The sequence below is a fragment of the Streptomyces sp. NPDC059679 genome (assembly GCF_042734105.1).
Taxonomy (GTDB): domain Bacteria; phylum Actinomycetota; class Actinomycetes; order Streptomycetales; family Streptomycetaceae; genus Streptomyces.
In genome coordinates this window covers 55,680-109,316 of sequence record NZ_JBHWES010000011.1, presented here as the reverse complement: position 1 = coordinate 109,316, position 53,637 = coordinate 55,680, and the positions used below count along the sequence as shown (strand labels likewise).

The window sequence follows — 53,637 nt, the reverse complement described above, 5'->3', positions numbered from 1 at the left end:
CGCGCTGCTGGCGCCCGATGTCCGCCTCATCGGCGACACCGACGGCAAGGCCAAGTCGCCGCTGCGGATCATGGAGACGGCGGACAAGATCGCCCGCTTCCTCGCGGCCGTGGGCCAGGACATCACCGTCCCGGACCCGGAGCTGATCTTCACCGAGCTCAACGGCGGCCCCGCGATGATCCTGTTCTCGGCCGGCCGGCCCGACACGGCTGTCTCCCTCGATATCGCCGACGGCCGGATCCAGGCCATTTACATCATGCGCAACCCCGACAAGCTGACACACCTGACGGAGTTGCGGCCCGGTGACGGGGGCAGTGAACGTGACGGGGCAGCGAAGGCGACGGGCGTCAGTGAACGTGACGGGGGTCAGTGAACGGACAGCCCGCCGTCGACGAACAGCGCCTGCCCGGTGACATAGGCCGAGGCGCGGCTCGCCAGGAACACCGCCGCGCCCGCGAAGTCCTCGGCCAGGCCGTTGCGCCCGACCATCGTGCGCGCGGCCAGCGCCGCCACCTGCTGGGGGTCGGCGGACAGCCGCGTGTTGAGCGGTGTCATCACGAACCCCGGCACCAGCGTGTTGCAGGTGACGCCGTACGGCGACCACGCCTCGGCCTGTGACCGGGCCAGCGACTCCAACGCCCCCTTGGAGACGCCGTACGCGCCGCTCTGCACGAACGCCCGGTGCGCCTGCTGGGAGGTGATGTGGATGATCCGCCCGAAGCCCCGTTCGGCCATCTTCGGGCCGAACCGCTGTCCCAGCAGATAGGGCGCCTCCAGGTTCACCGCCATCGTGGTGTCCCATACGTCCTCGCCGAGCTCGCTCATCGGGGGCCGCAGGTTGATCCCGGCGCTGTTGACGAGGATGTCGGGCTCCCCGAACGCCGCGACCGCCTCCTCGGCCGCCGCGCGCACTCCGTCCCGCGTGCTCAGATCGGCGCTCACCCAGGCCGCACGGCAGCCATCCGCCGTCAGTTCCTCGACCGTGGCGGTCAACTCCGCCTCCCTGCGCGCCACGACGACGAGGCTCGCGCCCGCGCGCGCCAGGGCCCCGGCGATGGCGCGGCCGATGCCTGAACTGCCGCCGGTCACCACGGCGATCTGGCCGTTCAGGGAGAACAGCTCGGAGAGATAGGAGTCTGAGGTCATGGCCGCATCCTAGGCGGCCCGTCGATTGGTCTTGACCAAGGCAGGGCGCCGCCTTATCGTCGCACTAGATACTGCAACAACCTTTAATAAAGAAGCACACTTATCAGCACGCAGATCTGTTGCGGAGGACAGGGTGGGGACCACGCAGCTCGAAACGGTGCCGGAGCCCAAGTACTGGCACCTGAAGACCGTGCTCAGCGAAGCGCTCGACTCGGAGTTCGCGATCGGTGAGATCCTGCCCAACGAGCGTGAGCTCGCGGCCCGCTTCGGCGTGGCTCGCGCCACCCTCAGGCAGGCCCTCGAACAGCTCGAGCTGGAGGGCAGGTTGCAGCGCCGCCGAGGCGTCGGCACGACCGTCGCCCCGCCCCGTATGGGCGTCGCGGTCGGCGACCGGGCCCACAGCTGGGAGGACGCGGACGACGCCGACGACGCGGCCTGGCAGCCCGTCGACAGCACGGAGGCGGAGCCGCCCGCCGCGGTCGCCCGGCTCCTCGACGTACCGCCCGGCACCCTGGTGCACACCGTGCGCCGGACCCGTGTCAGCCACGGCCAGCCGATCGCCGCCGAGCTCCTTTACGTCCCGTCCGACTCCGTGGCCGGCCTCACCGCCATCGACGCCCCGCCCGGCGCCGCCCGCGCCCGCGCGGTTCTGCGTGAACTGCGCCGTGTCGCGCTCGAAGGCCGCGAGCAGTCCGTCGAACTGGGCTCCGCCCGCGCCGACGACGCCAAGCAGTTGGACCGGCTGCCCGGCGCCCCCGTCCTCGTGGTCACCACCCGCTACACCGCGGCCGGCCACACGGTCGCCGTGGCCGTCGCCACCTACCGCGCCGACACCTGCCGCCTCACCTTCGGCGACGGTCCGGCGGTGGAACTCCTGGCGAGCTGACCGCTACCGGGCCGACCGCTGCTGGGCTGACCGCTGCCGGGCCTTCGCGGGGTCCAGCTCGCGGATGATACGGACCAGGTCGTCCGGGGCGGCCGCGAGGCGCACCGGCTCGCCCGCGTCGTCGAGTTCGGCGATGTGCCAGCTGCGGGGGACGGTGTCGCCATCGCTGCCCCGGGCGCGCCGTACGTTCGCGACGCTGAGCCGTTCCACCGGTATCCGCTTCGCCGCGAACCGCCCCGGGCCGGGATGGGGGGTCACCGCGGGCGGGCCGCCGCCGAGGACGATGTGGGTGCCGAAGCCGTGCGGGTTGTAGTCGGTGTGCTCCAGGAAGCGGGCGGCCAGGAACGCCTCCGTGTCCGGCTCGGCGGGACCATCGGTGACCTGGGGCTCGGCGGGCGTACGGACCCGGGTGGCGCGCCAGGCCCAGGTGAGCAGGCCCACCGTGACCAGCGAGCCCGTGGCAGCCCAGGTGATCGAGCCGGGGGAGGCGAGCAGGGCCGTGGGGTGGAGATAGCACAGCGGCAGCAACCACAGGGCCGTACCGGCGAGCGCGGCCGCGAACGGAAGGGCCGACGGCAGGACTTCGTCGTCCGGCAGCCGGCGCCCGCGCAGCCGCAGCAGCACCTGGGCGCCGGGATAGCCCGCGGCGAGGACGAACAGGGCCGCCATGACGGCCACTTCCCCGGCGGCGGGGATGTGCTCGCGCCACCTATGACCCTCTCCGGCGACCTCCCTCACCTGGCCGCGCCACACGGTCAGCTCGACCCTGTCGCCGGCTTTGAATTCCTCGGCGGCATCGCTCGAGACCTCGAGCCGCTCCAGTGGGCGACTCTCCGTGAAGTACAGCCAACTGGGCTGCTTGAGCCCGTTGACGTCGGTCCGCGCGATCACGGCCGACAGGGTGGACACGCATGTGTCGCGCTCGGTGGCGGACGTCCCGGCGGTGCACGGAGTGGCCGACCGCCACGCCCGCTCGTCCGACACCATCCCCGGCACAAACCACGCGGCCACCCCCGCGCCCGCCACCAGCAGCGCACACAGGCTCAGCGACCCGACCCAGCCACGCCCGGCGGTGCGGTACGAGACGACGGGCACGTGGCTCGACTCCGGCGCTCCGTAGCGGCGGTGCAGTGCGCGGAGCGCGTCCAGCTTCGCGTCGAAGTCCGGGTCCTGGGGCGACCAGCTCCGTGGCAGAGGCAGCAGCCGCTTACGCCCGTCGCGCAGCACCAGGCTGACGCCCCGGGTCTCCTGGACCCGGGGCGTGTTCGCGTACTTCAGACGTACGCGCAGGTCGGCGACGTCACCCCACGGCACGCTCCGGCGGCGCAGCAGTGTCCGCGTGTGCAGGCCGTGCGTGTCAGCGCTCACCCGGGCGGTGACACCGCGCAGCGAGACGACGCCCACCAGCGCGAGCACCAGCCCGCCCGCCAGCCACACATCCCAGAGCCCGTCCCAGAACACCAAACGCACCACGGCCAGGCCCGCCCCGGCCACCCCGAGCCCCACGAAGAACCACAGGGGGCGCTTCCAGGGGGAACGGCAGGTCACTTCCCAGGCATCGGTCATGAATAAATCCTGCCACCGGCCAGGCCGCCCCGGACCGCCTCAAAGCCGCCGTCCCAGCCAGCGCAGCGAGGCGAGGCCCAACGCGGTCATCATGGCCACGATGTTGCGATCGGCGCCCGGTCCGGCCGAGGCGGCGGAGCGCAGCAGAAAACCGGCGTGCGCCGCCAGCACCGAGTCGACGTGGACGCGGTCGAGTGCGCGTAGCAGTGGGTGGCTCTCGGCGATCGGCTGTGGATCCACGCCACTGAGGGATGCGCTGGACAGCAGCGTGATGAGATCGCAGTGGCGGGGCCCGACCCAGGCGTGCGGCCAGTCGATGACGAACACCCGGTCCGCGGTCAGCATGATGTTGAACGGGTACAGGTCTCCGTGCAGAAGCGTGTCGCCGTCCAGCGAGGCATTCGCTTCCAGGGTGGCGAGTTCATCGAAGTGGCGGGCCGCCCATGGTGACAGCTCCTCAACCCTGGCCCGGGCGGTGGCGTCTTCCGCCAGGGCCGGCCACCCGCCGAGGCGCGGTCTGCTCAGGACCGCCGCCTCGACGGGGGACGGTGTCAGAGCCGTCGCCATATCGGTGACCGCCGCGATCACCCGGTCCAACTCGTCCGGCCGCCACGGCTGAGCGGGCAGGTGTCCCTGGATCTCCTCGAAGACCAGCACCACCCAGGTGCCGTCGTCGTAGGCATCCAGCAGCCGTGGCGCCGACGCCTCTGGGGGAAGCCGCCGCGAGACCGTGATCTCCCGGCGGTGGAAGTCCGCCACGGCCGGCGCTGTCGACGAGCTGGCTGCCTTGACGAACGCGCGTCCGCCGTTCGCCAGGCGCACCCGGGCGGCCAGCCCCTCGGAAAACCCGCCCGGCTGGCTGATGGCGCTGGCCACCGGGCAGCCGAGCAGCCGCTCGATCTGCACGGTCAGCTCGCGTGGCATCGCCGCCCAGGCCATCCTCCGGCTGCCGGTGGCCGAAGGCAGGCCCGGGGCCGCCGCGGCGAGATCGGCGTCGGGATCGCGTGTCATCGTGGTCCACCCCCCTTGTTCAGTGTGGGCCACTGCCCTCTTCAGGGTGGGCCACCGTGAGACCGGATCGGGCCGGGTCAGTCGACGAGCAGGGCGTCCATCTGGCCGACCGCCTGCTGCAGACCCTCGGCCATGCCCATCTCCAGCATCCGCTCCATCTGCTCCCGGGAGTCGTAGGCCGAGCGCAGTTCCATCCGGGTGCCGCCGTCGTGCTCGGTCAGCAGCACCCGCACGGTGGTGGTGGGCATGTCGGCGGCCGGTGTCCCGTCCGGGTTGGCGAAGCCGTCGGTGAACTCCAGGGACGTCGGCGGGCTGACCGAGGTGATACGCCACCAGCCGTGGTGCTTGTCGCCTTCCGGGCCGGTCATGAAGTAGGCGACCTCTCCGCCCGGGGTCAGATCGTGCTGCTCCATGGTCGCCGGGTAGGTCGGCGGACCCCACCAGCGCTCCAGCTGCCGCGGGTCGGCCCACAGCCGCCACACCCGTTCGACCGGTGCGGTGAAGTCGGCGATCAGGGTGAGGGTCAGACTGTCGAAGTCCTTGTCCAGGCTGGTGACACTCATCGGTCTCGTCCTTCCGTCGGGTTGTTCTCTTGGGGGTCGGAGTCCTCCGCGAGCAGGTCGGCCATCCGACTCACTCGCCCGCGCCAGGCCGTCTCGAGCTCGTCGAGCACCTGCCGCGCGCGGACTATGGCCTCCGGGTCGGTCCGCACCAGCTGCTCCCGTCCGCGGCGCTGCTTGGTGACCAGCCCGGCCCGTTCCAGTACCGCCACATGCTTCTGCACCGCGGCGAAGCTCATGGGGTAGTCCTCGGCCAGCCGCGACACCGACAGCTCGCCCCGCACACAGCGGTGGAGGATGTTGCGCCGGGTGGCGTCGGCCAGCGCGTGGAACAGGCGGTCCACGGTCGCGTCGGTCGATTCATCTACAACCATTTGGTTGTAGGTTAGCGCTGTGGCGCACGCGGCGCAAGGCCGCGCGAGTCAGCTCTGGCCGGAGGCGAACTTGAGGCGTGGCGGGGGCTCGGTGGTCTCGTCCCAGGCGCGGCGCTCCGCGCGGTCGAGCCAGTCCAGATACCACTCCGCGAACGAGACGTGCCCCGTTCCGCCGCGCAGCTCGGCCGGGGCGACGCCCTCGCCGAGGGCCCGTATGTCGTCCCATATGGTGCCGCTGAGGGGCCCGGTGACCACGAGGAGCGAGTAGTACGCGCAGCCTTGGTGGCTGATGCAGAGCGTGCCCTCGGTCACGGAGTCGAGCAGTTCGTCGTGGCGGGCGTCCCAGGCGGCGTAGATGGCGGCGAAGGTGTCGTCGAAGGTGTCGCCGTCCGGGTAGTCGGCCCTCCGGGGCTCCGCGTACATGTGCTCGTCGAGCTCGGCCGAGAGCTCGGGGCGGAACGGCAGCGCGCAGTGGCCGGTGGCGGGCGGGGTGTCGGGGCCGGGGGGTTTCATCGGGAACAGCCCGTAGAAGGGGCCCGCGCCGCCGGCGCCCACCTCCAGGAGAAACGTGCGGTACTCCTCGGGGAGTTCGGTCCCCAGCCGCCGCTCCACCGCCCCCAACTGCTCCTCGGTGAGGACGGGCAGCAGCTCGAAGTTGTGGCCGTGGTCGGGGAAATCTGCGCCGAACACCGCCCACCACCGCGGCGCCTTCCGCAGCGCGAGCACCCGCTCCCGCACCCCCGCCCAGGTCCCGCCCATCGCCACTCCTCGGGAATCCGACACCGCCACCACCGTACGCCGATGGGACTCAGCGCCCCCCGCGGCGGGTGGTGACCGTGGACTCCACGGCGAAAAGCTCCTCTTCCACATGGTCGAGGGCCAGTCGCAGCGCGCCGGTCACCACTGCCGCCTCGCCGAGCAGGGACTGGGCGACCTGGGGTGGGCGGAGGCAGTAGCGGGCGAGTTCCTCGCGGAGGGGGTCGAGGATGCCGTCGAGCCCTGAGGCCCAGCCGCCGACCACGACGACCTCGGGGTCGAGGGCCTGGACGAGGGCCGCCACATCGTGGACGAGGCGACGGATGAAGCGGTCGACGGCCGCGCGGGCGCGGGTGTCCCCGGCGCGGGCGAGGGCGAAGACCCGGGCGACCTGGTCCTCGTCGAGAGGGTTGAGCGGTTCGCCGGTCGTGGAGAGCATCTCTTCCGGGGTGGCCTCGCGGCCCAGCAGATGGAGGGCGCCGATCTCGCCCGCGGCGCCGCCGAAGCCGCGGTGGAGCCGGCCGCCGATCAGCGAACCGGCGCCGGGGCTCAGACCCGCCACGACGTAGACGACATCGTCGGAGCCGACGGCCGCGCCCTTCCAGTGCTCGGCCACGGCTGCGGTGTTGGCGTCGTTCTCGACGAGCACCGGGCAGCGGAAGGAACGCCGCAGCCGCTCCCCGAGGCGCAGACCGGTCCAGCCGGGGAGGGCCGTACTCAGGTGGACGGTACCGTCGGCATCCACGATGCCCGGGCTGCCGACACCCACCGCCCGCAGCGAGTAGCGCGCCACGCCGGCCCGGCGCAGCAGGTCGGCGACGGCGGTACGGACCCGGTCCAGACGCTCGTCGGCCGGCGCCTTCTCGGACACTTCCCGCACCGTGGAGCCGAGCGGACGGCCGTCGAGGTCCGTCAGCAGGGCGCCGACGCGGTGGGCGCCTATCTCGACACCGAGCAGATGGCCGGCCTCGGCCCGGAAGCGGAAACGCCGGGCGGGGCGCCCCTGGCGGCGGACACCGCCCTCCTCCGCGGGCACCTCCACCACCAGGCCGTCGGCGGTCAGCCCCTCGACCACGCCCTCGACGGTGGGGCGGGACAGGCCGGTCACCCGGGTCAGATCGGTGAGGGTGGCGCAGCCGGGTGCTGCCCGGTCGACCCCGCGGTCGTCGGCGCGGTCGGGGCCCGCACGGCCGTCGGGGTCCGTGCCGTCGCCGGGGTCCTGGACGTCGGCGGAGACGGTCGCCGCGCGCAGCGCGTGCAGGACGACGGCGGAGTTGATGCGCCGCAGCAGGGACGGATCCCCGCCGGTGAGCCGCCCCACGTGGGCCTCCCTACTGTGCGTGTCTGCCGGATCGTAGCCGCTGGAAGGGGGCGCGGCGAGAGCTCCGTCAGCCGGGCACCACGAACCCCGACTCGTACGCCGCGATCACCGCCTGGGTGCGGTCCCGCGCACCCAGTTTCGCGAGCACCGCGCTCACGTGTGTTTTGACCGTCTCGGCGCCGATGACCAGGTGGCCGGCGATCTCGGAGTTCGACAGGCCGCGGGCCATCAGCCGCAACACCTCCGCCTCGCGTTCGGTGAGCGCCGCCCGCTCCATCGCCTCGCGGGCGCGCTCGTTGCCGCCGCGGGCCGCGGCGAAGGACCGCACGGCCGCCGGGAACAGCAACGACTCGCCCTCCGCGGCCAGGCGCACCGCGTGCACGATCTCGGCGGGGCGGGCGCGCTTGAGCAGGAAGCCGTCCGCCCCGGCGCGCAGCGCCTCGTAGACGTACTCGTCGTTCTCGAAGGTCGTCACGACCAGGATCCGGGGCGGGTCGGGGACCGACCGCAGCACGGCGCGGGTTGCCTCGATGCCGTCGAGCAGTGGCATCCGGACGTCCATCGCGACCACGTCCGGCCGCAGTTGCCGTACCAGCGGCACCACCGAGGCGCCGTCGGCGGCCTCGCCGATGACCCGGATGTCCGGCTGGGACTCCAGGATCGCGCGCAACCCGGCGCGCACCAGCTGCTCGTCGTCGACGAGGAGGACGCTGATCGACACCCGATCACCTTAATGCGCGTTTGTCGGTGTGCGGTCCGCCGGGAGGGTCACGCTCAGGCGCCATTCGCCCTCGTACGGGCCCACCTCCGCCTCCCCGCCCAGCAGCGCCGCCCGCTCGCGGATGCCACGCAGACCGCTGCCCAGACCCGTGCCGAGTCCCGTGCCAGGGTCCGGCAGGGGGTTGCGTACGTCCAGCCGCAGCAACCCCGTGTCCGCGGCGACATCGACCCGTACGGCCACCGGCACCGGGCCCGCGTGCCGCAACACATTCGTCAGCGCCTCCTGGAGGATGCGGTAGCCCTCGCGGGACACCGGTCCTGGCAGCTCCTCCAGCGGGCCGGACACCTTCGCGTCGAGCGTCGAGCCCGCCGCCCGCGCCGACTCCAGCAGGCGCTCGGCGTCGGCCAGGCCGGGGCGGTCGGCCGGGCCCCGGGCGGTGTCCTCGCGCAGCAGCCGCAGCACCCGCTCCAGGTCCTCCAGCGCATGCCGCCCGGTCTCCTCGATCGCGGCCAGGGCGCGGTCCGTGAACTCCGCCGAGCCCGCCGCCCGCGCCGCGCCCGCCTGCACCACGGCGACCGTGAGCGCGTGTCCGATGGAGTCGTGCAACTCGCGGGCGAGCCGGTTGTGTTCCAGCAGCCGCTCCGTACGCTCCTCCAGCGCGGCCAGCCGCTCCGCGGCCGACGGGCCCAGCAGGCGGGTCGCGGCCGCCGTCATCAGCCTCCCGGCGGCCACGACCAGGGCCATCAGGGCGGCCAGGGGGAGCGGGGCGAGCAGCGCGTACCACCAGTGGTGGCCGCCGATCCGTACGCCCATGACCGGCGCGGGCGTGCCCTGGGACGCCGCGTCGACCAGCGCCGCCGTCAGACCGGGCAGTTGGAGGCTCAGCAGCGCCGTCAGACAGCCGGCCTCCAGCCGCAGGACCAGCCACAGCGCGGTACGCCCCCGGTCGCCCCAGGACGCGGACGGCGCGGCGGCGATCCTCGGGGCGAGGTGGCCCTGCTGGTGGCGCGCATGTTCTCCGGGGGTCAGCAGCAGGCGTGCCTGCAACCCCTCCGCCAGCCGGGTGGCCGGCACCATCGCCACGGCGACCAGCGGCAGCACCGGCAGCACGGGCAGCCACAGCATGTCGGCGGGGCGGAGATCGAAGAGCCCGGGGTAGACCAGACCGCACACCGCCGCCACCACGGCCCCCATCAGCAGATGCAGCCAGCGCGTATAGGTGACCGCCCGGGTCAGCGGGGCGAGGACGGTCCGTGCGGCGCGCGGGACACGGGCGGTGAGGGTGGCGAGGGCGGTGGGGGCGGTGGGCGATGTCGACACGTCGACCATCGTGCCCTGCGCCCCACATCCGCGCCCTCCCCCGCGCGGGGGAGCACGACCCCGCTCGCGGGGGAAGCCACGGCCGGCCCGGCACGGGACCGTGGAGACCATGATCACCGCGACGTCGATCGACGTACACGAACTGACCAAGGACTACGGGGCGGTGCGCGCCGCGGACGGGTTGACCTTCCGGGTGGAGCCCGGCCGGGTCACCGGTTTCCTGGGGCCCAACGGCGCCGGCAAGTCCACCACCATGCGGATCGTGCTCGGCCTGGACCGGCCCGACTCCGGCACCGCCACCGTCGGCGGCCGCCCGTACCGTGCGTACGACGAGCCGCTGCGCCACGTCGGCGCGCTGCTGGACGCGGGCGCCGCCCACGGCGCCCGCACCGCCCGGGACCACCTGCTGTGCCTGGCGCTCAGCAACCGCGTCCCCGCGAGCCGGGTCGACGCCGTGCTGGAGGAGTCGGGGCTGGCCTCGGCCGCGAAGCGGCGCGTACGCACATTCTCGCTCGGCATGCGGCAGCGGCTCGGCATCGCGGCGGCGCTGCTCGGCGACCCGCCGGTGCTGATGCTCGACGAACCGGCCAACGGGCTCGACCCCGAGGGCATCATCTGGATCCGTACGCTCATGAAGCGGCTGGCCGGAGAGGGCCGCACCGTCCTGGTCTCCAGCCATCTCATGGCCGAGACCGCGCTGACCGCCGATCACCTCGTCGTGCTCGGGCGGGGCAGGCTGCTCGCCGACATGTCCATGGACGCGTTCATCAAGGAGCGCAGCCGACCGCGGGTACGGGTGCGCACCACCGAGCCGGAGCGGCTGCGTTCGGAGCTGACCCGCGCGGGGCTGACCGCGGAACCGGACGGGCCGGACCACTGGGCGGTCGACGCGGCCACACCGGAGGAGGTCGGCACGCTCGCCGCCCGCCACGGCATCCCGCTCCTCGAACTGGCCGACGACAAGGCGTCCTTGGAGCAGGCGTATCTGCGGCTCACCGCGGACGACGCGGAGTACACGGCGGTCGCGCCCGCTTCGGCAGTTGCAGCCAAGACGGCAAACACAGCGAACACGGTAAACACAGCGAAGCAGGAGGTTTGAGAGTAGATGTCAGTCAAAGCGGTGCTGCACTCCGAGTGGATGAAGATCCGCACCCTGCGATCCCTCTTGATCGCCCTCCTCGGCGGTCTGGTGGCCACCACCGGCATCTCGGCGCTGGTGAGCGCGGTCGAAGACGGCAGACAGAGCGACTTCGATCCGGTCTTCTCCTCCTTCTTCGGCCTGGCCTTCGGGCAGATCGCCGCCGTCAGCTTCGGCGTGCTCGCGGTGGGACACGAGTACACCGGCGGAGGCATTCGCGTCTGGCTCGCCGCCGTCCCCCGGCGCGGCCTGTACTACGGGTGCAAGCTGACCGTCGTGGGCCTGTGTGCCCTGGCCGTCGGCCTGGTCACCGGATTCGCGTCGCTGCTCGTCAGCCAGGCGCTGCTCGGTGACGAGGGCGTGGGCCTGGACGCCCCGGGGGCGCTGCGCGCGGCGGTCGGCTGCGGGATCTATCTCGCCCTGCTGACGGTGCTGGCCTCGGGCGTCGCCGCCGTGCTGCGCAGTTCGGTGGGCAGCCTGGCGCTGGTCGTGCCCATCGTCACCTTCCTGTCCCCGGTGTTCGGCGCCACGTCCGCCACCAGGTTCCTCCCCGACCAGGCCGGTCAGCAGGTCCTGCACGCCGCTCCCGAAGGTCCGTTGGGCGCGTGGACAGGGCTCGGGGTGCTGGCGCTGTACACGGCGGCCGCGGTGTTCTGCGGGCGGTTGGCGATCGAGCGCCGGGACACCTGACGGGCGGCCAGTTGTCGGACCCAGAATGTTTACTGAGAGCATGACCAGCACGGCGGACCATCTGGCGACCATCGACCTGCTGCGCGCCCGGGACTTCCCCGACCGGCGCGGCGTCGTCGGGGCCGTGGCGAGCGGCCCCGGCTTCCATGTCGCCGACCTCCGCGTCAGCGAGGACTTCTGGGACGCGGATCTGGAGCGCCTGATCGAGGTCGAGGAGGAGTTCGAGGCCGAGCTGCGGGTGCTGGTCCAGGTGTTGTCCTTACGCTGGGGCGAGCCCGAAGTCCTCGACCTGGCCGACCACTTGGAGCGTGACGCCATGGGCGAGCCGGTGCCGGAGCCGCTGCGGTCGCTGTGCGGCTATGTGGGTCGGGTGTACGGCTGGCGGACCGACGGGCGCTGGATAGGGCTCGGGATAGGACAGGGGGACCGTGAACTGCCCCTGCAACTGGTCGCGGCGATAGGAGAGGGAAGCGTGCGCTGAGCCGTCAGCCGTCAGCCGTCAGCCGTCAGCCGTCAGCCGTCAGCCGTCAGCCGTCAGCCGTCAGCCGTCAGCCGTCAGCCGTCAGCCGTCAGCCGTCACCGTCGGCGTACGCGGCGGTGCGCAGCCGGCCGAACTCCTCGGCCATCGTGGCCAGGGTCCAGTGGGCGTTGAGCCCGCTGGGGTTGGGCAGGGCCCAGATCCGGGTGGTGCCGATGGTGCGCTCCTGCGGGCCGATCCTGGCCCGCTTGTCGCCGAAGGCGACCCGATACGCGGTCACCCCGGCGACGGCGAGCCACCGCGGGCGCAGCCGGGCGACCTTCTCGGCCAGGATCCGCCCGCCCTCGCGGTACTCCTCGTCGCTCAGCTCGTCGGCCCGCGCGCTGGCACGGGCGACGACATTGGTGATCCCCAGGCCGTACCCCAGCAGCTCCTGCTGCTCGGACGGCTGGAGCCGGCGCGGGGTGAAGCCCGAGGCGTGCAGGACTGGCCAGAAGCGGTTGCCCGGGCGGGCGAAGTGGTGGCCGGTCGCGGCGGTCATCAACCCCGGGTTGATACCGCAGAAGAGCACGCGGAGGCCGTCCGCGGCCACGTCGGGTACGAGGCGGTCGCGGGCGGCTTCCAGTTCGGCGGGGGTCATCGCGGGGTGTCCGGCCGGGTCAGAGGATCGCCCCGGGCGCGTACGCCGCAGCCTCCGGGTGGCGCTTGGCGATCTCCTCGATCCGGGCGACCACGGCGGCGACCTGGTCGGCGGCCGCGCCCGTGAAGGACAGCTTGTCGGCCATCAGCGCGTCCAGTTGGCCGCGGTCCAGCGGGATCCGCTGGTCGGCGGCGAGCTTGTCGAGCAGTTCGTTGCGCTCGGCGCCCTGCTCGCGCATCGCGAGCGCCGAGGCGACCGCGTTCTCCTTGATGGCCTCGTGCGCCACCTCGCGGCCCACCCCGGCCCGCACCGCGCCCATCAGCACCTTCGTCGTCGCGAGGAAGGGGAGGTAGCGGTCCAGCTCGCGGGCGACGACGGCGGGGAAGGCGCCGAACTCGTCGAGCACCGTCAGGAAGGTCTCCAGCAGCCCGTCGAAGGCGAAGAAGGCGTCCGGCAGCGCGACGCGGCGCACCACCGAGCAGGACACATCGCCCTCGTTCCACTGGTCGCCCGCCAGCTCGCCGGTCATCGAGGCATAGCCGCGCAGGATCACCATGAGGCCGTTGACGCGCTCGCACGAGCGGGTGTTCATCTTGTGCGGCATGGCGGAGGAGCCGACCTGGCCGGGCTTGAAGCCCTCGGTCACCAGCTCGTGCCCGGCCATCAGCCGGATCGTCTTGGCGAGCGAGGAGGGGCCCGCGGCCAGCTGCACCAGCGCGGTGACCACCTCGTAGTCGAGCGAGCGCGGGTAGACCTGGCCGACGGAGGTGAAGACCTGCCCGAAGCCCAGGTGCCCGGCGATCCGCCGCTCCAGCTCGGCCAGCTTGGCCGTGTCGCCGCCCAGCAGGTCCAGCATGTCCTGCGCGGTGCCGACCGGGCCCTTGATGCCGCGCAGCGGGTAGCGGGCCAGCAACTCCTCCAGCCGCCCGTAGGCCACCAGCAGCTCGTCGGCCGCGGTCGCGAAGCGCTTGCCGAGGGTCGTGGCCTGCGCCGCCACGTTGTGCGAGCGCCCGGCCATGACCAGCTCGGCGTGTTCGGCGGCCAGCTTCCCCAGCCGGGCCAGCGTCGCGACCGTACGGTCGCGGACCAGCTCCAGGGAGAGCCGGATCTGCAGCTGCTCCACGTTCTCGGTCAGATCGCGGGAGGTCATCCCCTTGTGGACGTGCTCATGCCCGGCGAGCGCGTTGAACTCCTCGATCCGCGCCTTCACATCGTGCCGGGTGACCTTCTCGCGCTCGGCGATCGAGGCCAGGTCGACGGTCTCCAGGACCCGCTCGTAGTCGGCGAGGGCGGCGTCCGGCACCTCGATCCCGAGGTCCTTCTGGGCGCGCAGCACGGCGAGCCACAGCCGCCGCTCCAGCGTCACCTTGTACTCGGGGGACCACAGGACGGCCAGCTCCGCCGAGGCGTAGCGGCCGGCCAGGACGTTCGGGATGCGCGGCTTACCAGTCACGGGGAGACAGTCTACTGGGCGTATACGCAGGCCAGCGCGGTGGTCATGGCGAGCCGGTGGTCGGCACCGCGGCCAGCAGCGGATCAGCCCCGGTCATGCTGCGGCTCAGCCCCGGTCGACCTGCGGGTCAGCCCCCGTCATGCTGCGGCTCAGCCCTCGTACGGCAGCAGCTCGGCCCGCTTCGGCGGGCGTCCGTCGCCCGAGGAGCGGCCCGTCAGCCGTCGGCCGATCCACGGCCCGAGGTGTTCGCGGGCGAAGCGCGCGTCCGAGGTGCGCCGGGCGACCCAGCCGGGCCGTACGGCGGGCGGCAGCGGGGCGTTCCAGTCGTCCTCCGGATCGTGTCCCAGCGACTGCCAGACCGCCTCGGCCACCCGGCGGTGCCCCTCGGCGTTCAGGTGCAGCCGGTCGTCCGCCCACATCCGCGGATCGCCCAGCGCCTCGGAGGCGAAGAGGTCCACGACGATCGCGCCGTGCCGCGCCGCCAGCTCGTCGATGAAGGAGAACAGCCGCTCCATCCGCGGCAGGAACCGCACCAGCACCGGCCCGCGCCGCCCCGGGCTGCGCATCAGCACCAGCTGCTTGCAGCTGGGCGCCAGCCGCCCCGCGGCCTCCTCCAGCAGCCCGCAGACCTGCTCCACATCGCATTTGGGCCGCAGCACGTCGTTCAGCCCGCCGACCAGCGTCACCAGGTCCGCGCCCATCGCCGCCGCCGGGTCCGCCTGCTCGTCGACGATCTGCCCGATGAGCTTGCCGCGCACGGCGAGGTTCGCGTAACGGAAGCCGGGGGTACGGGCCGCGAGGCGCGCCGCGAGCAGATCGGCCCAACCCCGGTAGGAGCCGTCCGGCAGCCCGTCGGACATGCCCTCGGTGAAGGAGTCGCCGACGGCGACGAAGCTGGTGTAGGTGGTGTTCATCCGCATGGCGCGGGTGATCCTATCCCGCGGAATCCCGCAGGCTCCCGCGGGCTGCGCACGGCGGCGGGCGCGCGCATGATGAGCCGCATGGGGACGATGACCAACATCTACTTCGAGGGCGGGGCGCGCAACGGCACGACCGCCAGCTGGAACCTGGAGCCGGGCGCCGACATCTACGACGACAACATCTTCCGGCCGCCCGAGCTCTACCGGCGGACCAGCAGGACGAAGGTCATCGGACGGATCGAGTACACGATTTTCCGCTATGACCCGTCCGCCACCCGGCCCGCCTAAGGCGCACGCGAAACCAGGCCCGCGCGCGCCCCGCGCGCCCGGCGGATCCCTCGGTTGGCCCGTGCCGGGTTCCGGATGGGGCGCATCGGGGCAGTCTGGTCGGCGTGGATGCCTTTGAATGCGACCGTACGACCATGGCCATCGTGGCCGCCGCGCTCGCCGACGACGGAGAGGGGGCCGTCGCCCTGCTGGACCCGCTGGAGCGGCGGGATGTGTGCAGAGTGGCCGTCCGGCTGGCCGCGATGGCCGCCGACGCGCTGCTGGCCGTGGCGGAGGAAGGGGGCGGGGGCAAGGCCGAGGCGCTGGCCCACTGGCAGGCGTGCATCATCGCGCACGAGTCACGGCGGGACGAGTGATGGGAGGCGGGGGAGACGGGGGAGGGGGAGGGGAGCTGCCCGGACCGTCGCGTCAGGCGACCAGCTCGCGCAGTACGTCCTCCATGGTGACCAGGCCCTCCAGGCGCCCGTCGGGTCCGATGACGGCGGCGAGGTGTGTCCGGCTGTCGCGCATCGCGGTCAGCACGTCGTCCAGCGCCGTCTGGGACCGCACGCGGGCGATCGGGCGCAGCTGATCGAGGCGGAACGGCACGTCGCGCGGGCGCGCGTCCAACGCGTCCTTGACGTGCAGATAGCCCTGGATACGCCCCGAGTCGTCGACCACCGGGAAGCGTGAGAAGCCGGACGTGGCCGACAGCCGCTCCAGCTCCTCGGGCGTCACCCCGAGCCGTGCGGAGACCACCCGCTCCAGGGGCAGCACCACGTCGCGCACTCGGCGGCGGCCCAGCTCGAGGGCGTCCCGCAGCCGCTCGGTGGCCCGGTCGTCCAGCAGCCCGGCCTCGCTGGAGTCCACGACCACACGGACCAGCTCGTCGTCGGAGAAGGTCGCCGACACCTCGCCCTTGGGCTCCACACGCATCAGCTTCAGCAGGGCGTTGGCGAAGGCGTTGACGGCGAAGATCACGGGGCGCAGGCCGCGCGCCAGGGCGACCAGCGGCGGGCCCAGGACCAGCGCCGTGCGCACCGGCTCGGCCAGCGCCACGTTCTTGGGGACCATCTCGCCGAACAGCATGTGCAGATAGGTCGCCGCGGTCAGCGCGATCACGAACGCGACCGGATGGACCAGCCCCAGGGGCAGCCCCACCGCGTGGAAGACCGGCTCCAGCAGATGCGCGAAGGCCGGTTCCGCGACGGCGCCCAGCACCAGCGTGCACAGCGTGATGCCCAACTGGGCCGCGGCGAGCAGCGCGGAGACGTGCTCCAGGCCCCACAGCACGGCACGGGCCCGCCGGTCGCCCCGCTCGGCGCGCGGCTCTATCTGGCTGCGCCGCACCGAGATGAGGGCGAATTCGGCGCCCACGAAGAAGGCGTTGGCGACCAGCGTCAGCAGGCCGATCAGCAGCTGCAGCAGCGTCATCGGGCCGCCCCCTCGCCGTCCCCGCCGCGCTCGGCCTCCCCGGCGCGCCTGGCTTCCCCCGCGTACGGCAGCGGCGCCCGCAGCCGCACCCGCGCGGCCCGGTGGCCGGAGTCGTCGACCACCTCGATGCCCCAGCCCGCCACCTCCAGAGCGTCGCCCCGCACCGGGATCCGGCCGAGCTCGGTGGCCACCAGCCCGGCCAGCGTCTCGTACGGGCCGTGCGGCACCGGCATGCCGAGCGCCTCCAGTTGGTCGACGCGGGCCGCGCCGTCCGCGTCGTACAGCGTCCGGCCCTCCGGGCCCGTGCCGACCGGGGCCAGGTCGGGCTTCTCGTGCGGGTCGTGCTCGTCGCGGACCTCGCCGACGACCTCCTCGACGATGTCCTCCAGGGTGACGACCCCGGCGGTGCCGCCGTACTCGTCGATGACCACGGCCATGCTGCGCTCCCCCGAGAGCCGGTCGAGTACCCGGTCCACGGTGAGCGACGCGGGGACGAGCAGCGGCTCGCGCATCAGCTCCGACACGGGGTGGCGGAGACGCTGCTCGGCGGGGACGGCGAGCACGTCCTTGATGTGGGCGGTGCCGACGACCGTGTCCAGGCTGCCGCGGTAGACGGGGAAGCGGGACAGGCCCGTGGCGCGGGTGGCGTTCGCGATGTCCTCGGCGGTGGCCCGTACGTCCAGGGCGATGACCTGCACCCGCGGGGTCATCACATTCTCCGCGGTCAGCTCCCGCAGGTTCAGGGTCCTCACGAACAGCTCGGCGGTGTCCGCCTCCAGGGCGCCCTCCCGGGCGGAGTGCCGGGCCAGCGCGACCAGCTCCTGCGGGCTGCGCGCCGAGGCCAGCTCCTCGGCGGGCTCCAGGCCCATCCGGCGCACCGTGCGGTTGGCGGCGTTGTTGAGGTGGGCGATGAACGGGCGGAAGGCGGAGCTGAAGGCGCGCTGCGGGGTGGCGACGGCCCGGGCGACGGGCAGCGGGCTGGAGATGGCCCAGTTCTTCGGGACCAGCTCGCCGACGACCATCAGCACGACCGTCGACAGGGCCGTGCCGATCACCAGGGCGACCGAGCGGACGGCGGAGTCCGGCACCCCCATCGCCTTCAGCGGCCCGGCCAGCAGCGCGGCGACGGACGGCTCGGCGAGCATGCCGACCACCAGATTGGTGACGGTGATGCCGAGCTGGGCGCCGGAGAGCTGGAAGGTCAGGCTGCGCACGGCCTTCAGCGCACTGGCCGCGCCCCGCTCCCCGCTCTCGACCGCCCGCTCGAGCTCGCTGCGCTCGACGGTGGTCAGCGAGAACTCCGCCGCCACGAACCCGCCGCAGGCGAGGGCCAGCAGGAGCGCCACGGCCAGGAGAAGCACTTCGGTCATCGGTTCACCCATGTCCCATGGTCCGGCAGCGACGGGAGGAGCGCGCGATGTCGCTATCGGGCGGGTCACCCGTGGGAGGACGGCCCATGCCTTTTCGTGGGCGTTCGGGTGCCTGGCGCCGGGGGTCAGGGCCCGGCGTCGGGTCAGGAGCCGAGCGGCTTGACCCAGCGGCTCCACTCCGGCTGCGGGGCGTAGCCCGCCGCTCGCCACGCGTGGTGGGCCAGGTCGTTGCGGTCCAGCACCATCGCGTCGCCGCGCCGCCCGCCGAGCGCGGCGAACCGCTCCTCGGCCGCCTGGAGGAGGGCGGTCCCCACGCCCTGGCGCCGGTGGTCGGGGTGCACGGCGAGCCGGTAGAGATGGCAGCGCCAGCCGTCGAAGCCCGCGATCACGGTCCCGGCGAGCTCGCCGCCCCGCTCGGCCAGCAGCAGCGATTCGGGGTCGCGGTCGAGCAGGCGGGCCACGCCGTTCCGGTCGTCGCTGATGCTGGTGCCCTCGGCCGCCTCCTTCCAGAAGGTCAGTACGGTGTCGAGGTCCGCGGGCGCCGCGGTGCGTATGGCGAGATCGTTCATGGCGCGATCCCATCACCGCCTGGGGCGCGGCGTCGATCGAATTGGCGCCGGTCCCGCGATACGAGATCCGGCTTGTGGATGCTAGCGGATAGGCGCTAGCGTGAGGCTGTGGCGAAGACACAGCTGAACGTCCGGGTCGACGAGGCCACCGCGGAGGTGGCGCGGGAGCGCGCGCTGCAGCGGGGCATGAGCATGAACCGCTACATCGAAGAGCTCGTCCGCAAGGACGCCGGAGAGGTCGGCCATACCTTCGTGGAAGCGGCCGCCGACTTCATGCAGCAGTACCGGACCGTATTCGACGAGGAGTTCGGCAAGGAGGGCGAGGCGCGCTCTTGAATGTGCGGATCGACCTCGCCTGGCTGTTGATGGTCGCCGAGCGCAGCACCCCCGGAGACCCGCAGGTCACCGACTACGGGGCACTGGTCGCCGCCGTCAGCAGACATGAAGCCGAGATATTCGGCACGCCCATCTACACCGACCCGCAGACCAGGGCCGCCGCCCTGCTGCAGCTGCTTCTGCTGGTGCCCGCCCTGGAGCGGTCGAACGCGCTGTTCGCGTCGGCCGTCGCGTACGCGTATCTCATCGCCAGCGGGCTGGCGATCGCCACCACCCCCGAGCGCGTCCGCGACCTGGCCCGCCTGGTCAAGGACGGTACCGCCGACGTCCACGCCATCGCCGCCGAGCTGCGCAGCTGGAGCGCGTGAGCGGCGTGCCGCCGCGATCGGGGCGGCACATCGGCCCAGGATCTTGTGCATCCAGCCGAAGGAGCCGCGATGCCAGGTCAGCGCAGTCAGAGAAGACAGCGCAGCCAGAGTGGACAGCGAAGACAGCACGGAGGATTCGGATCCACGGCAACGTCGTTCGTCGCCGGGGCGGTCGGCGCCGCCTTACTGCCCCTCACGGGAGGGGCCGCGGTCGCGGCCGACGGTTCGCTCAAGGCACAGGTGATCACGGACGCGGCCGTCCACCCGGTCGAGGAGGGCGCGACCGCCAGGGTCAGGATCTCCGTCGCCACCACCGGCTCCGGGCCGCTCGACGAACCCGTCACCGTCGACTACACCACCGAAGGGGACGGCGGCACCGCCACCTCCGGTGCGGACTACCGGCCCGTCGAGGGCAGCGTGACCTTCCCGGCCGGCACCGCCTCCGGCACCTCCCGCACCGTCGAGGTCGTCACCGCGAGAGGCGGCGGCGCCGAACCGGCCGAGACCGTCCCGCTCCATCTCACCGTCTCCGGGGCCAAGGCCCCCGCCGAGACGCCACGGGTCGTGATCGACGCGCACGGACTGCCGTACCTCGACCCCGAGCTCCCCGTGCGGCGGCGCGTGAAGGACCTGCTGTCCCGGATGTCGCTCGAGGAGAAGGCCGGGCAGATGACCCAGGCCGAGCGCAACGCGCTCACCGCGCCGGGCGACATCGCCGACTACAACCTCGGCTCCCTGCTGTCCGGCGGCGGGTCGGCGCCCACCCCCAACACGCCCGCAGCCTGGGCGCGGATGGTGGCCGCCTTCCAACTGCGCGCCCAGGCCACCCGCTTCCAGATCCCGCTGGTCTACGGCGTGGACGCGGTCCACGGCCACAACAATCCGGTCGGGACGACGATCATGCCGCACAACATCGGCCTCGGCGCGACCCGCGACCCCCGGCTGGCCGAGAAGACCGGCGCGGTGACCGCCTCCGAGGTGCGCGCCACGGGCGTCCCCTGGGACTTCGCGCCCTGCGTATGCGTATCGCGCGATGAGCGGTGGGGGCGGGCGTACGAGTCCTTCGGCGAGGACCCGGCGCTGGTCACGGCCATGGAGACGGTCATCAAGGGCATGCAGGGCGCGCCGAGCGGCAAGGATCTCGACCGCCGCGACAAGGTGCTGACAACCGCCAAGCACTTCGTGGGGGACGGCGGTACGGAGTACGGCTCCTCGGCCACCGGCAGCTACACCATCGACCAGGGCGTCACCAAGGTCACCCGCGAGGAGTTGGAGAGGGTCCACCTCGCGCCGTTCCGGGAGGCCGTGGACCGCGGGGTGGGCACGGTCATGCCCTCGTTCTCCTCGCTGGACATCCTCGGCGACGGTCAGGCGCCGCTCAAGACGCACGCCGACGGGGCGATGATCAACGGCGTGCTGAAGGGCCGGATGGGCTTCGAGGGCTTCGTCGTCAGCGACTGGCAGGCCATCGACCAGATCCCCGGCGACTACCCGAGCGACGTCCGCACCTCGGTGAACGCCGGGGTGGACATGATCATGGTGCCCACGGCGTACCAGGGCTTCCACACCACGCTCGTCGACGAGGTGAAGGCCGGCCGGATCAGCCGGGCCCGGATCGACGACGCGGTCTCCCGCATCCTGACGGCCAAGTTCCGGCTCGGTCTCTTCGAGAAGCCGTATGCGGATGTCTCCAACCTCGACCGGATCGGCTCGGCAGAGCATCGGGCCGTCGCCCGCGAGGCGGCCGCGAAGTCGCAGGTGCTGCTGAAGAACGCCGGCGGGGTGCTGCCCCTGAAGCCCTCCCAGAAGGTGTACGTCGCCGGGGCCAACGCCGACGACCTCGGCAACCAGACCGGCGGCTGGACCATCACCTGGCAGGGCTCCTCCGGCCGACACACCGAGGGCACCACGATCCTGGAGGGCCTGCGGAACGCGGCCGCGGACTCGGCCATCACCTACTCCAAGGGCGCCTCCGCCCCGACGGCCGGCTACGACGCCGGGGTCGTGGTCGTCGGCGAGACCCCGTACGCCGAGGGGGCGGGAGACGTCGGCAACGGCCATGACCTGCGGCTTTCCGATGCCGACCAGGCGGCGGTGGACCGGGTGTGCGGCGCCATGAAGTGCGCGGTGCTGATCGTCTCCGGGCGTCCGCAGCTCATCGGCGACCGGCTGGGGGACATCGACGCGCTCGTCGCGTCCTGGCTGCCCGGCACGGAGGGCGACGGCGTCGCGGACGTCCTCTACGGCAAGCGGCCCTTCACCGGTCAGCTGCCGGTGACCTGGCCCAGGTCCGAGGCGCAGCTGCCGATCAACGTGGGCGACGCGGCGTACGACCCGCAGTACCCGTACGGATGGGGGCTGACGACCTCGGCCCGTGAGCCCGGTGCGGACGGCGCGAGGCGCCTCGCGGAGCTGACCGCCGAGGCGAAGGCCGCCCGGAAGGCGGGGCGCGGGGATGCGGGGGAGGGGCGTGCGATCGTGACGGCCGCGCGGCTCCTCGTCCAGGACCAGGTCGGCCAGAAGATCACCCCGGCGGTGGCGAAACCCTTCGCCGAGGCGGACCACTTGCTGCTCGGCGGGGATGTGGTGGGGGCGCTGCGGAAGTTGACGGCGGCCTACCGCGCTGCGGGCTGACGCACCGCCGGGTGAGGCGCCCCGGGGTGAGCTGCCGCGGGCTGATGTCGCGGGGCTGATGTCGCGGGGTGAGCCGACGGGGCGCACGCGACCATCGCGTGCGCCCCGCGGCCGCATGGTCAACGCGGGTCAGCCCTGCGCCGCGGCGAACCGCTCCGCGCTCCAGGTCCCGTCGAGCGCGGGCGCGAGCCAGCCGGGGGCCGCGGCGCGGAAGTCGGCGGGCGGGAGGGCCGCCGCGCCCTGAGGGAGGGCGCCCAGCAGCGGGGCGCCCGCCGCCTCCGCCAGTTCCGCGAGGTTGCAGCGGTCCGCGAGGTCCGGGGCCGTGGGCCAGCTGCCGATCACGACGCCCGGGCAGTCCAGGCCCCGGGCGCGCAGGGCCTCCGCCGTCAGGGTGGTCGTGTTGAGCGTCCCCAGGCCCGCCTGGACGACGACCAGCACGGGCGCGCCCAGCAGCCGCGCCGCGTCCGCGAGCGTGCCGCCCTCCTCGTCGAACCGCACCAGCAGCCCGCCCGCGCCCTCCACCAGCACCAGATCGTGCTCGGCGGCCAACTTCCCCGCCGCCTCGGCCACCTCGTACGGCCGCACCGCGGCCCGACCGGCCCGCCGGGCGGCCGTGGCCGGGGCCAACGGGTCCGGGTACCGCGCGAGTTCCGCCTCCGTGACCGCCCCCGCCAGCCGAGCCACCTCCGCCACGTCCCCCGGCTCATCCGCCCGGACCCCGGTCTGCGCGGGCTTGAGCACCGCCACGGACCGGCCGGCGGCCAGCGCGGCGGCGGCGACGGCCGCGGTGGTGACGGTCTTGCCGATTTCGGTGCCGGTGCCGGTGACCACGAGTACGGGCATGGGGCGCGCCTTTCGTTGCGGTGTGCGGGTGGAGCGGTTCGTTTCCCGGAGCCGTGCCGGTACCGCTCCAGGAACGAACGGTAACGGCCGGGGCTCGGGAACGAACCGCACGGCCGGGATCAGGCGAGGGTTTCGCCGCCGTCGACGGTGATGATCTGGCCGGTGACGTAGTCGTTGGCCATGAGGAAGAGGGCCGAGGCGGCGGCTTCCTCGGCGGTGCCGAAGCGGCCAAGGGGAGCGGACGATCCGGCGGCGGCGACGGCCTCGTCGGAGTCCAGCCCCGGGATCGAGCGCAGGAGGGGGGTGTCGATCCGGCCGTAGCGGACGGTGTTCACGCGCAGCCGTGCCGGGGCGAGCTCCACGGCGAGGGCCTTGGTGAGGGTTTCCAGGGCACCGCCGGCCGACACCAGGGCGGACATTCCGGGAGCCGGGCGGGTCACGAGGATTCCCGAGCTGAACGTGAGCGAGCCTCCCGCGGGAAGCCGGGTCGCCGCCGCGCGTGCGACGGCGAAGGCCCCGCCGACGCGGGAGTTCAAGGCCGTACGGAAGTCGTCGGCCGACAGCCCGCTCAGGGGGCTGGCGCCGCTGACGCTGCCCGCGGTGACGAGCACATGGTCGACGTGGTCCGCCCGGTCGAAGGCCTCGGCGAGGGCCTGCTCGTCGCCGACGTCGCCGGCAACGCCCAGCACGGCGTCCTCGGGAGCCTCGGCCGGGCCCGCGCCCCGCACCCGGGCGACGGCGGCCTTCAGCCGGTCGGGGTCGCGGCCGACCAGCACCACGCGGGCGCCGACCGAACGCAGCAGGACGCCCGCCGCCAGCCCGATGCCCGAGCTTCCGCCGATCACGAGGGCGGTCGTGCCGGAGAGGGCGCTCGGCAGCGGCGAACGAACGGGGATGGGAGTCGCAGTGCTCATGGGAGAGCCTTTCGAGGAAATAAACCATCTGGTTGTTTTAGTGCTGCCCCGATCCTGCCGCCTGGACGGGGAGGAGTCAACTGGATGGTTTAATTCGTGCATGGCCTATGACGCGGAGGACACCAGGCGGCGGATCTTCGACGCCGCTGCTGCCGAGTTCGCCGAGCGCGGCCTGGCGGGGGCCAGGGTGGACCGCATCGCGGCCGCCGCCATGGCCAACAAGCAGGCCATCTATCTGTACTACGGGGGCAAGGAGAAGCTGTTCGCCGCCGTTCTCCGGGCGAAGCTGGAGGAGATCCACTGCGCCCTCTCCATCGACGCCGGCGCGGTGGCCGAGTCGGTCGGGCAGGTCTTCGACTGGTACCAGGAACACCCGGAGCTGATCAGGCTGCTGCTGTGGGAGGCACTGGAGGTGTGCGGCGAAGACGACGAGAGCGAGCGGGAGCGCCGTGACGCCTTCCGCCAGAAGGTGCACCATCTCGTGGACAGCGGGGCGGCCCGCCATCTCCCCGGGGAAGCACGCGTCCGCGCCGCCCAGGACATGCTGTTCACCCTCATGGGGCTGATCTCCTGGAACTTCGCGGTGCCCAGGATGTGCCGCCTGGTCCTGGACGAGGAGACCGACCGGGCCGCCCTGGCCCGCCGCCGCGAGACAGTGATCGAAGTCGCCCGCCGGCTCGCCACCGCCCCCGACGCCTCCCGAGCGGGGTCCCGGAGCGGCCCCGGCTGACGCGGGTGCCGGCCGGGGTGGCCCCTGGCGGGCGCCCGCGTCAGGCCGTGTCAGCTCGCGTCAGGCCGCGCGGGCCGCCGCGTGCAGGGCGGCGCAGATGCGGGCCACGTCTTCGTCGCCCGTGATGTACGGCGGCATGGTGTACAGCAGGTCGCGGAACGGCCGCAGCCATACGCCTTCCCGTACCGCCGCGCGGGTCGCCGCCGCCATCCCCGCCTCGTCCAGCGCGTGGTCGAGCTGGACGACGCCGATGGCGCCGAGGACCCGGACGTCGCGGACGCCGGGCAGTTCGGCCGTGGCGGCCAGGCCGTCCCGCAGCCCCGTCTCGATGCGCTTGATCTCCTGCCGCCAGTCGTGGCCGAGCAGCAGGTCGATCGAGGCGAGCGCGACGGCGGTCGCCAGGGGGTTGCCCATGAACGTAGGGCCGTGGGCGAGCACCGGGAGCTCGCCGCGTGAGATGCCGTCCGCCACGCGCGGTGTGCACAGCGTGGCGGCGAGCGTCATGTACCCGCCGGTGAGCGCCTTGCCCAGGCACATCACATCGGGGCTGACGCCCGCGTGTCCGGCCGCGAAGAGTTCGCCCGTGCGGCCGAAGCCGGTGGCGATCTCGTCGAAGACCAGCAGCACGTCGTGCTCGTCGCAGGCATCGCGCAACACCCGCAGCAGGCCGGGGGAGTGGAACCGCATCCCGCCCGCGCCCTGCACCACCGGTTCGACGATCACCGCGGCCAGCTCATGGGCGTGGCGGGCGACCAGGTCGCGCAGATGTGCCTCGTACGCGGGGTCCGGCGGGGCGTCGAAACCGGGCGGGGGCGCGTCGGCGAAGAGCTGACGGGGCAGCAGGCCCGACCACAGATGGTGCATACCGCCGTCCGGGTCGCACACGGCCATCGGCTGCCAGGTGTCGCCGTGGTAGCCGCCGCGCCAGGTGAGCAGCCGCCGCTTGTCGGGGCGGCCGAGCGAGCGCCAGTACTGCAGGCACATCTTGACCGCGACCTCGACCGAGACCGAGCCGGAGTCGGCGAGGAAGACGTGCTCAAGCGGCTCGGGGGTGATCTCCACGAGGCGGGCGGCCAGCCGTACGGCGGGCTCGTGGGTGAGCCCGCCGAACATCACATGGCTCATCCGGTCCAGCTGGCCGCGCGCCGCGTCGTTGAGCACCGGGTGGTTGTAGCCGTGGACGGCGGACCACCACGACGACATCCCGTCGACCAACTCCCGTCGGCCCTCCGCCGGTTCGGCCAGGCGCAGCCTGACCCCGGCGGCCGACTCCACGATCAGCGGGTCCTGGCGGCCGGGCATCGGCCCGTACGGATGCCAGACATGCCGCCGGTCCAGGGCCAGCAGCTCACCGGGCGTCAGCGGTTTGCCGGGCGTCAGCTGCGGCTCAGGCATTGGGCGGCAGGTCCGTGCCCACGCCACGGCGGCGCACGGCGACCAGATCGGTGCGGGCGCCTGCGGCCGGCGCGCCGGCGGGTACGGGTTCGGCTCCCGCCTCGGCTCCAGCCCCGGAGGCCGTCCCCGCCGCGTCACCGCACGGCGCGCAGCCCCCGCCCGCCGAGCCGCAGCCCGCGCCTGTTGTCCCACCCTCAGAACCGCCGTGCGAACCGCAGCCGGCCTGTGCCGCCGCCAGCGCGTCGGCCCGATGTGTGGGCAGCGTCGTCGTATCCGTGCCCTCCACTTCGAAGCCGGCGTCGGCGATCATCGCGAGGTCGTCCTTGCCGGCCTGGCCCTCGGTGGTCAGATAGTCGCCCAGGAAGATCGAGTTCGCCAGGTGCAGGGCCAGCGGCTGCAGTGAGCGCAGATGGATCTCCCGTCCGCCCGCGAGCCGCACCTCGACGTCCGGGCAGACGAACCGCACCATCGCCAGGATGCGCAGACAGCGCTGCGGGGTGAGTTGCCACTCCTCGGCCAGCGGGGTGCCCTCGATGGGGATGAGGAAGTTGACCGGGACCGAGTCGGGGTCCAGCTCGCGGAGCGAGAAGACCACGTCGACCAGGTCCTCGTCCGTCTCGCCCATGCCCGCGATCAGCCCGGAGCAGGCGGACATGCCCGCCGCCTGGGCCTGCTGGACGGTCGTCACCCGGTCGGCGTAGGTGTGGGTGGTGGTGATGTCCCCGTATGTGGCTTCCGAGGTGTTGAGGTTGTGGTTGTACGCATCGGCGCCCGCTTCCCGCAGCCGCGCCGCCTGCCCGTCGGAGAGCAGGCCGAGGCAGGCGCACACCTCGACGCCTTCGTTCTGTTCCTTGATCGCCTCGATGGTCCGGGAGACCCGCTCCACGTCCCGGTCCGTCGGGCCGCGACCGCTGGCGACCAGACAGACCCGCTTGGCGCCGCCGGAGACCCCCGCGCCCGCGGCGGCCGCGGCCTCGTCGGGCTTCAGCCAGGTGTACTTGAGGATGTCGGCGCGCGAGCCGAGCCGCTGTGAGCAGTACGAGCAGTCCTCGGGGCACAGCCCGGACTTGAGGTTGACCAGATAGTTGAGCTTCACCCGCCGCCCGAACCAGGCGCGGCGCACCTTGCCCGCCGCGGCCACCACGTCGAGCACATCGTCGTCGGCGGTCGCCAGCACGGCGAGGGCCTCTTCTCGGGTCGGCAGCTCGCGCCGCAGCCCCTTGTCCACCAGCGTCTTCAGCAGCTCCATGGGCCGATCCTGCCCTGCGCCCGGGTCCGGGGCAAAGGAGGGATCACACAACACCACTCGTTCCAGGTGTGTGTATTGCCACACCCTGCCCATGCATGGACGCCGATACGTTCTATCGGGACCCGACAGTTGGCGCCCGGTCGGGTGCCGGGCGGAAGGCAGGGACGGCGTATGCCCCAGGATCGCCACGACGACCCGTTCGAGTGGATCGACGAGGAGAGCGAACGGCGGAGCCGCGCCGGACTCGTCCGCACGCTCAAACCCCGCCCCGCCGACTCCCCGCTGCTCGACCTCGCGGGCAACGACTACCTGGGCCTGGCCAGGCACCCGGAGGTGACGGCCGCGGCCGGCGCGGCGGCGGCCCGCTGGGGCGCGGGCTCGACCGGGTCCCGGCTGGTCACGGGGCATACGGAACTGCACGCCACGCTGGAGGCGGAGCTCGCCGCCTTCTGCGGCTTCGAGGCGGCCTTGGTGTTCTCGTCCGGCTACGCGGCGAACCTCGCCGCCGTCACCGCGCTGAGCGGTCGTGACGCCCTGGTCCTGTCCGACGCGGTCAATCACGCCTCGCTCATCGACGGCTGCCGGCTGTCCAGGGCCGAGGTCGCCGTCGTCCCGCACGCCGACCCCGAGGCCGTGCGCAAGGCCCTCGAAGCCGCCTCCCTCGTGGCGGAAACGGCAGGGGAGGCGGCGGCGCAGCCGCCCCGGGGCGCGACGCGCCCGCGCCGCCGCGCGCTCGTCGTCACCGACTCCGTCTTCTCCGTCGACGGGAACGCCGCCCCGCTGCCCGCCCTCGCCGCCTCCTGCCGCGCACACGGCGCGGCCCTGGTCATCGATGACGCGCACGGCTTCGGGGTGCTCGGCGACGGCGGGCGCGGCGCGCCGCAGGGTGCGGGCCTCGCGGGCGCGCCCGACGTGGTCGTGACCGTCACGCTCTCCAAGGCGCTGGGCAGCCAGGGCGGGGCCGTTCTGGGACCGGCCCGGGTGATCGAACACCTGGTCAACTCCGCCCGAACGTTCATCTTCGACACCGGCCTCAACCCGGCCGCCGTGGGCGCCGCCCTGGCGAGTCTGCGCCTGCTGCGCCGCGAGCCGGAGCGCGCCGCCCGCGCCCGCGCGTTGGCCACCGGGCTGTACGAACGGCTCACCGCCGCCGGGCTGAGCGCGGTACGGCCCGACGCGTCGGTGGTGTCGGTGCGGGCCCCCTCGCCCGAGCAGGCGGTGCAGTGGGCCGCGGACTGCCGCGCGGCCGGGTTGGCCGTCGGCTGCTTCCGCCCGCCGTCCGTCACGGACGGGATTTCCCGGCTGCGGCTGACGGCCCGGGCGGATCTGACCGATCAGCAAATCGAGGAGGCGGCCGACGCGATCGTACGGACCGCGCCGACCGCCTGACGGCTCAGCTCAGCTCAGCTCTCGCGTTGGCGCGTGGCCGCGCCGGTGTCGAGCGCGCCGTCCCGGAGCGCGTCGACGAACGTGAGCCAGATGTCCGGGACGAACAGCAGCGCGGGGCCGGACGTGTTCTTCGAATCCCGCACGGCCAGCAGGCCGGGCGGGATCGAAGCCGTCTCCACGCAGTTGTTCATTCCGGTGCTGTAGCTGCTGCGCCGCCATTGCGCATCGCGCAATGCCGAATCGCAGGGTAGGGACCAGGACATTGTGGACATGGTGCCCCCTCAGGCGCCGCCCCCGATTTTGGTGATGAAGGTCAACGATTCCTTGACGGTCAGGGCGTTGGTCCGCAGCGTGTCGAACGCGGCGCTGTACGCCCGGAGGTCTTCTTTCCGTTCCAAGTAGAGGCTACTCGTCAAGTGGTCGAGAACAACAACATCGAGATCGGTAATGTGCGAAAAGGAAAAAATAATGAAAGGACCAGTGATGCCAATGGGCATTCCGGCGGAGAACGGCAGTACCTGCAGCCGTACTTGAGGCCTCGCCGCGACCTCCGCGAGATGCCGCAGCTGGGCCGCCATCACGCCGGGCCCGCCGACCTCGCGCCGCAGCGCCGCCTCGTCGAGCACCGCGTGCAGCCGCAGCGGGCGCGCCCCGCGCAGCACCGACTGACGCGCGATCCGCACCTCCACCAGCGTGTCCACCTGCGGCCGGGGCAGATCCGGCAGCGCCGCGCGGGTCACCGCCCGCGCGTAGTCAGGGGTCTGCAGCAGACCCGGCACCACCGTGGTCTCCAGCGTGGACGCGGCCGAGGCCTCCGACTCCAGGCTGATGAAATCCCGGTAGGCGGGCGGCAGCAGATCGCGGTAGGCGTACCACCAGCCGCGCCGCGACCCCTCGGGATCCGATGCGCCCCCACCGCACAACGCCTCCAGCAGGGCGCGCAACTCCGGGTCCGCGACCTCGTACACATCCAGCAGCCGCACCACATCGGACGGTCTCGCTCCACTGCGCCCGGTCTCCAGCCGACTTACCTTCGACTGGTGCCAACCCACCCGGCGAGCGGCCTCGCCGCTGGTGAGTCCGGCGAGATCGCGCAGACGGCGGAGTTCCGCACCGAGCTTGCGGCGGCGCACCGCAGGGCCGTACCGCATGACATCCCCTTTCGGCATTCTCTCGAATTCCCGGTCGCCAGTGTGCCGCTCAAATCCGGTCTTCCGTAGCAGAGTTCACCGTTTCGAGCGACAGATATATGCATAACTCGGTGGATCGCACCCGTTGTGCGGTCCATCGATGGCACTCTGACGCTAGAGCCGCCGGGGCTGCCCACGACTTCACTGGCTTGGCATTACTACTCGCATGCGTCCGCAGCCGCGCCCCGGCTGGAAGGGACAGGGTCGCCATGGCTGACCACCACGAAGCATCCGTCACTCTGCCGAGCGCACCGGTCTCGGTGACCGCGGCGCGAAGATATGTGACGAGCGTGCTGGCCGAATGGGGTCTGCCGACGGATGCGGAGACCGTCGGCGTCGTACGGCTCGTCGTCTCCGAACTCGCCACCAACGCCGTCCAGCACACGATGGGCCAATCGCCCACCTTCACCGTGGATCTGCGGCTGGAACGCGAAGAGCGGCTGAGTATCGGCGTCACCGACAGCCACCCCAGATGGCCCAAACGCCTGCCGCCCGCCACCCATCAGGACAACGGCCGGGGCCTGCTGATCATCCGGTCGCTGGCCGCGGAGTCGGGCGGCGAGGTGTCCGTCATCCCGACCCCGGAGGGCGGGAAGACGGTCTGGATCGCGCTGCCCTGGACCGTTCCCGTCGGCTGAGCGGTACGCGGCCTCACAGGACGCGCTTGACGTGCCCCGTGGTGCCGCGGGCCTCGGCCAGCTCCCGTATGCGCCCGAACACCGGCCCGGCCGTCGGGCTGATCAGATAGTGCGGCATATCGCCGCGCTCGATCACGCCGTACGGGCTGGTGCCCATGAGATACGAGGAGTAGAGGATCAGCCCGTCGGGCCGCCGCACGTCGACGGCCAGCGCGGAGAACCCGGGGAACTCGTCCGTCTGGTACACCCGCAGCCCCTCGGCCTCGGCGCCATAGCGCTCCTTGAACCGGCCGAACCGCTCCAGCGAATCCTTGATCTTCCTCGTCATGTCCTCCTGGTACTGCCGCGCCAGCGTGGCCGCGGCGTCAGAGGACGGGTCCAGCAGGAAGCAGCTGTAGATCCCGCCCCGGCGCAGCAGGCCGAGGACCGCGTCGCGGTAGCGGGCCGGGCGCTCGGTGGTGACCAGCCGGCCGGAGGAGGTGCGCAGCGCCGTGCCCATGTCGAGGACTTCCTCGGACGCCGCGTCCAGCAGCCGCGCCTTCTCCTCGGAGCTCGGCCGCTCGGGATACGCGTGCACCGCGGTGCCCCCGTCAAGACCGCGGCTCGCCAGCCACGCCTTGGCCGCCTGCTGCGGGCCGCCGTCCCCGGCCATCAGATAGACGTGCTTGCCCTCATGGCTCCCCACGGGGGTGAACTGCTCCGCGTACGGGCCCGCGGTGCGGTACACGTCCTCGGAGATCGCCAGGCAGTCCCGAGGGGTCGCCTTCTCCAGATGCGCGGCCAGATTGATGTCGGGGGAGTGGATGGTGCCGGTCCGCCCCTCGCCGGTGTGCTGGATCGTCCCCTTGTGCACGGCCATCCGCAGATGGAGCTCGCCGCCCACGCCCGCCCGCGCGAACTCGTCCCGCAGATGGACCAGATCCAGGGTGAGGAAGGTCCTGGCCGCCTCCAGCGCGACATCGCGGGCCACGCTCTCGCTGTCGTCATGGACGGCGAAGAACCCGCCGTCGCCCCGCCAGCTCCACACCCCGCTGCGGGCACAGCGGCGCTCCGCCGCCAGTTGCGCGAGCCGTGTGCGCATCCGCTCGCGCAGCAGGTCGAAGGCGTGGGCGGCGCGGTCTCTCGGGTTCGACAGGACGATCGTCGAATATCCGGCCGTGTCGATGAAGACCAGATACACATGGTCGTAGGTCCGGTCCGCCTGGAACTGCTCGGTCACCACAAGTCCCCTCCTGCTGCCGACACCCCGCCACGCTACGCGCGTTGGCACCGGTGTCGAAGACATCGGACGTCACATCGGCTCCACCAAGCCACGCTCGACCGCGCTGCGCTCGACGCAGAACTCATTTCCCTCCGGGTCCGCCATCACCACCCAGCCGAGCCCGTCCTCCGTGCGCCGGTCGTCGATGACCGACGCGCCCAGCGAGACCATCCGCTCCACCTCGGCGTCCCGCGTGCCCGAGGGCGGCTGGATGTCGAGGTGGACGCGGTTCTTGCCCTGCTTGGCATCGGGCACCCGCAGAAACAGCAGGCCCGGGACGCCGGTCTGGTTCGAAGTGATCAGCACCTCGTCGTCATCCGGCGCGGAGCCCTCGAGCGCATACCCGGTCAGGGCGGACCAGAACTGCGCCAGGGCGTACGGGTCGTGGGCGTCGAAGGTGATGTTGCGGACCGGGTTCAGGTACGACATGTGATCCCTCGCGGCGATGGACGGACTTCCCCGACCCGATCAACGTACCGGCCCCCACTGACAGTCAGGTCTCTCCTGCCGTCGCGTCAGCGCACCTTGCCGTACCAGACCCTCTTGGTCCAGATGCGCTCCAGCCGCACCACGGTCCCCGGCTTGGGTGCATGCCAGATCCGGCCGCGCCCCGCGTACAGGCCCACGTGGTAGACGCTGCTCCCGGAATGGAAGAACACCAGGTCGCCGCCGTGGCGGGAGGCGGCCTTGATATGGCGGGTGCGGTTGTACTGCGCGGCGGCCGTACGCGGCAGCCGCTTTCCGGCCCGCTTGTACGCGTACTGGGTCAGGCCCGAGCAGTCGAAGCGGTTGGGGCCGGCGGCCCCGTACGTGTACGGGGCTCCCTTCTTCGACGCGGCGACCTGCAGCGCCTTCGCGGCGGCGGAGGCCGCCTCGGCCTGCTGCGGAATCCCCGGCCCCGCTACGGGGCCACCGACCGCGGCGACGGTCAGGGCCGAGACGGCGCCGGCCCGGGATACGGCTGCAGGGACTCGTATGTGCGCATTCATCGCGCACCCCCTTCGTCTGCCGGGCCCCTGCCCGGCCCAGACCGGCCAGGCGCCCGACGCGGCGGGTCCTGTCGTCCCTGGGATGGTGCCCCCGGCCCGGCATGGTTGCGAGGCTGGGCGCGGGGGCGGGGAGGCCGGCAGGGAGGCGAAAAGCACCGCTGTGGCACCGCAAGCCGGTCCGGCGGGGGTGCCGGGGCCGGGTTGGGCCGTCCGGGTGAACGGCGCCGCTTCCCCGTGTCAGTGCGCGGGCGTCGGGGGCAGCGTCACGCGTTCGGTGCGGCGGTCTCCGTCCAGTACGCGCAGGGCGCGCTCCAGCGTCGTGGTGTGGAGGCGGCTCTCGCCGCGCTCGTGCATCAGGGCCAGCGCGTCCCGGAGCGCGGTGGCCTTCCCCACCAGAGCCTGCGCGGCCCGCAGGCCCGCGTAGGTGTCGCTGCCGCGGGACGGGTTGATTCGGGCGAGCAGGTCGACCACGTCCAGATAGCCGTCCACCAGCGCGCCCTCCGCGCGGGTGAGCGCCGGCAGCGGGGGCAGTTCAGGTGGTAGCACGGTCGCTCACCTCGCGTCGCGCAGTGGCCGCGGGTGCTTGCGGCTCTGGGTGAGTCGGTCCACGAGCCCGTATGCCACCGCGTCCTCGGCGTTGAAGATCTTGTCGCGCTCGATGTCGGAGCGGATCCGCTCGGCGGTCTGCCCGGTGTGCCGTACCAGCAGCTCTTCCAGGAGGGCGCGGGTGCGCAGCATCTCCTTGGCCTGGAGTTCCAGGTCGGAGGTCGTGCCCTGGATGGGTTCGCTGAACGACGGCTGGTGGATGAGGACCCGCGCGCCCGGCAGTGCGAAGCGCTTGCCCGGGGTGCCGGCGGCCAGCAGTACGGCGGCCGCGGAGGCGGCCTGGCCCAGGCAGATCGTCTCCACGTCGCATGTGACGAAGTGCATCGTGTCGTAGATCGCCGTCATGGCGGAGAACGAGCCGCCGGGCGAGTTGATGTACAGCGAGATGTCCTGGTCGGGGCCGGCGTGTTCGAGGTGGACGAGTTGTGCGATCACGTCGTTGGCCGAGGTGTCGTCGACCTGGGTGCCGAGGAAGACGATGCGCTCGGACAGGAGCTTGGAGTACGGGTCCATGGTGCGGACCCCGTTGCTTGTGCGCTCGGTGAACTCGGGCAGGACGTAGCGCGCCGTCGGGCGTTCCATCACGTCACCTCTGGGTGTCAGGTGGGAGTCGGGCGTCCGTAAAAAATGTACAGGACGTACATCTCGTTATGATGGGGAGCATGGCCTACGAGATTCCGGTGACGCAAGCCCGAGCAGAGCTCGCCGAGCTGATCAACCGCGTTGTGTACGGCGGCGAGCGGGTGGTCGTGACGCGGCACGGAAAGCCGCTCGTGGCCCTGGTCTCGGCCGATGACCTGCGGCGACTTGAGGAGATGGAGTCGGATGAGGCAGGCGAGGCGGGCGCCGAGGAGGAGCAGGTGATCAGCACGGTCTCGACCGTCCGCCCGGCGGCGTCCGCTCCCGGCGAACGGCGGCGGTTCGGCATCGCCGCGGAGCACCGCGGCCCGGACGTCGGCGACCGGCGGCGCGGGCGCGGCTGAGGCTCCCGCGCGAATCGACCCCCACCCACCCACAACCGTCGCAGTTAACGCCGTGGAAACGCTGCGGAACTAGCCTTCCGAAACCGGGTGCGAGCCGCCCTGGGAACCGGGCCACAGGTGAGCGGGCGATTCGACCCCGCCCGACGGGACAAGCGTGAGGTGGTAGGCGTGCAGTTGACCCCGCACGAGCAGGAACGGTTGCTCATTCACGTGGCCGCCGACGTGGCCGAAAAGCGCCGGGCCCGCGGGGTGATCCTCAACCACCCGGAGGCCGTCGCGCTGATCACCGCGCACATCCTGGAGGGCGCCCGCGACGGCCGTACGGTCGCCGAGCTCATGTCCTCGGGCCGCGAGGTGCTGACCCGCGAGGAGGTCATGGAGGGCGTCCCGGAGATGATCCACGACGTCCAGGTCGAGGCCACCTTCCCCGACGGCACCAAGCTCGTCACCGTCCACCAGCCCATAGCCTGACGGAGGGCGCCTCCCGTGATTCCCGGAGAGATCCTGCACGCGGACGAGCCGGTACGCCTCAACGAAGGCCGCCCCGTCACCCGCCTCACCGTGCTCAACGCGGCCGACCGACCCGTTCAGGTCGGCTCCCACTACCACTTCGCCGAGGCGAACCCCGGCCTCGACTTCGACCGCGCCGCCGCCCACGGCAAACGGCTGCACATCGCCGCGGGGACCGCCGTGCGCTTCGAGCCGGGCATCCCCGTCGAGGTCGAGCTGGTCCCGATAGCGGGCGAGCGCGTCGTACCCGGGCTGCGTGGCGAGACAGGAGGGTCATTGTGAGCAGGGGGCACCTCCCAGCGATAGCTGGGGGAGCACGCGAGGCCGCCGGGCCGCGACGAGAACACGAGCCGCACTGTCGCCTCGCGGGCGACGGTGACATGAGCCTCCCCCAGCTACCGCTGGGAGGTGCCCCCTGCCGCGGCGGGGCGAACGATGGGACGCAGCATGACTGAACTCAGCCGCCCCGCGTACGCGGATCTCTTCGGGCCGACCGCCGGCGATCGTATACGGCTCGCCGACACCGACCTCCTCATCGAGATCGAGGAGGACCGCGCCGGCGGCCCCGGCCGGGCCGGGGACGAAGCGGTGTTCGGCGGTGGCAAGGTGATCCGCGAGTCCATGGGGCAGTCGCGTGCCACGCGCGCCGAGGGGACCCCTGACACCGTGATCACCGGCGCCGTGATCCTGGACCACTGGGGCGTCGTCAAGGCCGATGTCGGGCTGCGCGACGGCCGGATCACCGGCATCGGCAAGGCGGGGAACCCGGACACCATGGACGGCGTCCACCCCGACCTCGTCATCGGGCCGGAGACGGAGGTCATCGCGGGCAACGGCAGGATCCTCACCGCCGGGGCCGTCGACGCCCACGTCCACTTCATCTCCCCGACCATCCTCGACGAGGCGCTGGCGGCGGGCGTCACCACCATCGTCGGCGGCGGCACCGGACCCGCCGAGGGCACCAAGGCGACCACCATCACGCCGAGCCCCTGGCACCTGGCCCGGATGTTCGAGGCGCTGGAGGCATACCCCGTCAACATCGGGCTGCTCGGCAAGGGCAACACCGTCTCGCGCGAGGCGATGTACTCCCAGCTGCGGGGCGGCGCCCTCGGGTTCAAGATCCATGAGGACTGGGGTGCCACCCCCGCCGCCATCGACGCGTGCCTGGGGGTGTGCGAGGAGAGCGGCGCCCAACTCGCCATCCATACGGACACGCTCAACGAGGCGGGCTTCGTCGGCGACACGCTCGCCGCCATCGCCGGGCGTTCCATCCACGCGTACCACACCGAGGGCGCGGGCGGCGGGCACGCGCCGGACATCATCACCGTGGTGTCCCAGCCGAACGTGCTGCCCAGCTCCACCAACCCGACCCGCCCGCACACCGTCAACACCGTCGAGGAACACCTCGACATGCTGATGGTCTGCCACCACCTCAACCCGGCCGTTCCCGAAGACCTCGCCTTCGCCGAGTCCCGCATCCGGCCCAGCACGATCGCGGCCGAGGACATCCTGCACGACCTCGGCGCCATCTCGATCATCTCCTCCGACTCCCAGGCCATGGGGCGGGTCGGCGAGGTCGTGCTGCGCACCTGGCAGACCGCGCATGTCATGAAGCGCCGGCGCGGCGCCCTGCCCGGCGACGGCCGCGCCGACAACCACCGGGCGCGTCGCTATGTCGCCAAATACACCATCAATCCGGCCGTCGCCCAGGGCCTGGACCATGAGATCGGCTCCGTGGAGACCGGGAAGCTCGCCGATTTGGTGCTGTGGGACCCGGCGTTCTTCGGCGTCAAGCCGCAGCTGGTCATCAAGGGCGGGCAGATCGCATACGCGCAGATGGGCGACGCCAACGCGTCCATCCCCACGCCGCAGCCGGTCCTGCCACGCCCCATGTTCGGCGCGATCGGCCGCGCCCCCGCCGCGAACTCGGTCAACTTCGTCACCCGGACCGCGCTCGACGACGGCCTGGTGGACCGGCTCGGCCTCGGCAAGCGGTTTGCCCCGATCCGCAGCACACGCGGCGTCACCAAGGCCGATATGCGGGAGAACGACGCCCGCCCGCATGTCGAGGTCGACCCCGACACCTTCACGGTGACCATCGACGGGGAGCCGGTCGAACCGGCCCCCGCCGCGGAACTGCCCATGGCACAGCGCTACTTCCTCTTCTGAGCGGACGTGGCGACCATCACCGTGCCCATGTCCGCGGCCGCCGCCCGGGCGGCCCTGCTCGTCCTCGCCGACGGCCGGTTCCCCGCCGGAGGCCATGCGCATTCCGGGGGCGCCGAGGCCGCCGTCAAGGCGGGCCGGATCCGGGACGCGAAGTCGCTGGAGGAGTTCTGCCGGGGCCGGCTGCACACCGCCGGGCTCACCGCGGCGGGGCTCGCCGCCGCGGCCGCCGCCGGGCTCGATCCGCTCCTCCTCGACGAGGCCGCCGACGCCCGTACCCCGGCCCCCGCCCTGCGCGCCACCGCGCGGCGGCTCGGCCGCCAGATGATGCGCGCCGCACGGGCCGCCTGGCCAGGACCGGAGCTCGACGCCCTCGCCGCGGCCCGCCCGCGCGGCGCCCACCAGCCGGTCGTCCTCGGCCTCGCCGTACGCGCCGCCGGGGCGAGCCCGACGGACGCCGCGCACATCGCCGCGTACGAGTCGGTCAGCGGGCCCGCGACCGCCGTCGTGCGGCTGCTGAGCCTGAACCCCTTCGAGGCCACCGCCGTGCTCGCCCGCCTCGTCCCCGAGTTGGACCAGGTCGCGGCGCGGGCCGCCGAGGCGGCCCGACGGGCCCTCGACGAGGGCCCGGACGCGCTGCCCGCCGCCTCCGCGCCGCTGCTCGACATCACCGCCGAAGCGCATGCGGACTGGCCCGTACGCCTCTTCGCCTCGTAGCAGCCTCAGCCCGTCCCCCGAACCACCCGGAGCCGTCATGCATCTCGACCACGCGGACACCGACATCTACCCGCAGCGCCACACCTACAGCAGCGCCGCCGATCCGCGCCGCCCCGACGGCACCCGCCGCGCCCTGCGCATCGGCCTCGGCGGCCCGGTCGGGTCCGGGAAGACCGCAACCGTCGCCGCGCTGTGCCGCGCGCTGCGCGACGAGCTGTCGATCGCCGTGGTCACCAACGACATCTACACCCGCGAGGACGCCGAGTTCCTGCTGCGCAACGCCGTCCTGCCGGCGACGCGCATCACGGCCGTGGAGACCGGCGCCTGCCCGCACACCGCGATCCGCGACGACATCTCCGCCAACCTCGAAGCGATCGAGGACCTCGAGGACGCCGTCGGCCCGGAGGGCGGCCTCGACCTCGTCTTCGTCGAGTCCGGCGGCGACAACCTCACCGCGACCTTCTCCAAGGGACTGGTCGACGCCCAGATCTTCGTCATCGACGTCGCGGGCGGCGACGACATCCCGCGCAAGGGAGGGCCGGGTGTCACCACAGCCGACCTCCTGGTCGTCAACAAGACCGACCTCGCGCCGTACGTCGGCTCCGACCTGGACCGCATGGCCCACGACGCGCGCGCCCAGCGCGGCGATCTGCCCGTCGCCTTCACCTCGCTGGTCACCGAGAACGGCGTCAAACCGGTCGTCGACTGGGTACGGGAGCGGCTGGCCGCCTGGACGGCGGCCCACGCGTGAGAGGCGTCCGGGCCGCCGCCCGGATCGTCGCGGAGGCGGACGGGCGGGGCGGGACCGCGTTGCCCGTGCTCGCCGGCGACGGGCCGCTCGCGCTGCGGCGGACGCGAGGGGTGGGGGCGGAGGCGCGGGTGACCGTGGTGGGGGCGATGAGCGCGCCGCTCGGCGGGGATCGGATCGGCCTCGACGTGGCGGTGGGGCCGGGGGCGCGGCTGTCCGTCGGGTCGGCGGCGGCGACCATCGCGCTGCCCGGGCGGTCGGGCGAGCCCGCCCACTACGATGTACGGCTCACCGTCGGCGACGGCGCGACGCTGTGCTGGCGACCCGAGCCGGTCATCTCGGCGCGCGGCAGCGACCTGCGGATGACCTGCCGCGTCGAGCTCGCCCCGACTGCTTGTCTGCTGCTCCGAGAGGAGCAGGTGCTCGGCCGGGCCGGAGAGCCGCCGGGGCGGCTGACGGCCCGTCTGACGGTGTACCGGGCCGGGCGGGCCCTGCTGGACCAGGAGCTCGGCTACGGGCCGGGGACGCCCGGCTGGGACGGCGGGGCGGTCCTCGCCGGGCATCGGGCCGCCGGTCAACTCCTCCTCGTCGATCCGGCCTTCGAGGAGCGGCCGGTATCCGTCCGGCAGCTCGGCGAGACGGCGGTGCTCACCCCACTCGCGGGCCCCGCCGCCCTGGTGACCGCGGTGGCACCGGACGCGCTGCGGCTGCGGAGACTGTTGGACCAGGTAACCGGCGCCGGGGCGGGCGGGTGGCACGGGGCCGCCGAAGAGCCCGCCGCCGACGGCGGCATGTCAAGGCGAGGATCCTCCTGACACTCTTTGAACCCTCCCCCAGCTGAAGCAGGGGGATTCCTGGCTCAGGAAGCCCCGCAGGTCAACGACCTGAAAGGTCTTACTCCGTCAACACCAGCCGGGACGGAACCTGCCCGGTCGCCCGAGAGCGTAGGGTTGCGCTGGCTTAGTTCTCGCTCAACGCGTCGTGCGCGCTTGGCTCTTGCAACGCACGACATATACCTTACCCGATCGTGTGGGCGGTCCTTCGCCCTGAAAAGGAGACCAGGTGAGACGTGGAGCAATGCTCGGCACGGCCGGCGGTGTGCTCACCGGGGCGCTGATAGCGGGCGCCCTGGCCACGCCCATGGCCAGCGCGAAGGCGCGTACGCCGGGGGGAGCGGCGGAGGCGCGCGGCGTGCAGATCGCCGCGGCCAGGGCCGCCGCGGCGGGCATCGACTGGCAGGACTGCCCGGCCGACTGGGCTCTGGAGAAGCCCATACAGTGCGGCTATGTGACGGTCCCGCTCGACTACGCCAAGCCGTACGGCCGCACCATCAAGCTCGCCGTGGACCGGATCGGCAACACCGGGAGCGCCACCGAGCGCCAGGGTGCGCTGATCTACAACCCGGGCGGCCCCGGCGGCTCCGGTTTGAAGTTCCCGCGCCGCGTCACCACCAAGAACCCGCTGTGGACGAAGACCTCGAAGGCGTACGACTTCGTCGGCTTCGACCCGCGCGGGGTCGGCCACTCCGCCGCCATCTCCTGCGTCGACCCGCAGGAGTACGTCAAGGCGCCGAAGGCGGACCCGGTGCCGGACAGCGAGGCGGACAAGCGCGCCCAGCGCAAGCTCGCCAAGGAGTACGCGCAGGGCTGCGCGGAGCGCAGCGGCTGGATGCTGCCGTACATGACGACGCCCAACACGGCTCGTGACATCGACGTCATCCGGGCCGCGCTCGGCGAGAAGAAGCTCAACTACCTCGGCGTGTCCTACGGCACCTACATCGGCGGCGTGTACGCGACGCTCTTCCCGACGCATGTGCGCCGCATGATCGTCGACAGTGTGGTCAATCCGTCGCGGGAGAAGATCTGGTACCAGGCCAACCTGGACCAGGACGTCGCCTTCGAAATGCGCTGGAAGGACTGGACGGCGTGGGTCGCCAAGAACGACGCGGCCTACCACATCGGCGACACGCCGGAGAAGGTCCAGAAGCAGTGGGAGACGCTGCGCGCGGCCGCCAAGAAGCACCCGATCGGCGGGGTCGTCGGCCCGGCCGAGCTGGTGGGTTTCTTCCAGAGCGCGCCGTACTACGACTCCTCGTGGGCCCCGGTCGCCGCGGTGTGGAGCGCCTATCTCGCCGGTGACGAGAAGCAGCTGGTCGAGGCGGCGGGCCCGGATCTGTCCGACACCGCGGGCAACATCGCCTCGGAGAACGGCAACGCCGTCTACACGGCGGTGGAGTGCGCGGACGCCAAGTGGCCGACCAGCTGGCGCACCTGGGACCGGGACAACACCCGGCTGCACACGGACTACCCGTTCATGACCTGGGCGAACGCCTGGATGAACCTGCCGTGTGCCACCTGGGACGCCCCGCAGCAGAACCCGATCGAGGTCGGCGCGGACAAAGGTCTGCCCAAGACGCTCATCGTGCAGAGCACACGCGACGCCGCCACCCCGTACGACGGCGCCGTCGAGCTGCACAAGCGGCTGAAGGGCTCGCGCATGATCACCGAGAAGGACGCGGGCTCGCACGGGGTCACCGGCCTGGTCAACTCCTGCATCAACGAACGGGTGGACGCCTATTTGCTGAACGGCACGGTGGACGCCGCGGACGTGACGTGCGGCCCGCACGCCACGCCCGTCCCGGCCGCCGCCAAGTAGCCGGAGCGAGTCGGGGTCCGGGCCCCGTTCTGTGGGTGCGTACGCACCCGCGGGGCGGGGCCCGGCGCCGTCAGGCCGCGAACGCCGTGTCGAACGCGGCGGCGAACGCGGCCCTTGTCGGCGAGTCCGTACGGCGGTCGAGCACGGCGAAGACGACGCGCTCGAACCGCCCGGCGAAGCGACCCGGGGCCACCAGATGGGCGCGGAACGCCTCGGCCACCGCCGCCGGGTCGTTCCGGAACACCCCGCACCCCCAGGCGCCCAGCACGAGGTGGCGGTATCCGTGCGCGACGGCCACCTCCAGCACCCGTTCGGCGCGCGAGGCCAGCGCCTCGGGGATGCGCGAGGTGTCCGTGCCCCGTTGCGCGATGACCCCGGCGTTCGGCGCGGCCGAGGTCAGGAAGCCGACCGCGTACCAGGCGTCGAGCAACGCGCCCCGGTCGTCGCGGAAGACCGGGACACCGGGGGAGTGGATGACCCGGTCGCTGTAGAAGGGGCTCGGGTCGGCCCGGTGCGCCGCGTAGAAGTCCGGTGCGGTGCGCAGGCACGCGTACAGCGCCGAGGCCCGGCACAGCGCCTCCTCCTGCGCCTGGGCGCCGTTCAGATAGCCGCCGCCGGGGTTGCGGGCAGAGGCGAAGTTCAACACCGCGACCGCGCCGTCGACCCGGTCTCCTTCGCCCACCAGCCTGCGCGCGGCTTCCAGGCTGCTCTCCGCGGTCACCTCGAACCGCGTGTCGCGGTCCGGCTGTTGCCCGGGGACGGCCCCGGTCGGCCTCGCACCGTGTCCCAGCGCCTCGGCGGCCACACGGGCGACCTCCTCGGTGAGGGCCGAGCCGCGCCGGCTCGCCACCGTGTGCACCGGCTCGTAGAGACGTGTGCCCTCGATCGCACGGTCGATGTGCTCGGCGAGCCGGACTTCGTGTCCGCTCGGTGCCGTGTAGCCGCCCTCGGCGACGATCCGCTCCGTCTCACGGGCGATCGCGCGCAACCGCCCGCTCATCCACGTACCTCCGCGTCATCTTGGTCCATCAGGCGCCCGACGCTACCGGGCGCGGTGATCACGACGCGACGGAATTACCGCCCGCCCAGCCCGCCCCGCCCGCTCTCGGCCAGCCACGCGTCCTCCGTGGCGTAGTCGAAGAGATCCTGCGGCGGCGCGTAGGCCTTGGCCATGAGCGGGAACGCCAGGCTCCAGTCCCGGCCGTCCGCCAGCTGACGGGCCGTCCACTCCACCGTCTCCGGCAGCGATTCGACATACCCGGTCGCCGCCCGGTAGCCCAGCTCGCGCTCCGCCGCCGACATGTCCAGCACCACCGGCCGGGGCGTGCTCCAGGGGGTCTGCCCCAGGCCCGGGCGCGGCGGCTCGCCGTCGATCGTGATCAGCTCGCTGGTGGCCCCCATCGCCGCGTCCACCGCCGCCGCGATCTCGGCGACCGTCGGCGCCTGGGGGTCGCCCGCGTTGAGCGCCCGGGAGCCGGGCCTGCGGGCGGCCAGGCGGATCAGCTCGGCGAGGTTGTCCACATGCACCGGGTGGAACCGGCTCGCGCCCCCGTGGGCGAGGATCCGCACCGGCCGCCCGTCGAGCACCCGCTTGATGAAGTACGCCTCGCGGGGCAGGGGGCTGTACGGGCCGTGGATCGCCCCGGCGCGCAGCAGCGTGGTCGGCAGCCGGTCCCCGGCGCCCAGCAGCTCTTGCTCCAGCGCGACCTTGGCCGTGCTGTAGGTGTCCTCGCCCGGCGGGACGGTCGGATGCGATTCGGGGATCGGCACGGGAAACTCGGGGAAGCCGTCCGGCTCGTCCTGGGTTTCGAAGCTACGGCCCCGCTCGTCCCGGTAGATGGTGCAGCTGGAGATCACCACCGCCGAGCCGATCCGGTCCGCGAGGCCGAGCAACTGCCCGGCGTGGCGCGCCCCGTAGGCCACACAGTCGAGCAGCACATCGCAGCCGTCTCCGAGGGCCGCGGCCAGCGCGGCGTCGTCCTCCCGGTCCACGGTCACGGTCCGTACGTCCTCGGGCCATCGCTCGTCGCGGGCGCCGTGCCGCGAGGCCGCCCGAACCTGCCAGCCGTCGGCGGCGAGCGCGCGCACCGCCACCCGCCCGATCTGGCCCGTCGCCCCGATCACGAATGCGTTTCCGTTGCTCATACCCGGACGCTACGAGCTCTCCGACGGCCCGGCCCAGCCCGTTCGCCCTGCGCTGATCCGCTCTGGGCGCAACGGCCGCCGGTCAGAAAGAGTTCGATGAAGCAATGAAAATGAAAGAACGTGATCGAGTCTTGAGCCATTTCAATTCATACTTCAGTGCATTTTCGAGAAAAACGCATATTCGTCTCGGCATCTGGCGAAAGCGCTATGCTCCTTGGCTCATAGCGAGCTCTTCGCCCGCGGTTTCCCGCGTCGTTCTCTCCTCTGTTGTCCCCCGCCTTTCTTAAGGACGCCCATGGTTTTTGCCGGCTCGTCACCCGGAGGCCGACGGCCCGCCTCCGCGCTCGTATGGCTGATTCCTCCCGCCGCGACGGCCCTGGCCGCCGCACTGGCCGTGGCCTGGGTCCCCACCGGGGCGCGGGCGGCGGTCGCCTGGTGCGGCCTGGCGGCGACGCTGGCGGTGGCCGTGGCGGCGGCGGAGGCGGTGCGCCGCGGGCGCGCCATCGCGGCCCTGCGTCTGAAGGCCGCCGAGCGCGAGGCCGTGCTGCGACAGCGCCTGGTCGACCAGGAGGTGGAGACCAGACGGCTGGCCAAGGAAGTGCTCCCCGTGGCCGTGGACCGGCTGCGGCGCGGCGCGGAGCCCGTCGACGTGATGAAGGACATCGACCACGCGCCGTGCCTCGACCCGGACTTCGAGTCCGCGCACCGGGCGGTCCTGTGGGAGATGCTGCAGACCGTACGGTTCGAGGAGGACTTGAGGGACGCCGCACAGCGGGCCTTCGTCAACATCGCCCGCCGCGTCCAGGCCATCACCCACCAGCAGGCATACGACGTGCGGGAGATGGAGGACAAGCACGGCGCCGACTACGAGATGTACCACGATCTCCTCCACCTCGATCATGGAAACGCGCTGATCGGCAGGTTGGCCGACAGCATCTCCGTACTCGGCGACTCCCACGCGGGGCGTCAGTGGCGGGACCCGATCCCGCTGTACAACGTCTGCCGCGGCGCCATCTCGCGGATCCTGGAGTACCCGCGGGTCGAACTGCACTCGGTGGCGGACGTCGGCATCGTCGGCCCGGGCGTCGAGCCACTGATCCACGCCATGGCCGAACTGCTGGACAACGCCACCCGCTACTCACCGCCGAAGACCCGGGTGCATCTGACCGCGGTCGAGGTCCAGTCCGGGGTCGCCGTCGAAATCGAGGACGCCGGGGTGGGCCTGACGGACGAAGCCCGCAAGCGCATCGAGCTGACGCTGGCCCAGGCCTCGACCGGACTCGACCTCAACGATCTGGGCGAGACGCCGCGCCTGGGGCTCTCGGTGGTCGGCAGACTCGCCCACAAGCACCGCTTCCAGTTCTCGCTGCGCCCCTCCGCGTACGGCGGCGTCCGCGCGGTCCTGGTCGTACCGCAGAGCATCATCTGCACCACCCCCGCGCCCGGTGGCCTGGTCGCCCGCGCCGCCAAGCTGCCCCCGCCCAAGCCCGTGACCCGGGCGAAGCCCAACCCGCCCGCCGGCTGGACGCCCAGCCCGAAGCCGACGCGCACCGGCGGCCCGGCCGACTTCGGCCGCGTCGCGGCGCCGCCCACCATGGAGCACAACACGGTCGGGATGCCGCCGCAGAACACGGTCGGAGTGCAGCCGCACAACACGGTGCCGCAGCAGAACACGGTCGGGCTGCCACAGCGCCGCCGTCGGATGCCCCACGTCACCCGGTCAGTCCGTGTCGACACCGGCGTCGGCAACGGCACCGAGCCCGCGCGCCCGGCGCCCCCGGTGCAGGAAAAGCCGCCCGTGGAGCCGGGATTGTGGCTGGGCCCGTTCTTCAAGGGCATTTCCGGTGCGGCCGACACCACCGAATCCGGCCGTCCGCCGCACGGTGATGAATCGTCGAACATCTCGCATGAGTCGGATAAGGGTGAATAGGCAAGTGACGCAACCGCGGTACAACATGGACTGGATGCTCCGGGACCTGGCGAAGAGCGTTCCGCAGACCCACTACGTGGTGCTCCTCTCCTCGGACGGTCTGTGCATGGCAAAGATGGGCGCCGACGAGGAAACCGCCGACCGGCTGGCCGCCGCCTGCGCGGGGCTGCAAAGCCTCTCGGGGGCGATCGCCGCCGAACTCCCCGAGGGTGACGGGCGGATGAAACTGGTCGCCATCGAGGTCGACTGCGGATTCTTCTATCTGATGGCGGCGGGCGCCGGGGCGTATCTGGCGGTGCTGGCCGACGACACCGTGGACGCCGGGCTCATGGGCCAGTGCATGCGAGACCTGGTGGCCCGGGTCGGCGGACACCTCAGCAGCCCACCGCGCGTCGACGGGCGGAGCGCATGAGCGAACCTCGGGGGCGCCGTGCCGACGGTGTCCCCGACCGGCTGTACTCCTTCGCCGACGACCGCCCGCGCCGGTCCGGGCGGGCGGACGTCGAACTGGTCACCCTGGTCGTGGCGCGGGCCGAGCCGGAGCCGGGGACGCGCCCCGAGTGCGCGTCCGTCCTGCGGATGTGTCAGTTCCCGCTGTCCGTCGCCGAGATCTCCGCGTATCTGGCCCTGCCCGTCTCGTCGGTCACCCTGCTGCTCACGGACCTGCTCAGGGACGAGCAGGTGGAAACCCGGGCGCCGGTCCCCGTCGCCGCGCTGCCCGACGTCGAACTCCTCCAAGCGGTGATGCATGGACTACAGAAGCTCTGAGGCGTTCGCCGGCTCTGAAACGCTCGCCGGCTCCGGAGCGCTCGTCGGACCGCGCAGCGAGGACACCCTGCCGTCCTCGGTGAGCGCGGCGGTCAAGGTGGTGATCGTCGGGGGGTTCGGCGTCGGCAAGACGACGATGGTCGGCTCGGTGAGCGAGATCCGGCCGCTGACCACCGAGGAGACCATGACCCAGGCCGGGGTCGGCGTGGACGATATCGCCGGGGTGGAGCGCAAGACCGAGACCACCGTGGCGATGGACTTCGGCCGGATCAGCCTGAACGACCAACTGGTGCTCTATCTGTTCGGCACGCCCGGCCAGGAGCGCTTCTGGTTCCTGTGGGACGGGCTGTTCGAGGGCGCCCTGGGTGCCGTCGTGCTCATCGACACCCGGCGCCTGGAGGTCAGCTTCGACGCGGTCGGGCGGCTGGAGGAGCGCGCCGTGCCCTTCGTCGTCGCGATCAACGCCTTCCCCCACGCCCCCGTCTACCCGATGTCCGAGCTGCGCGCCGCGATGGACCTGCCCGACTCCGTTCCCATGGTCGACTGCGACGCCCGGGACCGCGGGTCCAGCCGCGACACCCTGCTGACCCTTGTGCGCTATCTGCACTCCCTCACCACCGCGACCCCGGAGACCCCGTGACCCCTCCTCCCGACCACCCCGGCACGGACCACCTCGGCGCCGCGCCTCCCCCCGGATGCCCCGCCCACGCCGCCATCCGCTCCGGCACCGCGGGGGATCTCTTCGGGCCCGAGCACGAAGCCGACCCGAAGGGCTTCTACGAGTGGCTGCGCGCCGAGCACGGCGCGGTGGCCCCCGTACGGCTGGCCGGCGATCTGCCCGCGTGGCTGCTGCTGGGCTACCGGGAGAACCTGGAGGTGGCCCGTACCCCCTCCCGCTTCTCCCGCGACTCCCGCCACTGGGGCGACTGGCGCGAGGGCCGGGTCGCCCCCGACTCGCCGCTGCTGCCGGTGGTCGGCTGGCAGCCCATGTGCACCTTCGCCGACGGCGCCGAGCACGAGCGGCTGCGCGCGGCGCTCACCGAGAGCATGAACCGCTTCGACCGGCGGGGGATGCGCCGCGCGGTCACCCGGTTCACCCATCAGTTGGTCGACGAGTTCGTCGCCGACGGGCACGCCGAGCTGGTGAGCGGATTCACCGAACAGCTGCCCATGCTGGTGCTCACCCATCTGCTCGGCATGCCCGATGAGTACGGCCCGCGCCTGGTCGAGGCCACCCGGGACCTGATGCAGGGCACGGAGACGGCCCTCAACAGCGACGCGTACGTCACCGAGGCCCTGGAGAACCTGGTGGCGCGCAAACGCGCCGAACCCGGCTCGGACCTGGCCTCCTGGCTGCTTGAGCACCCCTCCGGGCTGACCGAGGAGGAGGTCGTCCAGCATCTGCGGCTGGTGCTGCTCACCGGCAACGAGACCACCACCAACCTGATGACCAACGCGCTGCGGATGGTGCTCACCGACCCGCGCTTCCGCGCCACCCTGGCCGGCGGCCATATGACCCTGCCGGACGCCATCGAGCATGTGCTGTGGAACGAACCGCCGCTCGCCGTGATCCCCGGCCGCTGGGCGACCGGCGATACGGAGCTGGGCGGACGGCAGATCAGGGCCGGGGACATGCTGCTGCTCGGCCTGGCCGCCGGAAACGTCGACCCCGCCGTCCGCCCCGACATCGCCGCACCCATGTACGGCAACCGCTCGCACCTCTCCTTCAGCGGCGGGCCGCATGAATGCCCCGGCCAGGACATCGGCCGCGCCATCACCGACACCGGCGTCGACACCCTGCTGCTGCGCCTGCCCGATCTGCGGCTCGCGGTCCCGGAGACCGAGCTGAGCTGGACGGCCTCATGGATCTCCCGCCACCTGGTGTCGCTGCCCGCCGAGTTCACGCCGCGCGGGGGCGATTCGGACACCCTGGAGACCGAGACGGGCCCGCCGGCACCGGACTTCCCGGCCCGCTCCGCGCCCCAGCCGGACCCCTCGGATCAGTCGAAGGCATTGGACCGGCCGGATGCGTCGGACCAGCCGGCCGCGCGGCGCTCCCGGCGCCCGTCCTGGTGGCGGTCCTTGTGGCGCAGGCTCAGGCCCGGGCCACGACCACCCCGACGGTGAGCAGGCCGAGCACCACCCAGCCGAACCAGAGCCATCCATTGCTGCCGAGGGCCACCGAGTACGCGGTCACCAGGACCAGGCCCCCCACCGTGCACGCTGTCATCGCCTTCGCAGATCCGGGCATTCCCCGCAACCTCCTCAACGGCCAGGAGGACATGGTCGTACGGAACCGCCCTCACCGCTAGACACTGGACGGCGTCGGCGGTGAGGGCGGCGGGACGGCCGGGTGGCGCGAAGTGGTCAGCGGCCGCGGGTCTGGAGCGAGGCCAGATAGGCGTTGTACGCCGCGAGTTCCTGGTCGCCGTCCCGGTCCGCCATACGGTCCGCGCGCCGCGCCTGGCGCTGGTCGGACTTGTACCACTGGGCGAGCAGCGCCACCAGGACGATCACCGAGGGGATCTCGCTGAAGGCCCAGGCGATACCGCCCGCCGCCGTCTGGTCGGACAGCGCGTCGATGCCGAGTGAGGCGGGCGGGTGCTCGTACGTGCCGACCATGGGCTCGCTCGCCATCATCAGGGCGATCCCGAAGAAGGCGTGGAAGGGCATGCCCGCGAAGAGCTCCAGCATCCGCATCACATAGCCCGGCCGGTGCGGGCCCGGGTCCACGCCCATGATGGGCCAGAAGAAGAACAGGCCCACCAGCAGGAAGTGGGACATCATCGCGATATGCCCGGCCTTGCTCTCCATGAGGAAGTCGAAGAGCGGGGTGAAGTAGAGCGCGTAGAGGCTCGCGATGAACATCGGGATCGTGAACGCCGGGTGGCTGACGATCCGCATATAGCGGCTGTGCAACAGCGCGACCAGCAGCTCCCTGGCCCCCTTGCGGCCGCGCGCCGCCGTCGGCAGGGCCCGCAGGGTCAGCGTCACCGGGGCGCCGAGCAGCAGCAGGATCGGGGAGACCATGCTGACGACCATGTGCTGGACCATGTGCACGCTGAACATGACCATGCCGTAGTCATTGAGCTTGGTGCACATCACCAGCGCGATGGTGAGGACGCCCAGTACGAACGACACGGTCCGGCCCACCGGCCAGCGGTCGCCGCGTCGCATCAGCCGCGCCACGCCCCAGCCGTACAGGGCGAGCGCCACCGCACAGCCGACCAGGAAGAACGTGTCCCCGCCGAACTCCAGCCCTCGCGCCAGCGTGAACGGCGGCAGATCCATGGGCATGCCGTGCCCGCCGTGATCCATACGTGTTCCCCTTTTTGCGCCTGAACCGGCGCCGCTCTCGCGGACCTGGTTGCTCGCCGTCGTGATGGCGCAATTGATGGTTCCGGCATCAGCCGTCAGTCCTCGGCTGATGCCGGACCTAGAGTACGCACTCGGCTTCGGCGTACCGCTCGGCGGGCACCGTCTTGAGGTGTTCGACGGCCTCGGCGAGCGGCACCAGCGTGATGTCCGTGCCGCGCAGGGCCGTCATCTGTCCGAAGTCGCCGCGGTGCACGGCTTCGACCGCGTGCCAGCCGAACCGGGTGGCCAGCACCCGGTCGTACGCCGTCGGCGTGCCGCCCCGCTGGACATGTCCCAGGATCACCGGCCGCGCCTCCTTCTCCAGGCGCCGCTCCAGCTCGACCGCGAGCTGCCGGGCCACCCCGGCGAACCGCTCATGGCCGTAGACATCCGTGCCGCCCGCCTCGAAGGCCATGGTGCCCTCGTGCGGCTTGGCGCCCTCGGCCACGACCACGATCGCGAACTTCTTACCCGCCTCGAAGCGCGCCCCGACGACCTTGGTCAGCTCGTCGATGTGGAAGGGGCGCTCCGGCACCACGATCGCGTGGGCGCCCGCGGCCATACCGGAGTGCAGCGCGATCCAGCCGGTGTGCCGCCCCATGACCTCGACGATCAGCACCCGCTGATGCGATTCGGCGGTGGTCTTCAGCCGGTCCAGGGCCTCGGTGGCCACCCCGACCGCCGTATCGAAGCCGAAGGTCACATCGGTGGACGCGATGTCGTTGTCGATCGTCTTGGGGACGCCGACGATCGGCAGCCCGGAGTCCGACAGCAGCCGGGCCGCCTTGAGCGTGCCCTCACCGCCGATCGGGATGATCGCGTCCAGGCCGAGCTCGGCGACATGCCCCTTGGCGCGCTCCACGCCCTCGCGCAGCCGCGTGGGCTGCACCCGGGTGGAGCCGAGGATGGTGCCCCCGAGCGCCAGGATGCCGCCCACGGCGTCCAGGTCGAGCTTCCGGTAGTCGCATTCCAGCAGGCCCTTCCAGCCGTCCTGGAAGCCGATCACCTCGTCGCCGTGGTCGACGACCGCGCGGTGCACGATGGACCTGATCACAGCGTTCAGGCCGGGGCAGTCGCCGCCGGATGTGAGCACACCAATGCGCATGGCCCTGATACCTCTGCAGTGTGGGCTGACGGCCGGACCGCGGTGTCCGGCGGGACCCCGCCACCCTACAAGCGAGGGGGGTGGCGGGTCCGTGGTCTGTCCGCCATGCGGGCGGCTGGTGCGACCCAGAGCTGACTTCCGGCTACGCGGTGGCCTGGGTGGCCGCCGCGATCCGCTCGTCGCGCAGCGCCTCGTACCACTGGTCGTTCACCGGCGGCAGCGCGTTCACATCCAGCGCCAGCTTGAGCAGCAGGTCCGCGATATGCGGGTTGCGCGCCATCACGGGGCCGTGCATGTAGGTGCCGAAGACGGTGTCGTTGTACGCGCCTTCGGTGCCGTCGCCCGTGCCGTTGCCGTTGCCGAACCGGACGCGCGCGAAGGGGCGCGCGCTCGGGCCGAGGTGGGTGACGCCCTGGTGGTTCTCGAAGCCGGTCAGCGGCGGCAGCCCCAGCCGGTCGTCGATATCGCCCAGCACATCGCCGACGCAGCGCTCGCCCTCGCCGCGGGTGCTGACCACATCGAGCAGCCCCAGGCCCGGCTCGCGCTGTCCCAGGTCGTTGATGAACTCGTGCCCCAGGATCTGGTAGCCCGCGCACACCGAGAACACGATGGCGCCATTGGACACCGCGCGGTTCAGCCCGCCGTCGCGGCGCAGCCGCTCGGCCGCCAGCCGCTGCGGCCGGTCCTCGCCACCGCCGACCAGATAGATGTCACCGGAGGTCGGGATCTGCTGGTCGGAGCGGACGTCGAGGCGGGAGACGTCCAGCCCGCGCTGGCGCGCCCGGCGCTCCACCACCAGCGCGTTCCCCTGGTCGCCGTACGTGCTCAGCAGGTCCGGGTAGACCCACACCAGACGCAGGCTGTTCTGGTTCATCCGTCGCAATTCCGTATGCCCTTCTCGCTCGTGCGGACTCGGTCGTGCGGACTCAGTTGCCCACGCGGCGGCGCAGGTCCTGGAACGCGGTGTAGTTGGCGATCGCCTCGATCCGGCCGGGCGGGGCAATCTGTACGGCCTCGTCCACGGTCTGGCAGACCCGGAAGTCCAGCCCGGCGACCTCCAGCCGCACCGCCAGGTCCAGCTTGCGGTCGCCGATCACACAGATCGGATGCCCGGCGAGCCGGGTGTAGTCCACGTCCCACAGCCAGGAGGTGTCGGTGCCGTCCGCGCCGCGGGCGTTCACCGACAGGATCACCGGGGTGGGCGGCGGGTCGATCAGGGAGAAGGTCTCCAGCCAGCCGGCGGGGTTCTTGGCCAGCAGCAGCCGCAGCTGGCGCTCCTGGAAGGTGACCACGTCGTACCGTCCGGCGACCGCCTGGACCTGGTACATCCGTTCCAGCGCCACCTGCGGCGGCACCCCGAAGGTCGCTGCGACGGCCGCCGAGGTGGCGGCGTTGGCCTTGTTGGCGCGGCCGGGGAGCTGGAGGTGGATCGGCCAGGCCGAGCCGTGCGGGTCCAGCACGTAGTCGCCGTTGAGCGCCCAGGTGGGGACGGGGCGGCGGAAGCCGCAGTCGGCGCAGACCCAGTCGTCGCCGGGGCGCTGCAGTACACCGCCGCAGGACGGGCAGGACCAGGCGTCGTCCTTCCACTCCTGGCCCGCCGCGACCCAGACCACATTGGGCGAGGAGGAGGCGGCCCAGACGATCAGCGGATCGTCCGCGTTGGCGATCACCACGGCCTTGGTGCCGCTCAGTCCCTCACGCCACTTCTCTGCCAGCATGCGCGTCTCGGCGGCCCGGTCGAGCTGGTCGCGCGAGAGGTTGAGCAGCGCGATGGCCTTGGGCTCCGTATCGCGCGCGACACCGGCGAGGTACTTCTCGTCGACCTCGATCACGCCGTAGCGGGCGTCGGAGCCGCCGGCGAGGGCCGAGGTGATACCGGCGGGCATATTGGCGCCGAGCGCGTTGGAGACGACCGGTCCGGCCGCTCGCAGCGCCTCGGCGATGAGCCGGGTGGTCGTGGTCTTGCCGTTGGTCGCCGACACCAGGATCACGTCCAGGTGCCGCGCCAGCCTGCCCAGCAGCTCGGGGTCGAGCCGCAGGGCCACCTTGCCGCCGATCACCGATCCACTGCCGCGGCCCGCCGCCCGCGACACCGCTGCCGCGGCCTTGCCCGCCGTCACGGCCAGCTTGGCCCGCGGCGACAGCGGCTCCGAGTTGCCTGCCATCGTCTTCGTCCTCCTCGCATACCGGCGCCGCTCTTGCCCCCTGAGGCGCCGGTGGTACGTTCCCCTCCGCGCCGAATCGCCAGCCGGGAGGCCACGGTCGGGGATCAGCCTATCGAGATCCGGGCGCTGTCCCGAATCTCACCCGCACAACCGGGACCGTCTCCCCGATCTTCCCGGGCCCGCGACGCCTGGCCCGCGCCCCGGATACCGCCGGCAGGTGCCCCGCGTCGGCTTGTCGGGGACCACGCACGTGGGCCGGGGCCCGCGCCGGGCACGTAGGCTTTGTTGCCATGCGAAACGGCGCGATCCCCGGCAGTCGCGGACTGGTGCGGCCGATGCGGCTGCTCGGCGATCCGGTGCTGGCCACCCCCTGTGAGGAGGTCACCGCCTTCGACGCGGCCCTCGCCCGGCTGGTCGAGGACATGTACGCGACGATGTACGCGGCGCAGGGTGTCGGGCTCGCCGCCAACCAGGTCGGGGTCGGCCTGCGGGTGTTCGTCTACGACTGCCCGGACGACGAGGACCGCCGGCATCTGGGGCATGTGGTCAATCCGCGGCTGGTCGAGGCCGACGGGGTGACGGTGCGGGGGCCGGAGGGCTGTCTGTCGCTGCCCGGTATCGAGGCGGGCACCGTACGCCACGACCGCGCGGTCGTGGAGGGCGTGACGGTGACCGGGGAGCCGGTGCGGGTGGAGGGCACGGGCTTCTTCGCGCGCTGTCTGCAGCACGAGTGCGACCATCTCGACGGGCTCCTGTTCACCGACCGGCTCACCGGGCTGCGCCGCCGCCGTGCGCTGCGCGCGGTGCGGCGGGCGCCCTGGGCCGCGGACGCGCCCGAGGGCACAGCTCCACCATGTGAGCCCTAGCCCTGCCCGGTGGTCCCGTCCGGCCCCGCGGCCCCGCCGCCCCCGCTCAGAAGCCGGGCGCGCCGACGCGGTCGTCCATCGTGGTCAGCCGCCCCCACAGCAGATCGGTGAGGTGCCGTACCAACTCGGCGCGGGAACAGGGCCGCTCGCGCAGCCACCAGTCGCCCGCCGCGTGCATCATGCCGACGATCCCGTGTCCCCAGACGCGCGCCAGCTCCGTGCCGCCGGGGCCGAGTTCGAGCCGGTCGGCGATCACCTTGGCCAGCTCCTCGCCGAGGCGCCGCAGCACCGGGGCCGAGTGGCGGCCGACGTCGAAGCCCTGCTCGGCCTGGGGGGCGTCCTCGGCGGGGTGCATCAGGA

At 72.3% G+C, this 53,637-nt stretch carries 61 protein-coding genes (2 of these 61 running past the window's edge); 27 read left to right on the top strand and 34 right to left on the bottom strand.

Translation table 11 applies throughout. The features are described from left to right. Positions 1-373: the end of an RNA polymerase sigma-70 factor gene (locus tag ACFV2X_RS15360; RefSeq protein ID WP_385616289.1), read on the top strand. It extends 605 nt beyond the left edge of the window; only the last 373 of its 978 coding nucleotides appear in the window; its start codon lies off the left edge, out of view; the stop codon is at positions 371-373. Here the strand turns inward: ACFV2X_RS15360 and ACFV2X_RS15355 are convergent. Further along, positions 367-1,146: an SDR family NAD(P)-dependent oxidoreductase gene (locus tag ACFV2X_RS15355; RefSeq protein WP_385616287.1), complete on the bottom strand. Its 780-nt coding sequence runs from the start codon at positions 1,144-1,146 to the stop codon at positions 367-369. The two genes, ACFV2X_RS15360 and ACFV2X_RS15355, sit on opposite strands and share 7 nt — an antisense overlap. Positions 1,147-1,279: 133 nt before the next feature. Between ACFV2X_RS15355 and ACFV2X_RS15350 the strand changes: the two genes are divergently transcribed. Then, the gene (locus tag ACFV2X_RS15350) at positions 1,280-2,032 is read left to right on the top strand and encodes a GntR family transcriptional regulator (protein ID WP_089511740.1); all 753 of its coding nucleotides are present in this window, start codon (positions 1,280-1,282) and stop codon (positions 2,030-2,032) included. Between the two features lie 3 nt (positions 2,033-2,035). Here ACFV2X_RS15350 and ACFV2X_RS15345 read toward each other — a convergent pair whose 3' ends face one another. From ACFV2X_RS15345 to ACFV2X_RS15310, 8 genes are all read right to left on the bottom strand, one after another. Then, positions 2,036-3,598: a PH domain-containing protein gene (locus ACFV2X_RS15345; RefSeq protein ID WP_385616284.1), complete on the bottom strand. Its 1,563-nt coding sequence runs from the start codon at positions 3,596-3,598 to the stop codon at positions 2,036-2,038. A 39-nt stretch (positions 3,599-3,637) separates the two neighbouring features. Next, complete coding sequence (locus ACFV2X_RS15340; RefSeq protein ID WP_385616283.1) at positions 3,638-4,609, bottom strand: aminoglycoside phosphotransferase family protein; 972 nt, start codon at positions 4,607-4,609, stop codon at positions 3,638-3,640. Between the two features lie 77 nt (positions 4,610-4,686). Beyond that, entirely contained in the window at positions 4,687-5,172 is a 486-nt protein-coding gene (locus tag ACFV2X_RS15335; protein ID WP_385616281.1) for an SRPBCC domain-containing protein, read from the bottom strand. Next, a complete protein-coding gene (locus ACFV2X_RS15330) occupies positions 5,169-5,543 on the bottom strand; it encodes an ArsR/SmtB family transcription factor (protein ID WP_385616279.1) in 375 nt (124 codons plus the stop codon). The genes ACFV2X_RS15335 and ACFV2X_RS15330 overlap by 4 nt, the downstream gene beginning before the upstream one ends. A 48-nt stretch (positions 5,544-5,591) precedes the next feature. Continuing rightward, positions 5,592-6,326, bottom strand: coding sequence for an SMI1/KNR4 family protein (locus ACFV2X_RS15325; RefSeq protein ID WP_385616277.1), 735 nt, complete (start codon positions 6,324-6,326; stop codon positions 5,592-5,594). Positions 6,327-6,351: 25 nt separating this feature from the next. After that, complete coding sequence (locus tag ACFV2X_RS15320; protein ID WP_385616275.1) at positions 6,352-7,620, bottom strand: ROK family protein; 1,269 nt, start codon at positions 7,618-7,620, stop codon at positions 6,352-6,354. Positions 7,621-7,687: 67 nt separating this feature from the next. Beyond that, entirely contained in the window at positions 7,688-8,341 is a 654-nt protein-coding gene (locus ACFV2X_RS15315) for a response regulator (RefSeq protein WP_385616273.1), read from the bottom strand. Between the two features lie 9 nt (positions 8,342-8,350). Beyond that, on the bottom strand, positions 8,351-9,670 hold the full coding sequence (locus ACFV2X_RS15310) for a sensor histidine kinase (RefSeq protein ID WP_385616271.1): 1,320 nt from the start codon (positions 9,668-9,670) through the stop codon (positions 8,351-8,353). A gap of 100 nt (positions 9,671-9,770) precedes the next feature. Between ACFV2X_RS15310 and ACFV2X_RS15305 the strand changes: the two genes are divergently transcribed. From ACFV2X_RS15305 to ACFV2X_RS15295, 3 genes are read left to right on the top strand one after another with little or no spacing between them, the layout of a single operon-like run. Beyond that, entirely contained in the window at positions 9,771-10,760 is a 990-nt protein-coding gene (locus ACFV2X_RS15305) for an ATP-binding cassette domain-containing protein (protein WP_385616269.1), read from the top strand. Positions 10,761-10,766: 6 nt separating this feature from the next. Further along, on the top strand, positions 10,767-11,489 hold the full coding sequence (locus tag ACFV2X_RS15300) for an ABC transporter permease (RefSeq protein WP_385616267.1): 723 nt from the start codon (positions 10,767-10,769) through the stop codon (positions 11,487-11,489). Between the two features lie 40 nt (positions 11,490-11,529). Then, a complete protein-coding gene (locus ACFV2X_RS15295) occupies positions 11,530-11,970 on the top strand; it encodes a hypothetical protein (RefSeq protein ID WP_385616265.1) in 441 nt (146 codons plus the stop codon). An 88-nt stretch (positions 11,971-12,058) separates the two neighbouring features. On the opposite strand, the gene mug is transcribed toward ACFV2X_RS15295, so the two are convergent. From mug to ACFV2X_RS15280, 3 genes are all read right to left on the bottom strand, one after another. After that, the gene (mug, locus tag ACFV2X_RS15290; RefSeq protein ID WP_385616263.1) at positions 12,059-12,607 is read right to left on the bottom strand and encodes a G/U mismatch-specific DNA glycosylase; all 549 of its coding nucleotides are present in this window, start codon (positions 12,605-12,607) and stop codon (positions 12,059-12,061) included. A gap of 19 nt (positions 12,608-12,626) precedes the next feature. Beyond that, a complete protein-coding gene (gene purB, locus ACFV2X_RS15285; RefSeq protein ID WP_385616261.1) occupies positions 12,627-14,060 on the bottom strand; it encodes an adenylosuccinate lyase in 1,434 nt (477 codons plus the stop codon). A gap of 149 nt (positions 14,061-14,209) precedes the next feature. Next, on the bottom strand, positions 14,210-14,980 hold the full coding sequence (locus ACFV2X_RS15280) for an SGNH/GDSL hydrolase family protein (RefSeq protein WP_385616259.1): 771 nt from the start codon (positions 14,978-14,980) through the stop codon (positions 14,210-14,212). An 81-nt stretch (positions 14,981-15,061) separates the two neighbouring features. On the opposite strand from ACFV2X_RS15280, the gene ACFV2X_RS15275 reads away from it, so the two are divergent. Together ACFV2X_RS15275 and ACFV2X_RS15270 are read left to right on the top strand one after the other, a co-directional pair. Next, positions 15,062-15,268 carry a hypothetical protein gene (locus ACFV2X_RS15275; RefSeq protein ID WP_358642111.1) on the top strand — a complete coding sequence of 69 codons (207 nt, stop codon included), beginning with the start codon at positions 15,062-15,064 and terminating at the stop codon, positions 15,266-15,268. A 134-nt stretch (positions 15,269-15,402) separates the two neighbouring features. Beyond that, entirely contained in the window at positions 15,403-15,624 is a 222-nt protein-coding gene (locus ACFV2X_RS15270) for a hypothetical protein (protein WP_014181418.1), read from the top strand. Positions 15,625-15,676: 52 nt separating this feature from the next. Here ACFV2X_RS15270 and ACFV2X_RS15265 read toward each other — a convergent pair whose 3' ends face one another. The 3 genes from ACFV2X_RS15265 to ACFV2X_RS15255 form a co-directional block, all read right to left on the bottom strand. Continuing rightward, entirely contained in the window at positions 15,677-16,681 is a 1,005-nt protein-coding gene (locus ACFV2X_RS15265; protein WP_385616256.1) for a hemolysin family protein, read from the bottom strand. After that, positions 16,678-18,051, bottom strand: a complete 1,374-nt coding sequence (locus tag ACFV2X_RS15260) for a hemolysin family protein (RefSeq protein WP_385616254.1) — start codon at positions 18,049-18,051, stop codon at positions 16,678-16,680. The genes ACFV2X_RS15265 and ACFV2X_RS15260 overlap by 4 nt, the downstream gene beginning before the upstream one ends. A gap of 143 nt (positions 18,052-18,194) precedes the next feature. Beyond that, positions 18,195-18,620 carry a GNAT family N-acetyltransferase gene (locus ACFV2X_RS15255; protein WP_385616252.1) on the bottom strand — a complete coding sequence of 142 codons (426 nt, stop codon included), beginning with the start codon at positions 18,618-18,620 and terminating at the stop codon, positions 18,195-18,197. Between the two features lie 108 nt (positions 18,621-18,728). Between ACFV2X_RS15255 and ACFV2X_RS15250 the strand changes: the two genes are divergently transcribed. The 3 genes from ACFV2X_RS15250 to ACFV2X_RS15240 all read left to right on the top strand — a co-directional run bounded on the left by ACFV2X_RS15250 (position 18,729) and on the right by ACFV2X_RS15240 (position 21,958). Then, a complete protein-coding gene (locus ACFV2X_RS15250) occupies positions 18,729-18,956 on the top strand; it encodes an antitoxin (RefSeq protein ID WP_385616250.1) in 228 nt (75 codons plus the stop codon). Next, the gene (locus tag ACFV2X_RS15245; protein WP_385616248.1) at positions 18,953-19,324 is read left to right on the top strand and encodes a fic family toxin-antitoxin system, toxin component; all 372 of its coding nucleotides are present in this window, start codon (positions 18,953-18,955) and stop codon (positions 19,322-19,324) included. The genes ACFV2X_RS15250 and ACFV2X_RS15245 overlap by 4 nt, the downstream gene beginning before the upstream one ends. Positions 19,325-19,393: 69 nt before the next feature. Beyond that, a complete protein-coding gene (locus ACFV2X_RS15240; protein WP_385616246.1) occupies positions 19,394-21,958 on the top strand; it encodes a glycoside hydrolase family 3 N-terminal domain-containing protein in 2,565 nt (854 codons plus the stop codon). Between the two features lie 129 nt (positions 21,959-22,087). Here the strand turns inward: ACFV2X_RS15240 and bioD are convergent, their stop codons facing one another. Both bioD and ACFV2X_RS15230 read right to left on the bottom strand, forming a co-directional pair. After that, positions 22,088-22,801, bottom strand: a complete 714-nt coding sequence (gene bioD / locus ACFV2X_RS15235) for a dethiobiotin synthase (RefSeq protein ID WP_385616244.1) — start codon at positions 22,799-22,801, stop codon at positions 22,088-22,090. A 119-nt stretch (positions 22,802-22,920) separates the two neighbouring features. After that, on the bottom strand, positions 22,921-23,715 hold the full coding sequence (locus ACFV2X_RS15230; protein WP_385616242.1) for an SDR family NAD(P)-dependent oxidoreductase: 795 nt from the start codon (positions 23,713-23,715) through the stop codon (positions 22,921-22,923). 100 nt (positions 23,716-23,815) lie between these two features. On the opposite strand from ACFV2X_RS15230, the gene ACFV2X_RS15225 reads away from it, so the two are divergent. Continuing rightward, the gene (locus ACFV2X_RS15225; protein ID WP_385616240.1) at positions 23,816-24,445 is read left to right on the top strand and encodes a TetR family transcriptional regulator; all 630 of its coding nucleotides are present in this window, start codon (positions 23,816-23,818) and stop codon (positions 24,443-24,445) included. A 60-nt stretch (positions 24,446-24,505) separates the two neighbouring features. Here ACFV2X_RS15225 and ACFV2X_RS15220 read toward each other — a convergent pair whose 3' ends face one another. After that, positions 24,506-25,840 (bottom strand): adenosylmethionine--8-amino-7-oxononanoate transaminase, encoded by a 1,335-nt coding sequence (locus ACFV2X_RS15220; RefSeq protein ID WP_385616238.1) that lies wholly within the window; start codon positions 25,838-25,840, stop codon positions 24,506-24,508. Then, the gene (gene bioB, locus ACFV2X_RS15215) at positions 25,833-27,089 is read right to left on the bottom strand and encodes a biotin synthase BioB (protein ID WP_385616235.1); all 1,257 of its coding nucleotides are present in this window, start codon (positions 27,087-27,089) and stop codon (positions 25,833-25,835) included. Before bioB ends, ACFV2X_RS15220 begins: the two co-directional genes overlap by 8 nt. A gap of 171 nt (positions 27,090-27,260) precedes the next feature. Here bioB and ACFV2X_RS15210 point away from each other — a divergent pair, with 171 nt between their 5' ends. After that, positions 27,261-28,478: an 8-amino-7-oxononanoate synthase gene (locus ACFV2X_RS15210; RefSeq protein ID WP_385616233.1), complete on the top strand. Its 1,218-nt coding sequence runs from the start codon at positions 27,261-27,263 to the stop codon at positions 28,476-28,478. Between the two features lie 14 nt (positions 28,479-28,492). Here the strand turns inward: ACFV2X_RS15210 and ACFV2X_RS15205 are convergent, their stop codons facing one another. Then, positions 28,493-28,711 (bottom strand): DUF397 domain-containing protein, encoded by a 219-nt coding sequence (locus ACFV2X_RS15205; RefSeq protein ID WP_385616230.1) that lies wholly within the window; start codon positions 28,709-28,711, stop codon positions 28,493-28,495. Between the two features lie 48 nt (positions 28,712-28,759). Then, positions 28,760-29,629 carry a helix-turn-helix domain-containing protein gene (locus tag ACFV2X_RS15200; RefSeq protein ID WP_385616228.1) on the bottom strand — a complete coding sequence of 290 codons (870 nt, stop codon included), beginning with the start codon at positions 29,627-29,629 and terminating at the stop codon, positions 28,760-28,762. 248 nt (positions 29,630-29,877) lie between these two features. Here ACFV2X_RS15200 and ACFV2X_RS15195 point away from each other — a divergent pair, with 248 nt between their 5' ends. Continuing rightward, complete coding sequence (locus ACFV2X_RS15195; RefSeq protein WP_014181432.1) at positions 29,878-30,306, top strand: ATP-binding protein; 429 nt, start codon at positions 29,878-29,880, stop codon at positions 30,304-30,306. A gap of 13 nt (positions 30,307-30,319) precedes the next feature. Here the strand turns inward: ACFV2X_RS15195 and ACFV2X_RS15190 are convergent, their stop codons facing one another. The 5 genes from ACFV2X_RS15190 to ACFV2X_RS15170 form a co-directional block, all read right to left on the bottom strand. Next, the gene (locus ACFV2X_RS15190) at positions 30,320-31,525 is read right to left on the bottom strand and encodes a hypothetical protein (RefSeq protein WP_385616225.1); all 1,206 of its coding nucleotides are present in this window, start codon (positions 31,523-31,525) and stop codon (positions 30,320-30,322) included. Positions 31,526-31,597: 72 nt separating this feature from the next. After that, positions 31,598-31,996, bottom strand: coding sequence for a VOC family protein (locus tag ACFV2X_RS15185; protein ID WP_385616223.1), 399 nt, complete (start codon positions 31,994-31,996; stop codon positions 31,598-31,600). 86 nt (positions 31,997-32,082) lie between these two features. Then, positions 32,083-32,556 (bottom strand): C40 family peptidase, encoded by a 474-nt coding sequence (locus ACFV2X_RS15180; RefSeq protein WP_385616221.1) that lies wholly within the window; start codon positions 32,554-32,556, stop codon positions 32,083-32,085. A 237-nt stretch (positions 32,557-32,793) separates the two neighbouring features. Continuing rightward, positions 32,794-33,102, bottom strand: coding sequence for a hypothetical protein (locus ACFV2X_RS15175; RefSeq protein WP_089511715.1), 309 nt, complete (start codon positions 33,100-33,102; stop codon positions 32,794-32,796). Positions 33,103-33,108: 6 nt separating this feature from the next. Beyond that, positions 33,109-33,744: an ATP-dependent Clp protease proteolytic subunit gene (locus ACFV2X_RS15170; RefSeq protein ID WP_385616219.1), complete on the bottom strand. Its 636-nt coding sequence runs from the start codon at positions 33,742-33,744 to the stop codon at positions 33,109-33,111. An 80-nt stretch (positions 33,745-33,824) separates the two neighbouring features. Between ACFV2X_RS15170 and ACFV2X_RS15165 the strand changes: the two genes are divergently transcribed. The 8 genes from ACFV2X_RS15165 to ACFV2X_RS15130 all read left to right on the top strand — a co-directional run bounded on the left by ACFV2X_RS15165 (position 33,825) and on the right by ACFV2X_RS15130 (position 40,941). After that, the gene (locus tag ACFV2X_RS15165; RefSeq protein ID WP_385616217.1) at positions 33,825-34,145 is read left to right on the top strand and encodes a type II toxin-antitoxin system Phd/YefM family antitoxin; all 321 of its coding nucleotides are present in this window, start codon (positions 33,825-33,827) and stop codon (positions 34,143-34,145) included. A 168-nt stretch (positions 34,146-34,313) separates the two neighbouring features. Then, a complete protein-coding gene (locus tag ACFV2X_RS15160; protein WP_089511712.1) occupies positions 34,314-34,616 on the top strand; it encodes an urease subunit gamma in 303 nt (100 codons plus the stop codon). 15 nt (positions 34,617-34,631) lie between these two features. After that, entirely contained in the window at positions 34,632-34,937 is a 306-nt protein-coding gene (locus ACFV2X_RS15155) for an urease subunit beta (protein WP_385616214.1), read from the top strand. A 165-nt stretch (positions 34,938-35,102) separates the two neighbouring features. Continuing rightward, the gene (locus ACFV2X_RS15150; protein ID WP_385616212.1) at positions 35,103-36,824 is read left to right on the top strand and encodes an urease subunit alpha; all 1,722 of its coding nucleotides are present in this window, start codon (positions 35,103-35,105) and stop codon (positions 36,822-36,824) included. 27 nt (positions 36,825-36,851) lie between these two features. After that, entirely contained in the window at positions 36,852-37,538 is a 687-nt protein-coding gene (locus ACFV2X_RS15145; RefSeq protein WP_385616453.1) for an urease accessory protein UreF, read from the top strand. 37 nt (positions 37,539-37,575) lie between these two features. Further along, a complete protein-coding gene (ureG, locus tag ACFV2X_RS15140) occupies positions 37,576-38,289 on the top strand; it encodes an urease accessory protein UreG (protein ID WP_385616210.1) in 714 nt (237 codons plus the stop codon). Next, positions 38,286-39,101 carry an urease accessory protein UreD gene (locus ACFV2X_RS15135; protein WP_385616208.1) on the top strand — a complete coding sequence of 272 codons (816 nt, stop codon included), beginning with the start codon at positions 38,286-38,288 and terminating at the stop codon, positions 39,099-39,101. The genes ureG and ACFV2X_RS15135 overlap by 4 nt, the downstream gene beginning before the upstream one ends. 262 nt (positions 39,102-39,363) lie before the next feature. Then, positions 39,364-40,941, top strand: coding sequence for an alpha/beta hydrolase (locus tag ACFV2X_RS15130; protein WP_385616451.1), 1,578 nt, complete (start codon positions 39,364-39,366; stop codon positions 40,939-40,941). A gap of 70 nt (positions 40,942-41,011) precedes the next feature. On the opposite strand, the gene ACFV2X_RS15125 is transcribed toward ACFV2X_RS15130, so the two are convergent. Continuing rightward, a complete protein-coding gene (locus ACFV2X_RS15125) occupies positions 41,012-41,941 on the bottom strand; it encodes a TIGR02452 family protein (protein WP_385616206.1) in 930 nt (309 codons plus the stop codon). 74 nt (positions 41,942-42,015) lie between these two features. Further along, complete coding sequence (locus tag ACFV2X_RS15120; RefSeq protein WP_385616203.1) at positions 42,016-43,086, bottom strand: NAD-dependent epimerase/dehydratase family protein; 1,071 nt, start codon at positions 43,084-43,086, stop codon at positions 42,016-42,018. A 295-nt stretch (positions 43,087-43,381) separates the two neighbouring features. On the opposite strand from ACFV2X_RS15120, the gene ACFV2X_RS15115 reads away from it, so the two are divergent. Genes ACFV2X_RS15115 through ACFV2X_RS15095 form a run of 5 tightly spaced genes read left to right on the top strand, consistent with a single transcriptional unit; the run spans position 43,382 to position 47,911 of the window. After that, positions 43,382-45,016 carry an ATP-binding protein gene (locus ACFV2X_RS15115; RefSeq protein ID WP_385616201.1) on the top strand — a complete coding sequence of 545 codons (1,635 nt, stop codon included), beginning with the start codon at positions 43,382-43,384 and terminating at the stop codon, positions 45,014-45,016. Between the two features lie 25 nt (positions 45,017-45,041). Further along, a complete protein-coding gene (locus ACFV2X_RS15110) occupies positions 45,042-45,428 on the top strand; it encodes a roadblock/LC7 domain-containing protein (RefSeq protein WP_385616449.1) in 387 nt (128 codons plus the stop codon). Continuing rightward, positions 45,425-45,784: a DUF742 domain-containing protein gene (locus tag ACFV2X_RS15105; protein WP_089511703.1), complete on the top strand. Its 360-nt coding sequence runs from the start codon at positions 45,425-45,427 to the stop codon at positions 45,782-45,784. The genes ACFV2X_RS15110 and ACFV2X_RS15105 overlap by 4 nt, the downstream gene beginning before the upstream one ends. Further along, positions 45,765-46,424, top strand: a complete 660-nt coding sequence (locus tag ACFV2X_RS15100; RefSeq protein ID WP_385616199.1) for an ATP/GTP-binding protein — start codon at positions 45,765-45,767, stop codon at positions 46,422-46,424. Before ACFV2X_RS15105 ends, ACFV2X_RS15100 begins: the two co-directional genes overlap by 20 nt. After that, the gene (locus tag ACFV2X_RS15095; protein ID WP_385616197.1) at positions 46,421-47,911 is read left to right on the top strand and encodes a cytochrome P450; all 1,491 of its coding nucleotides are present in this window, start codon (positions 46,421-46,423) and stop codon (positions 47,909-47,911) included. The genes ACFV2X_RS15100 and ACFV2X_RS15095 overlap by 4 nt, the downstream gene beginning before the upstream one ends. On the opposite strand, the gene ACFV2X_RS15090 is transcribed toward ACFV2X_RS15095, so the two are convergent. The 5 genes from ACFV2X_RS15090 to ACFV2X_RS15070 all read right to left on the bottom strand — a co-directional run bounded on the left by ACFV2X_RS15090 (position 47,880) and on the right by ACFV2X_RS15070 (position 52,411). Further along, complete coding sequence (locus ACFV2X_RS15090; protein ID WP_043488071.1) at positions 47,880-48,035, bottom strand: hypothetical protein; 156 nt, start codon at positions 48,033-48,035, stop codon at positions 47,880-47,882. The genes ACFV2X_RS15095 and ACFV2X_RS15090 overlap by 32 nt on opposite strands. A 116-nt stretch (positions 48,036-48,151) precedes the next feature. Then, complete coding sequence (locus ACFV2X_RS15085) at positions 48,152-49,102, bottom strand: cytochrome c oxidase assembly protein (protein ID WP_385616195.1); 951 nt, start codon at positions 49,100-49,102, stop codon at positions 48,152-48,154. Positions 49,103-49,220: 118 nt separating this feature from the next. Beyond that, complete coding sequence (locus ACFV2X_RS15080; RefSeq protein ID WP_385616192.1) at positions 49,221-50,246, bottom strand: 6-phosphofructokinase; 1,026 nt, start codon at positions 50,244-50,246, stop codon at positions 49,221-49,223. A gap of 142 nt (positions 50,247-50,388) precedes the next feature. Next, positions 50,389-51,120, bottom strand: coding sequence for a type 1 glutamine amidotransferase (locus ACFV2X_RS15075; protein WP_385616190.1), 732 nt, complete (start codon positions 51,118-51,120; stop codon positions 50,389-50,391). Positions 51,121-51,172: 52 nt separating this feature from the next. After that, positions 51,173-52,411, bottom strand: coding sequence for a MurT ligase domain-containing protein (locus ACFV2X_RS15070; protein WP_385616188.1), 1,239 nt, complete (start codon positions 52,409-52,411; stop codon positions 51,173-51,175). Positions 52,412-52,701: 290 nt separating this feature from the next. On the opposite strand from ACFV2X_RS15070, the gene def reads away from it, so the two are divergent. Beyond that, positions 52,702-53,277, top strand: a complete 576-nt coding sequence (gene def, locus ACFV2X_RS15065) for a peptide deformylase (protein WP_385616186.1) — start codon at positions 52,702-52,704, stop codon at positions 53,275-53,277. Between the two features lie 46 nt (positions 53,278-53,323). On the opposite strand, the gene ACFV2X_RS15060 is transcribed toward def, so the two are convergent. Then, positions 53,324-53,637, bottom strand: the final stretch of a protein-coding gene (locus ACFV2X_RS15060; RefSeq protein WP_385616183.1) for a TetR family transcriptional regulator. The gene runs 337 nt beyond the window's last position; 314 of the gene's 651 nt are visible here — the last part of the coding sequence; the start codon falls outside the window, past its right edge — the gene reads right to left on this strand; its stop codon occupies positions 53,324-53,326.

Excerpts from the sequence above, each read along its gene's own strand:
- ACFV2X_RS15090 (WP_043488071.1), bottom strand. The coding sequence starts at position 48,035 with ATGCCCGGATCTGCGAAGGCGATGACAGCGTGCACGGTGGGGGGCCTG.
- ACFV2X_RS15130 (WP_385616451.1), top strand. The coding sequence starts at position 39,364 with ATGCTCGGCACGGCCGGCGGTGTGCTCACCGGGGCGCTGATAGCGGGC.
- ACFV2X_RS15070 (WP_385616188.1), bottom strand. The coding sequence starts at position 52,411 with ATGGCAGGCAACTCGGAGCCGCTGTCGCCGCGGGCCAAGCTGGCCGTG.
- bioB (WP_385616235.1), bottom strand. The coding sequence starts at position 27,089 with ATGGAGCTGCTGAAGACGCTGGTGGACAAGGGGCTGCGGCGCGAGCTG.
- def (WP_385616186.1), top strand. The coding sequence starts at position 52,702 with ATGCGAAACGGCGCGATCCCCGGCAGTCGCGGACTGGTGCGGCCGATG.
- ACFV2X_RS15345 (WP_385616284.1), bottom strand. The coding sequence starts at position 3,598 with ATGACCGATGCCTGGGAAGTGACCTGCCGTTCCCCCTGGAAGCGCCCC.
- ACFV2X_RS15125 (WP_385616206.1), bottom strand. The coding sequence starts at position 41,941 with ATGAGCGGGCGGTTGCGCGCGATCGCCCGTGAGACGGAGCGGATCGTC.
- ACFV2X_RS15240 (WP_385616246.1), top strand. The coding sequence starts at position 19,394 with ATGCCAGGTCAGCGCAGTCAGAGAAGACAGCGCAGCCAGAGTGGACAG.
- ACFV2X_RS15150 (WP_385616212.1), top strand. The coding sequence starts at position 35,103 with ATGACTGAACTCAGCCGCCCCGCGTACGCGGATCTCTTCGGGCCGACC.
- ACFV2X_RS15085 (WP_385616195.1), bottom strand. The coding sequence starts at position 49,102 with ATGGATCACGGCGGGCACGGCATGCCCATGGATCTGCCGCCGTTCACG.
- ACFV2X_RS15080 (WP_385616192.1), bottom strand. The coding sequence starts at position 50,246 with ATGCGCATTGGTGTGCTCACATCCGGCGGCGACTGCCCCGGCCTGAAC.
- ACFV2X_RS15295 (WP_385616265.1), top strand. The coding sequence starts at position 11,530 with ATGACCAGCACGGCGGACCATCTGGCGACCATCGACCTGCTGCGCGCC.
- ACFV2X_RS15260 (WP_385616254.1), bottom strand. The coding sequence starts at position 18,051 with ATGACCGAAGTGCTTCTCCTGGCCGTGGCGCTCCTGCTGGCCCTCGCC.
- ACFV2X_RS15105 (WP_089511703.1), top strand. The coding sequence starts at position 45,425 with ATGAGCGAACCTCGGGGGCGCCGTGCCGACGGTGTCCCCGACCGGCTG.
- ACFV2X_RS15100 (WP_385616199.1), top strand. The coding sequence starts at position 45,765 with ATGGACTACAGAAGCTCTGAGGCGTTCGCCGGCTCTGAAACGCTCGCC.
- ACFV2X_RS15145 (WP_385616453.1), top strand. The coding sequence starts at position 36,852 with ATGTCCGCGGCCGCCGCCCGGGCGGCCCTGCTCGTCCTCGCCGACGGC.
- ACFV2X_RS15230 (WP_385616242.1), bottom strand. The coding sequence starts at position 23,715 with ATGAGCACTGCGACTCCCATCCCCGTTCGTTCGCCGCTGCCGAGCGCC.
- ACFV2X_RS15180 (WP_385616221.1), bottom strand. The coding sequence starts at position 32,556 with ATGAATGCGCACATACGAGTCCCTGCAGCCGTATCCCGGGCCGGCGCC.
- ACFV2X_RS15220 (WP_385616238.1), bottom strand. The coding sequence starts at position 25,840 with ATGCCTGAGCCGCAGCTGACGCCCGGCAAACCGCTGACGCCCGGTGAG.
- ACFV2X_RS15330 (WP_385616279.1), bottom strand. The coding sequence starts at position 5,543 with ATGGTTGTAGATGAATCGACCGACGCGACCGTGGACCGCCTGTTCCAC.
- ACFV2X_RS15310 (WP_385616271.1), bottom strand. The coding sequence starts at position 9,670 with ATGGTCGACGTGTCGACATCGCCCACCGCCCCCACCGCCCTCGCCACC.
- ACFV2X_RS15255 (WP_385616252.1), bottom strand. The coding sequence starts at position 18,620 with ATGAACGATCTCGCCATACGCACCGCGGCGCCCGCGGACCTCGACACC.
- ACFV2X_RS15265 (WP_385616256.1), bottom strand. The coding sequence starts at position 16,681 with ATGACGCTGCTGCAGCTGCTGATCGGCCTGCTGACGCTGGTCGCCAAC.
- ACFV2X_RS15270 (WP_014181418.1), top strand. The coding sequence starts at position 15,403 with ATGGCCATCGTGGCCGCCGCGCTCGCCGACGACGGAGAGGGGGCCGTC.
- ACFV2X_RS15110 (WP_385616449.1), top strand. The coding sequence starts at position 45,042 with ATGGACTGGATGCTCCGGGACCTGGCGAAGAGCGTTCCGCAGACCCAC.
- ACFV2X_RS15170 (WP_385616219.1), bottom strand. The coding sequence starts at position 33,744 with ATGGAACGCCCGACGGCGCGCTACGTCCTGCCCGAGTTCACCGAGCGC.
- ureG (WP_385616210.1), top strand. The coding sequence starts at position 37,576 with ATGCATCTCGACCACGCGGACACCGACATCTACCCGCAGCGCCACACC.
- ACFV2X_RS15185 (WP_385616223.1), bottom strand. The coding sequence starts at position 31,996 with ATGTCGTACCTGAACCCGGTCCGCAACATCACCTTCGACGCCCACGAC.
- ACFV2X_RS15200 (WP_385616228.1), bottom strand. The coding sequence starts at position 29,629 with ATGCGGTACGGCCCTGCGGTGCGCCGCCGCAAGCTCGGTGCGGAACTC.
- ACFV2X_RS15280 (WP_385616259.1), bottom strand. The coding sequence starts at position 14,980 with ATGCGGATGAACACCACCTACACCAGCTTCGTCGCCGTCGGCGACTCC.
- ACFV2X_RS15115 (WP_385616201.1), top strand. The coding sequence starts at position 43,382 with ATGGTTTTTGCCGGCTCGTCACCCGGAGGCCGACGGCCCGCCTCCGCG.
- ACFV2X_RS15195 (WP_014181432.1), top strand. The coding sequence starts at position 29,878 with ATGGCTGACCACCACGAAGCATCCGTCACTCTGCCGAGCGCACCGGTC.
- bioD (WP_385616244.1), bottom strand. The coding sequence starts at position 22,801 with ATGCCCGTACTCGTGGTCACCGGCACCGGCACCGAAATCGGCAAGACC.
- ACFV2X_RS15225 (WP_385616240.1), top strand. The coding sequence starts at position 23,816 with ATGGCCTATGACGCGGAGGACACCAGGCGGCGGATCTTCGACGCCGCT.
- ACFV2X_RS15165 (WP_385616217.1), top strand. The coding sequence starts at position 33,825 with ATGGCCTACGAGATTCCGGTGACGCAAGCCCGAGCAGAGCTCGCCGAG.
- ACFV2X_RS15120 (WP_385616203.1), bottom strand. The coding sequence starts at position 43,086 with ATGAGCAACGGAAACGCATTCGTGATCGGGGCGACGGGCCAGATCGGG.
- ACFV2X_RS15335 (WP_385616281.1), bottom strand. The coding sequence starts at position 5,172 with ATGAGTGTCACCAGCCTGGACAAGGACTTCGACAGTCTGACCCTCACC.
- ACFV2X_RS15340 (WP_385616283.1), bottom strand. The coding sequence starts at position 4,609 with ATGACACGCGATCCCGACGCCGATCTCGCCGCGGCGGCCCCGGGCCTG.
- ACFV2X_RS15300 (WP_385616267.1), top strand. The coding sequence starts at position 10,767 with ATGTCAGTCAAAGCGGTGCTGCACTCCGAGTGGATGAAGATCCGCACC.
- ACFV2X_RS15275 (WP_358642111.1), top strand. The coding sequence starts at position 15,062 with ATGGGGACGATGACCAACATCTACTTCGAGGGCGGGGCGCGCAACGGC.
- ACFV2X_RS15210 (WP_385616233.1), top strand. The coding sequence starts at position 27,261 with ATGCCCCAGGATCGCCACGACGACCCGTTCGAGTGGATCGACGAGGAG.
- ACFV2X_RS15075 (WP_385616190.1), bottom strand. The coding sequence starts at position 51,120 with ATGAACCAGAACAGCCTGCGTCTGGTGTGGGTCTACCCGGACCTGCTG.
- mug (WP_385616263.1), bottom strand. The coding sequence starts at position 12,607 with ATGACCCCCGCCGAACTGGAAGCCGCCCGCGACCGCCTCGTACCCGAC.
- ACFV2X_RS15355 (WP_385616287.1), bottom strand. The coding sequence starts at position 1,146 with ATGACCTCAGACTCCTATCTCTCCGAGCTGTTCTCCCTGAACGGCCAG.
- ACFV2X_RS15305 (WP_385616269.1), top strand. The coding sequence starts at position 9,771 with ATGATCACCGCGACGTCGATCGACGTACACGAACTGACCAAGGACTAC.